The organism is Methylobacterium sp. Gmos3, from assembly GCF_056430985.1.
Genome location: NZ_JBWJYL010000007.1, coordinates 329431 through 381672, shown reverse-complemented (window position 1 = coordinate 381672; position 52242 = coordinate 329431). Strand labels below are relative to the sequence as shown.

The window sequence follows — 52242 nt, the reverse complement described above, 5'->3', positions numbered from 1 at the left end:
GCCTTGGCCGGGCCCTTCTCGTCCACGCCCGCGATGAGGGCGCCGCGCGCGCCGCCCTTGAGGCCGAGCGCCTCGGCGGTGGCGTCGTCCACGTTCTGGATGCGCACGCCGAGCCAGCCGCGACGGACCTCGCCGTACTCGCGCAGCTGGTCGATCACCTGCTTGCCGGTGTTCGACGGCACGGCGAAGCCGATGCCCACCGAGCCGCCGGTCGGCGACAGGATCGCCGTGTTGATGCCGATGACCTCGCCGTCCATGTTGAACAGCGGGCCGCCGGAATTGCCCTTGTTGATGGCCGCGTCGGTCTGGATGTAATTGTCGTAGGGGCCGGACTCGATGTTGCGGCCCCGGGCCGAGACGATGCCGGCCGAAACCGAGCCGCCGAGGCCGAACGGGTTGCCGATGGCGATCACCCAATCGCCCGGACGCATCTTGTCGGAATCACCGAACGGCACCGCCTTGAGCGGGTGGTCGGCGGCGGGCTTCACCCGCAGCACGGCGAGGTCGACCTTAGAATCCTTGCCGATGATCTCCGCCTTCAGCTTCGTGCCGTCGTGCAGGATCACCTGGATGTCGTTGGCGTCGCCGATGACGTGGTTGTTCGTCACCACGATGCCCGAGGCGTCGATGATAAAGCCGGAGCCGAGCGAGTTCGACTTGCGCGCCCGCGGCGCCTCGTCGTTGCCGCCGCCGCCACGGCCGCCGCGCTTGTTGAAGAACTCCTCGAACAGGTCCTCGAACGGGGTGCCCGGCGGAAGCTGCGGCATGGTGCGGCTGGAGCGCGCCTCGACGGTGGTCGAGGCCGAGATGTTCACCACCGCGTCGGTGACCTGCTCGGAGAGGTCGGCGAGGGAGGCCGGCCCCTTGGCGAAGGCCGGCGCCGGCAGGGTCGCGCCCAGCACGGTGACGCCCAGCATGATCGCCGTCGCGACGGGGCGCAGGCGGGTGAACGGCCCCGGACGGGATGCCTCGACGGGGTTCATGGCGGACCTCTTCAGCAAAGCGTTTCCCTCAGGCGCCGGCCGCTCGATGGCGGCCGGCGAGTCGTCACGGGTCATGCCCGTGCAAAGATGGCTCCCGCAAAGGTAGCCCCCGAATGCGGGGCGTCCAGCACGGGGGTCAGCGCGCCGCGCCCGCCGTCGAGCCGGTCGCGGCGGCCGGGTCCTGGCCGGGGCGCCCGTTCGCCGGCTGCGGCACGCCGTGGCCCTGCGGATCGCTGAAGTACCGGAAGAAGTCCGTGTTCGGGCTGATGACGAGGCGCGTGTCGGGGCCCTTCAGCCCGGTCTCGTAGGCCTGCATCGAGCGGTAGAACGCGAAGAAGTCCGGGTCCTTGGCGAAGGCGTCGGCGAGGATGCGGTTCTTGTCGGCGTCGCCCTGGCCGCGCAGCTGCTCGGACTTCTGCGTCGCTTCGGCGAGGATCACCGTCACCTCGCGATCGGCCTTGGCGCGAATGGTCGCCGCCGCCTGCTCGCCGTTGGCGCGGATGTCCGCCGCCTCGCGCTCGCGCTCGGTCTTCATCCGCCGGTAGACGGCGGCCGAGTTCTGCGCGGGAAGATCGACGCGGGTCATGCGCAGGTCGACGATCTCGATGCCCAGTGCCCTGGCCTGCCGGTTCACATCTTCCTGGATGTTGTGCATCAGCTGGCCGCGCTCGTTCTTGACGATGGCGTCGCGGGTCGACCGGGCGAGCACGCTGCGCAGGCTCGAATTCGTGAAGCTCTGCAGGCGCTGGTTGGCGATCCCGACATTGCCCACCGACTGGTAGAAGCGCAGCGGATCGAGGATCCGGTAGCGGGCGAAGGCATCGACCTCGAGGTTCTGACGGTCGGCGGTGAGGATCGTCTGGACCGGCAGGTCGAGATCGAGCACGCGCTTGTCGAAGGTGACGACCGTCTCCGCGAACGGAACCTTGAAGTAGAGGCCCGGCTTGTCCTCGCCGGTGGCGTTGAGGACGGCGCGGACGCGGCCGAATTGCAGGACGAGCGCCTGCTGCATCTGGCCGACGACGAACACCGACGCGTAGAGGCCGATGGCCACAATCGCCGCGACGACGATGAGGCCGGTACGGAGTGCCTGGTTCATCGGGCGGCTCCCGTCTGGGCCGGGCCACGGGCGCCGAACTCGGAGAGGGGCAGCACGGGCAGCACACCCGCCGCCGTCGCGGAGCCGGGCGATCCGTTCTGATCGATGATCACCTTGTTCACGGAGCCCAGAACCTTCTCCATCGTCTCCAGGAAGATCCGCTCGCGGCTGATCGCCGGAGCGAGCTTGTAGGAGGCGTAGACCTCGTTGAAGCGCGCCGCCTGTCCGGTGGCGTCGGCGGTGGCCTTCGTCTTGTAGGCCTCGGAGGCCTGGACGATCTGCGAGGCCTTGCCTCGGGCCTGCGGTACCTCACGGCTCGCGTAGGTCTTCGCCTCGTTCTGGGCGGTATCCGCGTCCTGCTGCGCGGCGTTCACGTCCACGAAGGCGGGGCGCACCTCCGGCGGCGGGTTCACCGAGACGAGCTGCACCACCTCGATGCGCACACCCGCGCCGTATTCGTCCAGCGCCTTCTGGACCATTTCCTTCACCTCCTGGGCGATGCTCGCCTGCTCGTTGGTGAGGATCGCCTGGATGTTCCGGCGGCCGATCACCTCGCGCATGGCGCTCTCGGCGATGGCCTTGATGGTGCCTTCGGGGTTCTGGATGTTGAACACGAAGTCCGAGGCCTTCAGCGGGTTCACCCGCCACTGCACCTCGAAGTCCAGATCGACGATGTTCTCGTCGCCGGTGAGCATCAGGCTCTCGTCGGGCACATCGCGGTTGCGCGTCTGGCCCGGCCCGGTGCGGTAGCCGACCTGAATGGAATTCACCTGCCCGACATTCGGCTTCACGACGCCGCCGATCGGATAGGGGAAGTTGTAGCGAAGGCCCTCGGCCGTCGAGCCGACATAGCGGCCGAAGATGGTCTCGATGCCGACCTGATACGGCTCGACCTTGTAGAAGCCGGTGGCGAGCCACACGGCCACGGCCAGCGCGCCGATCACCAGCGCGCCGCGACCGCCCCCGAAGCCGGAGCCGCTGCCCGAAGGGCCGCCCGGTCCGCCGCCGCCGGGGATGATCCGCCGCAGGCGATCCTGGCCGCGCCTCAGCAAGTCCTCGAGGTTCGGAGGCGTGTTGCCACCGCCGCCGCCCCCACCCCAGGGTCCACCGCCGTTGCCGTTGGGGCGCCCCCATGGGCCGCCGCCACCGCCATTCTGATTGCTCCAAGGCATCCTGGCCGTCGTCTCCTGACCTGCCGCACCCGCCGCGCCCCCATCGAGGCATCGAGTTCGGGGCGCCCCCTGCCAACGGTCGCACCCGCCGGGTCAATCCCGAGTGCCGCCCCATCGCTGGGGACCCGCACCGCGGACATCCGCAGATGCGAAGGCGATGGCAGACCCCCCGTGGCACCTGCGGGTCCGCCCCCCTCGCTGTCAAGGCTGGCAGGTGGGCACGCGGAGCGCCGAGCGCAACCGCGACGGGCCGCCTCAGCGCAAACGCTGCAAGTCGACGAATGCGTAAGGATAATCGTCTCTGGGACCGGCCGGGTGCGACTCCCGGAACACCTCGCGATAGGCGGAGCGGTCGAAATCCGGGAAACGCACGTCGCCCTCGGGCTCGGCCTCGACCTCCGTCAGGTGGATGGTTTCCGCGTGCGGCAGGGAGAGTGCGTAGATCTCCGCGCCGCCCACCACCATCAGTTGCTCGCCCGCGGCCGCGACGGCGCTGTCCCAATCGTGCACCGTCTCCGCGCCCTCGACCCGGAAGCCGGGATCGCGGGTGAGCACCAGCGTCCGCCGGCCGGGCAAGGGCCGCCCGATGGACTCCCATGTGCGCCGGCCCATCAGCAGCGTCGTGCCCATGGTCAGCGCCTTGAAGCGCTTGAGATCGCTCGACAGGTGCCACGCGAGGCCGTTGTCGCGCCCGATCACGCCGTTGCGGGCGACGGCGACGACGAGGGCGATGGTCGGCACGGCCATGGTCAGACCGCGACCGGCGCGGCAATCGCTGGGTGCGGCGCGTAGCCCTCCACCGCGATGTCCTCGAAGCGGAAGGCGAAGAGATCGCGCACGGCCGGGTTCAGGCGCAGCTGCGGCAGGGGCCGGGGCTCGCGCTGCAACAGGGTCCGGGTCTGGTCGAGGTGGTTCCGGTAGAGATGCACGTCACCGAAGCTGTGCACGAAGTCGCCGGGGGCCAGCCCCGAGACCTGCGCGACCATATGAGTCAGCAGGGCGTAGCTCGCGATGTTGAAGGGCACGCCGAGGAAGGCATCGGCCGAGCGCTGATAGAGCTGGCACGACAGCCGCCCCTCGGCCACGTAGAACTGGAACAGGCAGTGGCAGGGCGCCAGCGCCATCCGGTCGAGATCGGCCGGGTTCCAGGCCGAGACCACGAGGCGGCGGGAATCCGGATTGCGGGCGATCTCGTCCAGGACCCAACGGATCTGATCGACGCTGCCGCCATCGGGCTTCGCCCAGGAGCGCCATTGCCGGCCATAGACCGGGCCGAGATCGCCCTGCTCGTCGGCCCATTCGTCCCAGATCGTCACGCCGTTCTCACGCAGGTAGGCGACGTTGGTGTCGCCCGCGAGGAACCACAGCAATTCGTGGACGATGGACTTCAGATGCAGCCGCTTCGTCGTGACGAGAGGGAAGCCCTGGCTGAGGTCGAAGCGCATCTGGTGCCCGAAGACCGAGAGGGTCCCGGTGCCGGTGCGGTCCTCCTTGGCCGTGCCCTCGTCGAGGATCCGTCGGAGTAGGCTGTGATACGCGTCCATGGGCACTCCTGCCCGCGAACGATGGCGGCAGGCTCGTTAATCGTCCGGAGAGGAGCCGTTTTCGGCTCCGTGCCGATCCGGCACGCTTAAGGAGATTCGTCCGTCCGAGTCCAGCGACGAGCGACGCACGACGCTCGTTCTCCCGCACCGTCTTTGCGAGCGCAGCGAAGCAATCCAGGGTAGCGCCACGTCCTGAGATGATCCGCCGCCCTGGATTGCTTCGCTGCGCTAGCAATGACGACGGAGGCCTGTCCCCAGGGTCAGTGGGGCCAGAGCAGGTACACGACCAGGGCGAGGTTCGACCATCCGTGCAGGGCGATGCCGGGCCAGAGCCGGCCGGTGCGCCAGCGCATGAACCCCAGGGCAAAGGCCAGTGGCAGCAGCGAGATCGGCCGGGCGAAACCGAACGACGAGACATGCGCCAGCGCGAAGGCCAGCGCCGTCGCCGTCACCGCCCAGACCGGCCCGAGAGCGCGGTTGACGATGTGATACATCTCGCCGCGCACCAGCAATTCCTCGGCCAGCGGCGCGAGGATGGTGAGGTAGGCGAGCCACGCCACCACCGCCGTCCGGTCCATGAAGGGCGAAAGGCGCAGGCCGCGCCCGAACCCGCCGCCCATCAATTCGGCCGTGCCCGTCACCCAGGCGATGTGCAGCACCGGCCAGAACAGCAGGATGCTGAGCAGGACCACGGGCCGCAAGCCGTTCGGCTTTTCCCGGTCGAGGGCGAGGCGGCGGCGCCAGAAGCGGCGGTCGCGCCACCACGCCCAGCCGATGACCATCGAGGCGAGGAGCACCTGCCGCAGCACGTCGACGGCGAAGGCCCGGTGAGCGAGTTGCACCACCCCGACGAAGGGCCGCCGGGAGAGCGGCAGGAACGGGTCGATCCCGTACCAGACATCGAATCCCACCCGCACGATGCCGAGGGCGGCGAGGCTCGCGGCGCCGAGGCAGACGATGCCGAAGGCGGCCATCCGGCCGAGGGCGAGGAGGGTCGAACCCAGCCCGCGCGAGGCCGTCCGATCGCGCGACTGCGCGTCGGCGGCCACACTCACCGGATCCCCCATCGCTTCCGGCACGGTTGCGGCGTGATCGGGCTTCAAAACCGGGCCGATCCCCTCTATATTCGTTTTGCCGGTCGCAAGGCCGGCTATGGCGATAAACGTTCTTCGAAATAAACCTATCGGACCCGGGGGCGGTACCCGGCGCCTCCACCCAAGCCCAGGACCGATGGCCGCAAGGCCGCGGGACCACCCACTGGGCTTCGGCGGGGGCGAAATAGGATCGACGAGGGCGTAAAGGTTGAGCTTTCGCTCGGCATGGTTCCGCCGTTATCGGGCCTTTGCAATAGTTGCCAACGACAACTTTGCTCCGGTGGCGGTGGCCGCGTAAGCGGTCCTCAATACCGATCTGAAGTCCTAGCGGGTAGCACCGCATAGGCGGGGTTCGGAGGCACCTGGCAACAGAAGCCTCCACTTCAGAATTCCACGGCTCCGGCACCGGGCCGAGGCGGCGGACGGGTCGGGCAAAGCGAACGCAGAATGGCAGACGACCTGATTCGCTACGACCTGCTGGTTCAGGACGCCCTGCGCGGCGTCGTCCGCAAGGTGCTCTCGGATGCGGCCCAGAACGGCCTGATGGGCGAGCACCACTTCTACGTCTCGTTCCGCACCGAGGCGCCGGGCGTGCGCATCTCCCAGGCCCTGCGCGACAAGTACCCGCAGGACATGACGATCGTCCTGCAGCACCAGTTCTGGGACCTGAACGTCACCGAGCACGCCTTCGAGGTCGGGCTGTCCTTCTCCGGCGTGCCGGAGCGGCTGCTCGTGCCGTTCGATGCGCTCTCCGGCTTCTTCGACCCGTCCGTGCAGTTCGGCCTCAAGTTCGATCTCGGCGAGGCGGGCAACGACATGCCGGTCGAGGGCGAGGCGCCGGTCGCCAAGAACGGTCCGCGCGGCGCGGCCTCCGAGCCGGGCGAGGTGAAGCCCAAGACCGGCACCGGCCTCGCGACCATCGGCGCCTCGGGCATCCCGACCGTTCTTCCGGCCCCGGCGGCCCAGGGCGGCAAGGGCGACGAGAAGGCGCCCCGCCCCGCCGCCAAGAAGGACGGCGAAGAAGGCACCGCCGAGGTCGTCAGCCTGGACGCGTTCCGCAAGAAGAGCTGACGGCTGCCGTCACTTGCGTGCGTCGGCCACGCAATGACGACGCGTCCTATCCCCTCACCGTCGCATCCATGCGCAACCCGTGCTCCGGCCGGAGCGTGACCCTGTGCAGGGGCATGACCGGCGGGTGATCCGACGGCAGGCGGAAGCGGACGACGCGCAGGACATGGGCGAGGAGGATCGTCGCCTCCTGCACCGAGAAGCTCTGGCCGATGCACACCCGCGGACCCGCCCCGAACGGCAGGTAGGTGAAACGCGCGATCCGGTCACGGTTTTCCGGCAGGAATCGCTCCGGCATGAAGGCGTCCGGCTCGTCCCAGAGAAGGTGGTGGCGATGCAGCACCCACGGGGCGATCAGCACCAGCGAGCCCTTGGGCACCTTAATCCGACCGAAGCGGTCCGGCTCGATGGCCTGACGGCTGAGGAAGGGCACCGGCGGGAACAGGCGCATCCCCTCCTCCACGATGGCGCGGATGAAGGGCAGCGCGTCGAGCGCGAAATCCCCCTCTCCGGCCGCGTCGATCTCGGCCTCGACACGCTCCTGCGCCGCCTCGTCCTGCGACAGGCAGTAGAGCGCCCAGGTCAGCGCGTTGGCCGTGGTCTCGTGGCCGGCGGCGATGAAGGTGACGATGTTCGCCCGCACGGCGAGGTCCGAAAGGCCGTTGCCGGTTTCAGGATCCTGCGCGGCGAGGAGCAGGGTCAGAAGATCCTGCGGCGCTTCAGCGGTCTCCATCAGCCTGCGACGCCGCGTGATGAGTTCGTCGACGACCTCCGCGAAGTATCGCCCGGCGGGGCGCGCCCGCAGCCGACCGATGCGCGGGATGAAGTCCGGCATGCCGAACACGTCGAGGGGGTCGATGGGTCCGACCGCTTCGAGAAAGCGGGTGATCGCACGGCCCAGGGCGTCCGGGTCACCGGGCAGCCCTTGCGTGAAGATCGTCCGTTCCAGCACATCGAGGGTGGCGCGGGTCATCTCCAGGGCGACGTCGACGCGCATCCCGTCGCGGCGGCGCAGGCGCTTGGCGATGCGGGCACCGGCCGCGTTCATCGCCGCCTCGAAGCTCCGCACGGTGCGCGCGGAGAAGATCGGCGCGAGGGTCCGCCGCTGAAGCCGCCACTCGTCGCCCTCGGCGCTGAGGAGCCCGTTGCCGAGCCCCGGCGCGAGCACGCGGCGCTGGAGGTCGTCCTTGCGGTAGGATTCGGCGTTGTCGATCAGCACCTGCCGGATCAGCGACGGCTCGCTCACCACGGTGATGCGCCCCATGACGCCCTCGGCCGCCACCACGGGCAGGCGGAAATGCGCATCCGCCCAGGTGGTGATCGGGTTGCGCCGGGCGGCCTTCAGGAAGTCGAGCAGGCCGAGCGGCTGCGTCAGCGGCGGCGGGACCGGCGGGCGAAAGCGAGTCGCGGCGGCGTGTCCCTGGACGGGATCGGTCAGGTCGGTGGGCAGGCTCGTCGCTCCCGGGCTCGTGGTGGCCTTCGCCGCCCCACCGTTTACGGTGGACAGAGCGGCATGGATGTCGGGCGGCCCCGACCTTGCGGCATCGCGCTCAGCCCCCGCCTCCGTTAAGTAGGCACCGCACTGCACCAGACGTAGAGGCCACGATGTCGCCCACCGAAACCGCGACCCGCACCGAATCCGATACCTTCGGCCCGATCGAGGTTCCGGCCCATCGCTACTGGGGTGCGCAGACGCAGCGCTCGATCCAGAACTTCAAGATCGGCACCGAGCACATGCCCGCGCCGCTGGTCCACGCGCTTGGTCTCGTGAAACAGGCCGCCGCCCTGGTGAACAAGGATCTCGGCGTCCTCGAGCCGCAGCTCGCCGACGCCATCGCCGCCGCCGCCGCGACCGTCGTGGCGGGCGAGTACGACGACGAGTTCCCCCTGGTGGTCTGGCAGACCGGCTCGGGCACGCAATCGAACATGAACGCCAACGAGGTGATCGCGAGCCTCGCCAACGAGGCGCTCGGTGGCCAGCGCGGCGGCAAGAGCCCGATCCACCCCAACGACCATTGCAACCGGGGCCAGTCCTCCAACGACACCTTCCCCACCGCGATGCACATCGCCGTGGCGCGGGAGATCGAGGGCCGGCTGATGCCCGCCCTCACGCATCTGCATTCGGCGCTCGATGCCAAGGCGAAGGCCTTCGAGAGCATCGTGAAGATCGGCCGCACCCACCTGCAGGACGCGACCCCGGTCTCGCTGGGCCAGGAATTCTCCGGCTACGCTACCCAGGTGGCGCTCGGCGGCGCCCGCGTCGCCGCGACCCTGCCGGGCGTGCTCGCCCTCGCCCAGGGCGGCACGGCGGTGGGCACGGGCCTGAACGCCCATCCCGAATTCGCTGACCGCTTCGCGGCGAAGGTCGCGGAATTGACCGGCCTGCCCTTCACCTCGGCGCAGAACAAGTTCGAGGCGCTGGCGACGCACGATGCCCTGGTCTTCACGCAGGGTGCGCTCTCGGCGCTCGCCGCCGGCCTGTTCAAGATCGCGCAGGACATCCGCCTGCTCGGCTCCGGCCCGCGCTCGGGCCTCGGCGAACTCTCCCTGCCGGAGAACGAGCCGGGCTCCTCGATCATGCCGGGCAAGGTGAACCCGACCCAGTGCGAGGCGCTGACGATGGTCTGCGCGCAGGTGATCGGCAACGCCACCACGGTGAGCTTCGCCGGCTCGCAGGGCAACTTCGAGCTCAACGTGTTCAAGCCGGTGATCGCCAACGCCGTGCTGCAATCGGTGCGTCTGCTGGCGGACGCGGCGGTGAGCTTCACCGACAATTGCGTCGTCGGCATCAAGGCCAACGAGGACAAGATCGCCGATCTGATGAGCCGTTCGCTCATGCTGGTCACGGCGCTGGCGCCCTCGATCGGCTACGACAAGGCCGCGACCATCGCCAAGACCGCGCACAAGAACGGCACGACCCTCAAGGAAGAGGCTCTGCGCCTCGGCTACGTGACCGAGGAAGAGTTCGAGCGCGTCGTGCGGCCGGAGACCATGCTGGCGCCCAGCGCCGAGTAAGACCGCGACGGGCCGGCGCGCTTCTTGCGCCGGCCCGGGCGATGCGCAGTGACACGGAGGGGTCGCGGGATGGGTGAGGTCATCAACCTTCGTCAGGTCCGCAAGGCCCGCGCCCGCGCCGAGGCCGACGCGCAAGCGGAAACGAACCGCATCGCCTTCGGCACCCCGAAGAAGACGAAGACCCTTCAGCAGAAGCGCAAGGCGCTGGACGAAACCCGCCACGAGGGCCACCGCCTGGAAGGCCTGGAGGACGAGGCCAAGGACTAGGCCGCCCCCTTGAGCCGTATCGTCAAACGGTCGGTGATGATCGCCGGCCACCGCACCAGCGTGTCCCTCGAAGATCCGTTTTGGCAGGCGCTGACCACCCTCGCCACCGACGAGGGGCGGTCCGTCCAGGCGCTGATCGGCGCCATCGACGGCGAACGCGGGGAGCAGAACCTCTCCTCCGCGATCCGGGTCCATGTTCTCGAAGCCGCGCGGAAGGGCCTGCTCCGCATATCGTGATGCGCCGTACACCGCGACGGCCACGCTCAGTGGTAGTTTATGACACTCGTGTGACTTAAGCTGCGCGGTTTCGACGCATCCTTACGCGAGACTTAAATGGCCAACCGCGAACCGCTTCTGTCCCCCGTCCCGATCACCGAACTGCGCCCGACACAGATGACGGTCGGCTTGAGGGAAGTCGCCGAGAAGCGGCGGCGCTGGCAGGAATACGATGCGGAGAAGAAGCGGGCCTTCCTCGGCGCGCACATGATCCCGACGCTGCTCGGGCCGAAGAAGCGGCACTACGTCATCGATCATCACCACCTGTCGCGCGCCCTGCACGAGGAAGGGGTGGAGCAAGTGCTGGTGACTGTCGTCGCCGACCTGCATCACCTCAGCAAGGATGCATTCTGGACGGTCTGCGATCACAAATCGTGGTCGCATCCCTACGACGCCGATGGTGTCCGGCAGCAATTCAAGGACATCCCGAAATCCATCTCGGACTTGAAGGACGATCCCTTCCGCAGCCTCGCGGGAGAATTGCGCCGGGCCGGTGGCTTCGCCAAGGACACGACGCCGTTCAGCGAGTTCCTGTGGGCGGATTTCCTGCGCCGGAACATCAAGGGCAAGCAGGTCGAGGACGACTTCTCGGCCGCGCTGGAGAAGGCGTTGTCCCTGGCGAAGTCGGCCGATGCCGGCTACCTGCCCGGCTGGTGCGGCCCCTCGAAGGGTTGAGCGGACACGGCGAGACAGGCGGCTGGGGGTTCCCGGCCGCCTCCCCGTCATCGCGAGATCAGCGAGGCAATCCAGACGGCACCGCCCGGCTCGGTTGAGCCGCGCCCGGGATTGCTTCGCCTCACCAAGACGGTACGGGTGTCGGGGTCCGCCCGAAAATCGCCGCGCTGACCCGCGACGCTGCAGCCTTTGCCGCTCCCGGACCGACGCCCCGCATGACGCTTCCGCGCCTAGCCTGCCTCTCGACCCTCGCCGCCCTGGCCGTGACCGGCGCGGCGTATGCCCAGGACAGGGGGAGCGTGAACCCGAAGCCCCTGCCGCCGCTCGCCAATCCCGACGACCCCTCGACGCCGGCCAAGGCCCTGTTCGGCCGCGTCACCCGCCCGAGCTCGGGGGCGCCGCACATCTACGGCTTCTACGCCAAGGGCTGCTTCTCCGGCGGTGAGGCGCTGGCTCTCGACGGGCCGCACTGGCAGGTGATGCGCCCCTCCCGCAACCGGATGTACGGGCTGCCGGTGATGGTCGATTTCCTCGAGCGGCTGTCCGAGAAGGCGACGCGGGTCGGCTGGCCCGGCCTCCTCGTCGGCGACATGGCGCAGCCGCGCGGCGGGCCGATGATCACCGGCCACGCCTCGCACCAGATCGGCATCGACGCCGACGTGTGGCTGACGCCGATGCCCGACCATCGCATGAGCCGCGCCGAGCGCGAGGAGACCTCCGCCACGGACATGGTGCGCAGCGACCGCCTCGACATCGACCCGGATGTCTGGACGCCGAACCACCTGCAACTGATCAAGCTCACCGCCGAGCAGCCGGAGGTGGAGCGCATCTTCGTCAACGCGGCGATCAAGAAGGCCCTGTGCCGGGAATCCGGCGGCGGGCGCTGGCTGTCGAAGGTGCGCCCGATGTACGGGCACAATTACCACTACCATATCCGCCTGAGCTGCCCGGCGGGCCAGGGCGATTGCCAATCGCAGGACCCGCCGCCCTCCGGCGACGGCTGCGACGACCTCGGCTACTGGTTCTCCGACGCTGTGCTCCACCCGAAGCCGCCGAAGGTGAAGCCGAAGCCCAAGCCGCCGATGACCATGGCGGCCCTCCCCGCCGCTTGCCGCGCGGTGCTGAAGGCGCCGTGACGACCGAGGGGCGATTGTCCCACTCTCTGCCTCATCCTAAGGTGCGGCGAAGCCGCCTCGAAGGATCGCTCCAGGGAGCGTAGAGCCATCTGGAGCCCTCCTTCGCGGCCCGCTGGCGCGGGCACCTCAGGATGAGGTGGGGGGTTCGGACGAAGGTTGTGAGCGGACTTCAGCCCGGCATCGCCTCGCGCGGGATGATCGCGCCGGGATGGGTGATGACCACGGCGGCGAGCCGGTGCCCGGCGAGCGCCGCGGCGGCCGGGGCCTCGCCGCGCAGGCGGGCCGCGAGATAGCCGGCCGCGAAGCTGTCCCCGGCAGCGGTGGTGTCCATGGGCGAAACCTTCTCCGGCACCGGCACCGCTTCGGCGGGGCCATCGCCGCGCACGAGGCACCCGGGCTCGGCGAGCTTCACCACCGCCTCTGCGACGCCGGCTTCGTCGAGCCAGGCCAGCACCGCATCGGGTGAGCCGTCCCCCGCGAGCGCGGCCCAATCCTCGCAGCCGGCGAGCACCACATCGCTCACGCCGGCCATGCGGTCGTAGGCCTCCCGCGCCTCGGCGAGATCGGGCCAGCCGCGCGGCCGGAAATTCGTGTCGAAGGCGATCGCGGCGCCGGCCGCGCGGGCTCGGTCCAGGGCGTCGAACAGCGCCTCCCGCGCCGGCCCGGCGAAGAGCGACAGGCTGATCCCTGAGAGGTAGACGAGCCCCGCCCCCGCGAGGGCCGCATCGGTCGCCGCGCGATGGGGCGGGTCGAACAGCCGGCGCACGGGCGCCGCGTCACGCCAGTAGAGGAACCGCCGCTCGCCGGACGGGTCGGTCTCGATGACGTAGAGGCCCGGCAGGCACCCGGGAATCCGGCGGACATGGCCGGTGCCGATGCCCTCGTCGTCCCAGGTGCGCAGCATCCCGTCGCTGAAATCGTCGTCGCCGAGGGCGGTGACGTAATCGACCGCAGCTCCCAACCGGGCGAGGTACAGGGCCGTGTTGAGCGTGTCGCCGCCGAACCCGCGCGAGAGAAGCCCGTCGGGCCGCGTGCGCAGTTCGAGCATGCATTCGCCGAGACAGGCGATGCGGCGTCCGGTCAGGTCGACGGGCATGGTCGGGCTTCCTGTTCGCGTCCCATCGCCACGGGACCGGCTTGGAACGTGAGCGATCCGGGTCCCGTTGGCGGGGTAACCGGTGCAAGGCGCACGGAAAAGGACCTCCCATGACCGATCCGCTCCACAAGTATCCCCGTCCGCCCTTCGAGGGCCAGCCGCAGAGCTTCCCCGGCAAGACCGGCAAGATGAGCCCCGAGCCGGACCACGGCGAGGAGAGCTACAAGGGCTCGGGCAAGCTCACGGGCAAGGCCGCGCTGATCACCGGCGGCGATTCCGGCATCGGCCGGGCGGTGGCCATCGCCTATGCCCGCGAGGGCGCGGACGTGGCGATCTCCTACCTCCCCGAGGAACAGAAGGATGCCGAGGCGGTCGGCCAGTGGATCGAGAAGACGGGCCGCAGGGCGCTGCTCCTGCCGGGCGACCTGAAGCAGGCGGGCTACGCCAGGGAGATCGTGTCGAAGACCGCCGAGGCGTTCGGTGGGCTCGACATCGTCGTGAACAACGGCGCCTTCCAGCAGCCGGGCAAAAGCCTGGAAGAGATCGAGGACCACATCTTCGAGGACCACTTCAGGACCAACGTGTTCGGCTCGTTCTACGTCACCAAGGCGGCGCTCGCGCATCTGAAGCCCGGTGCCTCGGTGATCTTCACCTCGTCGGTGAATTCGAAGCACCCGATGCCGACGCTCATGGCCTACAGCGCCACCAAGGGCGCCCTGAGCAACATGGTGCTCAGCCTGTCGCAGCTTCTTGCGGAGAAGGGCATCCGCGTGAACGGCGTGCTGCCAGGCCCGATCTGGACGCCGTTCATCCCGAGCGGGATGAGCGAGGACGCGGTGAAGACCTTCGGCAGCCAGGTGCCCTTCGGCCGCCCCGGCCAGCCCGCCGAACTCGCCTCGGCCTACGTGATGCTCGCCTCCGAGGAGAGCAGCTACACCTCCGGCGCCCTGATCACGGTAGCCGGCGCGATGCCGGTCTTCTAGGCGCTGCTTACTGCCTGACCACCTCCAGGCCGCGCGTCGTGTCGCGCGCGGCCTGGAGATGCAGATAGGACGGATCGAACTTCGCGAGCCGGCGCAGCCCCTCGGGATCGAGCAGGGTCAGGCGGCGGCTCTTCAGGCTGAGCAGCCGGGCCGCGCGCAGGTCCTGCAGCGTCCGGTTGATGTGGACCGTGGTCTGGCCCAGAGCGTCCGCGAGGTCGGGCTGGGTGAGCGGCATCGGGCAGCTCGTCCCGTCCGCGAGCCCCACGGCAGCGAGCCGCGCGTGCAATTCGCAGAACAGATGGGCGAGGCGCTCCACGCCCGAGCGGCGCCCGAGGCTCACCGTCCATTCCCGCTGAATCGCGGTGGCGGCCAGGGCTTCGCGGTGGAAGGCGAGGCCGAGGGCAGGATTGCGGTTCGTGAGGTCGACCATGGCCGGGCCGGGGATGCGGGCGATGGCCACCTGGGTGAGCGCTCCGATGGCGTGATCGCGCCGATCGAGCAGGAAGATGTGCGGATCGCAGCAATCCCCCGGAAGAAGGATCGAAATGATCTGGCGGCGGCCATCCTCGAACTGCCTGTAACGGCAGGCCCACCCGCTCAGCACGACGTTGACGGCGCGCGGATCCTCTCCCTCCTCCACAATATCGACCCGGGGCTCGATCATCCTCGGCGGCTCTACGACCTCCGCAAGCATGTCCCTGTCGGTGGTCGTCAAGGGAACGAAGTTTTTTAGCTTTCGCGACAGGGGGGTATCCATCAGGGCCGCGGACTTGTTGAAGATGCGATGTCTCGCCTAGCCGTGAGCCAAGCAGCGACCACCACACAGGTTATGATTGGTGATTCGTCCCGCCGGTTGTGTCCGATTTTGCTTGGGGCATGACAGGTTGAAACCCGGACCATCGCACGACATGGCTTGCGCGGAACCGCTTGGCTTCCTCCTTGCGGGACGGCGCTCCGATCCCGCATAGACGGATCGAAGCGAGAGGTCCGTCCGATGCAGATCGCCACGCCCTATCTGATGTTCCTGGGCGACGTGCCCGATGCGCTGGCGGCGAAGACCGCCTACGGCATCAAGGATTGGCGGCCGGAATGGTGCATCGGCCAGATGCGCCTGCCGGGCTGCAAGGCCGATCTCGGCATCCCCGACCTCACCCTGCCGGAAGCCCTCGCCAAGGGATGCCGCACCCTGGTGGTCGGCGTGGCGAACGCGGGCGGCGTCCTGCCGGATCATTGGGTGAAGGAGATCGTCGCCGCCGTCGAGGCCGGGTTCGATGTGGCGAGCGGCCTGCACGTGCGCCTCGGTGCCGTGCCCGCCATCGCCGACGCCGCCGCGCGGAGGGGCAGCCGCCTCCACGACGTGCGCCACAGCAGCGAGACCTTCCCCACCGGCAAGGGAACGCGCCGCACGGGCCGCCGCCTGCTGACCGTGGGGACCGACTGCTCGGTGGGCAAGAAGTACACGACGCTGGCCCTGGAGAAGGGCATGCGCGCCCGCGGGCTCGACGCGGATTTCCGCGCCACCGGCCAGACCGGCGTATTCATCTCCGGCAAGGGTGTCGCCATCGACGCGGTGGTGGCCGATTTCATCTCCGGCGCCGTCGAGACGATCTCGCCCGAGGCCGCGCCGAACCATTGGGACCTCATCGAGGGCCAGGGATCGCTCTACCACCCGTCCTTCGCGGGGGTGAGCCTCGGGCTGCTGCACGGCGCGCAGCCCGATGCCTTCGTGGTCTGCCACGAGCCGACCCGGACCACGATGCGCGGGGTCGCCCACAAGCTCCCCACGATCCAACAGGTCATCGACCTCACGGTGCAGCTCGGCAGCCTGACGAATTCCGGCATCCGCCCCGTGGGCATCGCCGTGAACACGCAGGCGCTCGACGAGGACGCGGCCCGCGCGCTCCTCGATGCGCTCGCCGCCGAGCACGGCCTGCCGGCCACCGACCCGGTGCGGTTCGGCGTCGACGCTTTGGTCGACAGGATCGTCGCCGACTTCCCGGAGGCCTGACCATGGCGCGCCGCCTCAGCCTGTCGGTCGAGCGTTTCCCCATCGCGGGGGCTTTCACCATCTCGCGCGGCAGCCGCACCGAGATCGCCGTCGTGGTGGCGCGGATCGAGGACGGCGCCCATGCCGGCCACGGCGAGTGCGTGCCCTATCCGCGCTACGGCGAGAGCGTCGAGAGCGTATCGGCCCTCATCGAGGCTCAGCGAGACGCCCTGGCCGGGGGCATCGACCGCGAGGCCTTGAGCCGGTCGATGCCGGCGGGTGCGGCGCGCAACGCCCTCGACTGCGCCCTCCTCGACCTGGAGTCCAAGCAATCCGGCCGCCGCGCCTGGGAGATCCTGGGCCTCCCCGCTCCCGTGCCGGCCGTCACCGCCTACACGCTGAGCCTCGGCACGCCGGAGAGCATGGGCGAGGCGGCGCGGAAGGCGGCCGCGCGCCCGCTTCTCAAGGTGAAGCTCGGCGGCGACGGCGACCCGGAGCGGATCGCCGCCGTCCGGGCCGGCGCGCCGGATGCGCGCCTGATCGTGGATGCGAACGAGGCATGGCGACCGTCGAACCTCGAGGCTAACCTCGCGGCCTGCCTTGCGGCGGGTGTCGCGCTGATCGAGCAGCCGCTGCCGGCGGGCGAGGACGACCTGCTCGCCGAGATCCCCCATCCCGTGCCGGTCTGCGCCGACGAGAGCCTGCACGACCGCGCGGGGCTCGATGCCCTGGCCGGGCGCTACGATGCGATCAACATCAAGCTCGACAAGACCGGCGGGTTGACCGAGGCGGCGATGCTCGCGGCCGAGGCGCGGGCGCGGGGGCTGACCGTGATGGTCGGCTGCATGCTCGGCACCTCGCTCGGCATGGCCCCGGCCACGCTGCTGACGGGAGGCGCCGCCTTCATCGACCTCGACGGCCCGCTTCTGCTGGCGCGGGACCGGACGCCGCCGCTCCGCTACGAGGGCAGCACCATCTTTCCGCCCGAGCCGAGTTTGTGGGGGTAGTCGCGGCTCGCCGGGTCGTGAGCTTGGCCGTCTGTCGCGATCGGTCCGGCGGCTGTATCATGCCGGCATGACCGGATCGGCCGCCCTTCGCCCGCTCGTCGCCTGCCTCGCCCTGCTCTGCGGCGCGGGGCCTGCGGCGGCGCAGTTCGTGCCCTTCTCGGCGGGCTTCGGCCCCCTGCCCTCCTTCGCGTGGCCGGGACCGGAGAGCGACCGGCCGAGCCGGTGGGAGGGTTCCTACGCGCGGCTCTCCACCGGGTTCGAAGCCGTCTCCTCGAAGCGATACGGCGGCTATTCCGGCCCGACCCTCGGCTTCGAGGGCGGCCGGTTCTGGCAGGAGGGGCGCTTCGTCTACGGCATCTCCGGCGGCGTCGATGCCCTGATGCCGTCCGGGGGCTCGCTGAACCCCGGGTTCGGCCGGCTCGCCTATTCCCGCGATTTCGCGGGCGCCGTCCACGCGCAGGTCGGGACGCTGCTGACGCCGAACGTGCTCCTCTACGGCAAGGTCGGCGGCTTCGCGGTCCACGAGACCCTGCGCGCCGGGCCGACCCCGTTCTCGCCGCCCTTCACCCGCGACGACGTCGCCGTCCTGCCAGATGCCCGGGTCGGGCTGGAGTGGGCCGTGACCGACCGCCTCTCCGTCGCGGTGGAGGCCGGCGCCGTCGGCAACCGCCTGCGCTGAGGCTCACTCCTCGGCGATGTCGAGGAAGTGCCGGCCCGCGCGGTCATCGATCTCGATGATCCACAGGTCGGAATCGAAGCGGATCTCCCGCGTGAGACGCTCCTCCACATCGAGGGGCATCGCACCCGTGAGCACGGGGGTGAAGCGCCGCTCGCCCAGATCCTCTGCCTCGGCCATCAGCGCCTGGGGTGCCGGGCCGTAGAGATCGGCGGTGCCGTCGAGGCGGTCGACCTTCACGAAGATCGCGCCTGCTTCCGCCGCGCCGCGACGCCGGAGGACGGCGGGAATGGCGAGGTCGTTGAGCCGGCGCAGATGCGCGGAGACCCAGAAATCGGAACGCAGGCGGGGCATGGGCGCGAGCCTACCCCTTCGCCGCCCCGGCTTCGAGGGCCTTCAGCGTGCGCCCGGTCGCCTCGCCCGTTACCGGCAGCTTGCGGTCGCGCTCGAACTTCTCGATGGCCGCCTTGGTGGCGGGACCCATGGCGCCATCGGCCTTGATCGGCCCGTATCCGAGTTTCGACAGCGCGCGCTGCGCCCGCGTCACGGCGGCGTCCTGAGCGGGCGCCTCGGCCTTCACGGCGGCGGGCTTCACGCGCGGATTGACCGAGGCGGTCGTGTCCTCGGCCCGGATCAGGTCGCCGATGGAATCCCCGGCAGGCTTCGCCGTCTCCTTGGGCACCTCCCTGGCCGCCTCCCGCACGACCGGCGCGGGGGCCGGCGCGGGCGCCTTCTCGGCGACCTTGGCGGCGACCTTGGCGGGCACCTGCGGCAGGATCGGCGCCGGATGGCGGGTTTTCTGGGCGTCGAGGGCGTTGACGCAGATGAAGCCGGCGGCACCGATGGCGATCACCGCGCCGAAGACCGTTCCCGGCCGCTCGCGGCAATGGACCTTGCCCTCGGCGAGGCCGTGGCGAAGCAGCTGGGCCGCGACGCCCTTCCAGCCGCCCGTCCGGGCCGGCGGCATCGGTCTCCGAGCGGCCCGCGCCGGGCGCCGCTGGCGCCCCTCGCTCGCGACGGTGATCTCGCGATAGCCAGCCATCGAATCTCCTTCCAGGCTCTCCTCAGCCGGCCCGCCGGAACGGAACCGATGCGGTCAGATCGGACGCCGCCACCGCGCCGGAAATCGGCTCGGGGTCGAACAGGCCGAGGGGAAGCCTCACAACCTTGGGCTTTGCCTGCGCCGCACCGCGGATGGCGGTGAAGATCGGCGCGGGGCCGCCCGGCGCATCTTGGTCGCAACCGGCATAAGGAAGTGTCACCGTCACGATGGTTCCGAGGCCCGGCGCGCTCTCGATGCGGATCGTGCCGCCGTGCAGGCCGACGAGACCCTGTACAACCGAGAGTCCGAGGCCCGTGCCCTCGTGGCTGCGCGCATAGCCGCTGGTGCCCGCCTGGAAGAACGGGGTGCCGAGGCGCGGCAGATCGTCGGCGGCGATGCCGACGCCGGTATCGGCAACGGTGATCTCGAGCCCGTCCACCGCCCGGTGCAGGCTGACCGCCACGGTGCCGCCCGCGCCCGTGTATTTCAGGGCGTTCGAGATGAGGTTGATGAGCACCTGACGGCAGGCGCGGGGATCGGCCACGATCTCCTGCGGACCGGTCGGGTTGGCGATGAGCTGGACCTCGCCCTCGCCGGCCTTGAGCTTCATCAGGTTGCAGCAGGACAGCACCAGTTCGGACGCGTCCATCATGTCCGGCTTGTAGTCGAAATTGCCGCTCTGGATCCGGCTCATGTCGAGCAGCGTGTTGACCACGTCGAGGAGGTGGCGGCCCGATTGCTGGATGACTCCGGCGTATTCCCGCGATTGATCCGGCCCGAGCTTGATGCCGCCGGCCCCGGACAGGACCTCGGAGAAGCCGATGATGGCGTTGAGCGGCGTGCGCAGCTCGTGGGTGACGTTCGCCAGGAAGCGACCCTTCACTGCGTCGGCGAGTTCGGCGGCCGTGCGCGCCGCCTCCAGTTCCTGGGCGTGGCGGTGATGCTCGGTCATGTCGCGGGTGACGGCGACGACCGTCATCTCGCCGGCGACGCCCGCATCGGCGATGCGGTGGGCGCGCATCTCGACATGGATCAGGTCGGCGCGGTCGGTGCGGCGGGCGGCCGGGTCGACATGGAGCCGCACGGCCAGCGTCGCCGGGCGGCCGGTGGCCGCGACGTCGCTCAGCGCACTGAGCAGGGCCGGACGGTCGGCGACATGGACGCGCTTCAGCAGGCCATGGCCGCGCAGGCTCGCCGCCTCGCTGCCGACAAGCTTGATCGCGGAGGCCGAGGCCTCGATCACCCGGCCGTTGCAATCGTGCCATGTGACCAGATCGTCGATGGCCGAGAGCAGCAGGCGGTCACGGGCTTCGTTGCTGCGTAGACGCTCGCGCCACGCGCCCTCGTTGCGCAGGTGCTCGAGGGCCTGGGCCGCGACATGGCCGAGGGCGGCCAGGGCGAAGACCGGAAGGGCGATGTTCACCGGGAGGGGGATCACCGGCTCCGAGCCGAGCCAGAGCGCACCGAGCAGCACGGCCCCGATGCCGAGGGCGGCGAGCACCGTCGCCGCCATGGTGGCGCGCCACGAACCCGAGACCAGGGCTTCCAGGGGAATGACCGCCAGCCACACGGCGGCGGGCGAGGCCGGGCCGCCGGTCATCATGGCGAGGCAGACGACGAGGCCGGTGAGCCCGGCCGATGAGACCGCGTGGGCGATCCAGAGCGAGCCGGTGCGCGAGAGAAGGACGGCGGCGAGGACCGGCAGGAGCAGGCTCGCGAAGGCCGCGGCCTCGATGGCGGAGGGGACACCCCGCCACAGCAGATAGGGCGGCAGCGCGGCCATGGTGACGAGACCGGTGGCGAGGCGGGAGACGAGGAACCGCTCGTGGCGGTGCCGCATGCCCGAATCCTCGCTCGCCGAGCGGTGAACGAGACCGGCGAGGCGCTCGTCGAACAGGCTGGTCAGGACTTTATGAATGGTCAAGACTCACACGCGCGGCGCCGAGGTGCTTGTCAGACACCCGAAACGCTTCCTGTTCGACTTCGAACGACACGAATAAGCTCTCAGACCGCCCTTAAACGAGTGTTGCGGGACTTCGACGACCGCTGGAGATGCTTTCCACGAAGTAACCGAGATCGATGGTGAATACGTTCACCATGCCGCGGAAATGGCGCGAACGGTTGACGCCCGCTTCACCGAACCCGGCCAATCGTGCGCGTCAGATTCACGAAGGGTCGCCCGATGCTGTTCGTCCTGCGCATCGTCCTGGTGGTCGGGGCGCTGTCCTATTTCGCGCTGCTGCGCGGTGGCGCCGACCCCGTCGAAGAGGCGCGCAAGCTCGCCCCCCTCCCCTCCGCGAAGGCAATCGCCCCGTCCGTCTCGGCCCTCGTGCCGGTCGAGACCCGCGAGCGCGTGGCTCGCGACGTCCTCGCCAAGGGCCTGATCGCCGAACTGAGCCGAAGGGCCGGCGCCGAGGAACCATCGGCCTCCCGCGATACGCTCAGCGAGGCCGATCGCAATCCCGCCTGGCGCGGCGTGGCGCGGCCTTGAGGCCGGGGGCTCGACGCGAAACCTAGCGGCTGCCGTCGAGCCGGTTTCGCACGGGCGGCGCCGTGCGCTGCGGGGCCGCGCGTTCCGCGCCGTGGCGGAAGGAGGCTTCCGGCCCGTGATAGGGCCTGTGAAGGTCCGGCGTCCGCTCGGCGACGGGCCTGTCGAGGAGGGCGGCCAGCAGGTCGCGGGCTGCGGCGCGGCTCATGGAGCGGAACACGGCCACCAGCGCCGAAACCCGCTGCGCCGAACGCGCGACGCCCTGGTTCAGGGTCAGGAAGACGTAGACCGCCTCGTCCTCGTGCAAGCCTGCCGCGCGCATGGCCAGCGTCAGGAGGTCGTATCGGGCATCGGGTTCGTCGGCTTCGGTCACGAAATCGCCCGGCAGGCCGAGGGATGCGGCGAGCGTTTCGACAAAGGCGGGCACGTCCCGGTCGGTAGAAAGGGCCGTGAGCGCCGCGCCGAGGCCGCGCGGCACCGGCGGACACGGCCGCAATCCAGCGGTTGCCTCGACGGCCCTGACGATGGCCTCACGCATGGCCGGATCGGCATGAAGGTAGAGGGGCGTCAGTTCGGCCGGCGCGAGTTCGGGCCGCTTCAGGATGATGCGGGCGAGATCCGCGGCGCGGCGTGCCCGGCCGACCAGCCGGCGCAGGGGCTCGCCGTCGAGCGTCACCCCCTGATTGAGCGCAAGGGCCAGATCGACTTCCGGTCGCCCATCGCAGGACAGATCCTCGACCGCCTCGCGCCGCAGGGTGGGCAGCGCGGCGAGACGGGCCGTCAGCATGGCCGCCAGCGGCGCCTCATCCCCCGTCTTGTCCGTCGTCCCCGTTCCCGCCGCCGGCACCGCGCCGTTGCCGCGCGCGGCCAGGGCCTCTAGGACGGAAGGTGGCGTCTCGGGATGATCGCGGAGCTTCTCCGCGACGATCCGAACGGTCTCCTGATCGACGGTGGGGATCAGTCCGCAGGCCAGGGACGCGAAAGTCTCGCGCATCGCCCGGTCCCGGCGAGGTGCGCGCAAGTAGAGGTCCGTCTGCACGCGCAGGATGACGGGCTTGAGATCGAGCTGTTCGATCCTCGACAGTTCGAGGAGCCCGGAAAGGTCCGGCAGCGCATCGGATGCAGGCATCAGGGACCGGTTTACGCACGAGTACCGTTAGCCGAACCTAAGGCAGCGGCGTGAATCGACCTTTAAGCTGTGCCCGAACCGACCTGCACCAGCGCGGGACCGCCTCACTCCTCCTGGCCGCCGCGCCGCAGCAGCGGCCGGACGAGGAAGCCCCCTTCCGGCAGGAAGCCGGTCGCGCCCGCGAACTCCGCGAGACCCGCCGCTCCGCGATCCGGCACCACGAGCAGCCGGTCGCAGCCCGCGAGACGGGCCGAGCGAGAGGCGGCCTTCACGAGCAGCCGCCCGATCCCACGTCGGCGGGACTCCGGCGCGACGGCGAGGGTGACGATGAGGCCGGCCGGACGGGCGGTGGCAAGGTCGTGCAGGATCTGCAGGGCGATGAGCCCGCTCGGCGGCCCCCATTCCACGGCGATCAGCGCGCTTCCGCCCGCCCTCGTCAGGGCTTCGATCTGGCTCGCGAGGGCGATGTGATCGGCGCTGCGACCGAGGTCCGCGAAGAGGGCGGCGAGGCCCGGCGCGTCGGCGGCGGAGGCGGCGCGGATCTCCAGCCCGTAACGTTGGCCCAATCCGATCTCCGGGACACGGGGCCGGATGTACCGGCCGTCACGGACAGATAGCGGCGCATCGGTCGCTCTTCCACGGGTGGCCGCCCGGTCCCATGTCTTGGCTCACATGTCTTCGACAAGAGAAACGAAGGAGCAGAGCATGAAGACGATGGGCATTCGCCTCGCGGCGCTGGTCGCCCTGCCGATGGCGGCGGGAAGCGTCATGGCCCAGCCCCTCCCGCCCGGCTTCGCCCCGCCGCCCCCGCCGGGCGGCTTCGCGATCATCAACCGCAACAACACGGGCGGCGACGTGAGCGTGACGATCCCTCGGGGCGCGACGGGCGCGGAGACCTACACCTCGAATTCGGCGGCGGGCGGCAATGCCGGACGGCCCGAGCTCGCCGTGCCGAACGGCAGCACCGGTGGCGGCGGCGGCGCCCGCTGATACACAAAAGGTGCCTGACCCCGAAGGGCCGGCACCTTGAGGAAGCGGCATGGTCCCGATGAGAACGGGGGCGCTGCGCCCCCATCTCGGAAGGTCTTCCCAGCGGGAAGACCGCGGCGACTAGGCCGGCTCCTTCGTCTTGCGGGCGCGGGGGGCGCGCTTCGGCTTCTCGGCCGGCTCCTCCTGCGCGGCAGGCTCCTCCTCGACCGCGGAGGCGGCCGACTTGCGGCGCTGCTGGCCGAGGCCCAGGCTGCGGGCGAGCTCGGACCGCTGGGCCGAATAGCTGGCGGCGGTGGAGGGATAGTCACGCGGCAAGCCATACCGCTCACGGTACTGCTCGATCGTCAGACCATTGCGTGAGAGGTGACGCTTCAGGGTCTTGTAGGGCTTGCCGTCAATGAACGAAATCAGCGCATCCGGCGTGATGGATTTGCGGATCTGTGCGGGTGTCGGCTTGTCGGCGACCTCCGGCGTGGCCGGCGCGGGCGAAGCAAGCTTGAGAAGCGCTTCATGCACGCCGGCCAGAAGCGCTGGCAGTTCCCCGACCGGGACTGAATTATTCGAGACATAGGCGGACACGATATCCGACGCTTGCTCGATCAAGCTCTCGTAGGGGACTGCTGCCGTATCGTCCATCTTTGATTCCCTCTCCTTGGGGCTTCAGCGACGGTTCTAACGTTTGCGTGCCAAAATCAAGAGACATGAGAACAGAATTTTCGTCAGTCCCATAGAAATCTGTCATGATTATTCGCAAAGGCTCCAGGCGCAGTCGTCCGAAACGGAACTTCCTGCTCGAAGCAACCTCTGACACGCTTCCGTTCGCCTTCGTGCCGGCTCTCCCTTTTCAGGGGCTTCGCGTGAGTAGTACCGACCTCGAGATTTATAGGTCTAAACTTGCCGTACCTGGTATGCCTGCACTGTGTAACCGTGGCATGCGTCAGGCTGCCGAGGCGCTACCGGGTCGCGGCGGAGAAGCCCAGCGATGAATGAGTGGGATCCCGACAGCATTTTCGGAGCACAGATTCCGTTCGTGCGGTTCTGTGGAATAGAAGCAATAGATGTCACGGAGGGCCGCACGAGACTCAGGCTTGTCATGCGCCCTGAGCATACCAACAATCTCGGCATCGCCCATGGAGGCATCCTCTGCACGCTGCTCGACGTCGCCCTGGGGACCGCCGCCCGGCTCGCCTCGGGCTGCCCGGTCGTGACCCTCGACATGCAGACCCGCTTTCTCAGCCCTGGCCGGGGCACGCTGGAAGCGATGGGCCGCGTCACGAAGGGCGGGCGCTCGATCCTGTTCTGCGAGGCCGAGATCCGGGACGCCGAGGGCGTCCCGGTGGCGAGCGCGACGGGGATCCTGAAGCCGGTGACGAGGAAGCCGGCCGGCTGAGGCTCAGGCCGGAACGCCGACGCCGATGGGGCAACTGACGCCCGTGCCGCCGAGGCCGCAATAGCCGCCGGGGTTCTTGGCCAGATATTGCTGATGATACTCCTCGGCGAAGTAGAACGTCTCGAGCGGTACGATCTCGGTCGTCACGTCGCCGAAACCCCGCTCGCGCAGGGCGCCGGCATAGGCCGCGCGCACGGCCTCGGCGGTGCCGGCCTGCTCCGGGCCGTTGGTGTAGATGCCGGAGCGGTACTGCGTGCCGACATCGTTGCCCTGGCGCATGCCCTGGGTCGGGTTGTGGCTCTCGAAGAAGATGCGCAGCAGCGCGTCGAGGGGCAGGACGGCTGGGTCGAAGGCGACCAGCACCACCTCGTTATGGCCGGTGCGGCCGGTGCACACTTCCTCGTAGGTCGGGTTCGGCGTGTAGCCGCCCGCATAGCCGACCGCCGTCACGAACACGCCCTCCGGCACCTGCCAGAAGCGCCGCTCCGCGCCCCAGAAACAGCCGAGACCGAGCACGATGGTCTCGGTGCCCGCGGGATAGGGGCCTTTCAGCGGATGGCCGTTCACGTAATGCCGCTCGGCGGTCGGGAGGGGCGTCGGACGCCCCGGCAGAGCTTCGGCCGCGTTCGGCATCTCAACCTTCTTGCGGAATAGGAACATCGCTCGCCCCCTCGAATTGATCGGACTGTCGTCAATATGGGGTGGCGCGTTCCGTCGCGAAAGCGAAGTCTCCTCTTCGCCGCAGCAGGAAAGCTCTCCCCAGGCACTAGACCATGGGTGCGTATTTCTGGTTGTACTCGTCCGTGGGGCGGCGCGGCGCCCGGTGAGGGGGTGGTACAGGTGGGATCGGACCAAGCCACCACCCGTCTCCTGGGCAGCCTCGAAGGCGAGGCGCAGCTCGGTGATCCCTTCGCGGCGGCGGTGCGGGCGACGCGGATGCCGATGATCGTCACCGACCCCCGCCAGTTCGATAACCCGATCGTGTTCGCCAACGACGCCTTCCTCAAGCTCACGGGCTACAGCCGGCTCGAGGTGACGGGGCGCAATTGCCGCTTCCTGCAGGGTCCCGATACCGACCCCGAGGCCATCGACCGGATCCGCAAGGCGATCCGCGAGGAAGTCGACATCAAGATCGACGTCCTGAACTACCGCAAGGACGGCTCGACCTTCCACAACGCCCTGTATGTCGGCCCCGTGCGCGACGAGAAGGGCAAGCTAGTCTACTTCTTCGCCTCTCAGCTCGACGTCTCGGAGCATCACCGGATGCAAGCGGAGATCGACGATCTGAAGGCGCGCCTCGCCGAGGCCGAGGCGCGGCTCGATCGCCGCTGAGGGACTGCCTCAGGGCCGTGTCAGGAAGCCGATCGGCTCACGGCCGGGCTGACCCAGCCACAGCAGGACCGCGCCGAGGACGAGCCCGACCAGGGAGGCCGGCGCCAGGGTGAGCGGCAGGCCGAGCACGTGCCACAGCCAGGGCGCCGCGCCCTCCACCCCCGTCTGCAAGGCGCCCGCCTTGTCCTTGAACAGGGTGGTGATCACGTCCGACACGGAGGTGACGCGCAGACCGTTATTCGCGATGGAGCGGGCGCCGTCATAGACGAGGGCGACGAAGCCGCCGGCCATGAACACGAGTCCGAGCAGGCGGGCGAGGAAACGGAGCATCACCGGGTCATCGAACCGCGCCGGGGCGGCGCGGCATTCCGCCTACGGTCTGCGGCGGGCGGGTGCAAGCGGTTGCCTGCCGCCGGGCCCCGTGCCACAGCCCCGCTTCGGAGGACGACCCTCCGGTGAACGCCAGAGAGCGCGCATGGCAACGACGGCACCCGCCCTCGTGATCTTCGATTGCGATGGCGTGCTCGTGGACAGCGAGCCCCTGAGCCTCGCCTGCCTCACCGCCGGCCTCAACCGCATCGGCGTGCCGATCGACCTCGACACGGTGCGCAGCCGCTTCGCGGGCACGTCCATGGTCTCGATCATGGGCCATATCGAGCGCGATTACGGTATCCCCGCCCCGGACGGGTTCGTGGACGACGTGAAGGCCGAGACGCTCGCCACCTTCGACCGCGAGTTGAAGGCGATGCGCGGCGTCGCGGAGGCGATCCGGGGGATCGGCCTGCCGATCTGCGTCGCGTCGAGCAGCGATCCCGTGCGGCTGCGCCACTCCCTGACTCTCACAGGCCTGCTGCCGCTCTTCTCCGGCAACGTCTTCTCCTCGGCGCAGGTGGCGCGCGGAAAGCCATTCCCGGACCTGTTCCTGTTCGCCGCCGACCGGATGGGCGCCCCTCCGGCCACCTGTCTCGTCATCGAGGACAGCGTGCCGGGGGTGACGGCGGCCGTGGCGGCGGGGATGCGGGTCGTCGGCTTCACCGGCGGCGGGCATTGGGGCCACGATCCGGAAGGTATCGATCTGTTGCGCGCCGGCGCTGGTTCGATTTTCTCTGATTATTCGAATTTGTCTAAAGTCATTTCACGTTGAAGTTACATTCCCACGTTGTGTAGCTACGCAACGAAACTAGACTGTCACAATTCCACTCGCCTTGGCCGCAAAAACGGAAGACAATTCCGTTGACGTTCGGTGAACGTGGGATCATCATGACTGTGCCGACCTTGCAAAGGGCGGCCGCGGTGATTTGATAAGCGTCGCTTGCGCCGCGTCACCAAACGCTAAAGCACTGCGAGTGCTCGTTTGCGCCTCGCGGTCCTTCGGTCTGGAGGACAACGTGACTGACATGCTCGTCCCGCATCGGATCTCGAACCACCCTCAACCGCGCTGTCGACGCTAGCCGCCTCCGATCGTCTCGGAAGTCACCGGCCCGTCACCGCAATCAGGCACGGCTTTTGCGCCGGCCGCAGGGAGTCGCTCGTCCGATGCCCATATCCCTCTCGTTCGTCACGCCCGTGAATCACACAGACACGCCCCTCCCCTCCGGCGAACCGCCGCCCCTGCCCTTCACGACGGAGCCTGCTCTCGCGCGGGTGATCGAAGTGGGTGAGGTCGCGGCCGGGATCGCCGTGCCGGAGGATCGCGGCGTGCGGTTCTTCTCCGCCTCTCGGGATTTCGACGGCCTCGACGGCATGTTGTTCCGCAGCCCGGAGCAGGCGGCCCGCGCCGTCCGCGATCTGGCTCGCCCCGGCGCGCGCAAGGCTCCGCGCCCCGTCGCCGTGTGAGTTGCAACCGGCCTTTCCAGCCGGTCTCTCAGGATGAGCGTGCGAAGCGCGCCCGTATCAACCGGGCTACTTCGCGCATTCCTCGCGGGCGCGCTTGATCGCGTCCGCGAAACCGGCCAGCTCGTATTCGTCGCTGGTCGGGTTGCCACGCATCGACGTGGTCTTGATCGTGAGCTTCGGCGCGCGACCGCTCATTTCCGTCACCACGCGCGTCTCGTCCGACGGGTTCTGCAACCACGCATTGCCCTCCTTCACGACGAGCCCATAGCGGGACGTGCCGAGATTGAGGGTCGGGTCGGTCGGAGCGGCCGGGGAGCCGGCCTTGATCTGCGCGGCGGCGGGCTTCGGGGGGAAGCCGAGCATCACCGCCACCTCGTTGGGGACGTTCTCGGCCTTGCGCACCGTGACGAACAGATAGGCGCTGTCGCGCTTCAGGGTCTTGGGCGAGCGGGTCTGCGGCTGGGCGATGGCGTAGCAGATGCGGCTGCGCGCCTCGCCGTTCACGAAGACGTTCCAATCCCCGAAGATCGCCACCGGCACCGCCTGCTGCATCCCCGGCGGGGTCACTTGGCTCTTTTCGGCCTTCCGGCTGCTTCGGCGAGAGGCATGGCGGGAGCGGCGACTCGGCGCCGCATCGGCCGCCGGGGCCTCGGCATCCTGCGCCACGGCCGATCCGACGCCGATCAGGCGGCTTGCCACCGAATCCGGTGGGGCGGCAAAGGCGAGGAGAGCGACGATGCCGACCGGAACCAGATGGGAGACGCGGACCATATTCATTCCCTGCGGGCGCAAGCCGGAGCGAGCTGTGCCGTTAGGGATCGATTAATGAACCCGCCTCGGGACAACAGCAAGGCAGCCGGCGACGAGCGCCGTGGACCGATCAGCCGTCGGACAGCTCAGACCGCGCGAATCTCGGCGGCGGCGATGGCCGGGACGACGAGAGCCGGCGACGGCTCCTCCGCCAGATCCGCCTGCACGGCCACCTCGACGGGAACCGTCACGGCCCCGGGGAGCGCCCGACGCTTCGGGGGATCGTTGTAGGGGGTGTTGTAGCCCTTCCGGACGGCGGCCCAATAGGTCTCGCGCGCCAGATCAGTGCCTACCAAGGCGGCGTCGATGACGGCGCTCGCATGAGCGGCGAGATCGGCAACCTCTTCGGGCGTCATCCAACTCTCGATCGACATGCTGTGCGGTCTCTCCGGTCGCGCGCTCAACCCCCATAACGCAACGCACCTAGCTAGACGGTGAACGCACCACCGCCTCGCCGGTTGCGCCGCATCATCTCAGCGTGAGGATTCGTCGAGACGGCCGAGCCAGGCCTGCGCCTGGGTGCGGACGTTGTCCGGTGCCGTGCCGCCGTAGCTGGTGCGGCTCGCCACCGAGTTCTCGACGCCGAGCACCGCGTAGATCGCCTCGGTGATCTTCGGCTCGGCTTCCTGCATCTCCGCGAGCGAGAGGTCTTCGAGACCCACGCCCTTCGCGGCGGCCGCACCGACGAGGCGCCCGGTGACGTGGTGCGCCTGCCGGAACGGCATGCCGAGTTCGCGCACGAGCCAGTCGGCGAGGTCGGTGGCGGTGCTGAAGCCGGCCCCTGCCGCCTTGGCGAGCACGTCCGCCGCCGGCTCGAGGTCCCGCACCATGCCGGTCATGGCCGCGAGGCAGAGCGAGAGGGCCTGGAGGGCATCGAACGTGCCTTCCTTGTCCTCCTGCATGTCCTTCGAATAGGCGAGCGGCAGGCCCTTCATCACGATGAGCAGGCCGGTGAGCGCGCCCACGATCCGCCCCGCCTTGGCGCGGACCAGTTCGGCCGCATCCGGGTTGCGCTTCTGCGGCATGATCGAGGAGCCGGTCGTGTAGCCGTCCGACAGCTTCACGAAACCGAACTGGGCCGAGGTCCACACCACCAGTTCCTCCGCGAAGCGCGACAGGTGGACGGCGCAGATCGAGGCGGCGGCGAGGGATTCCAGGGCGAAGTCGCGGTCGGCCACGGAATCGAGGGAATTGGCCGTCGGGCGGTCGAAGCCCAGGGCCGCCGCCGTGGCGTGCCGATCGATGGGGAACGAGGTGCCCGCCAGCGCCGCCGCCCCGAGGGGGCATTCGTTGAGCCGCGCCCGCGCGTCGCGGAAGCGGCCCCGGTCACGGGCCAGCATCTCGACATAGGCGAGGCAATGATGCCCGAACGTCACCGGCTGGGCGGATTGCAGGTGGGTGAAGCCCGGCATCACCGTGCCGGCATGGGCCAGCGCCTTCTCGGCCAGCGCCCGCTGCAGGTCGGCGGCCTGGGCGTCGAGGGAATCGAGGGTGTCGCGCACCCACAGCTTCATGTCGGTGGCGACCTGATCGTTGCGCGAGCGCGCCGTATGCAGGCGCCCTGCCCCCGGCCCGACGATCTCCGTCAGCCGGCTCTCGACCGACATGTGGATGTCCTCGAGCTCGCGCTTGAACACGAAGGTGCCAGCCTCGATCTCGTCGCGGACGGACTTGAGCCCGGCCTCGATCGCCGCCACATCCTCTGCGGGCAGGATCCCCGCCTTGCCCAGCATCGCGACATGCGCCAGCGAGCCGCGGATATCCTGGGGCGCCAAGCGCTTGTCGAACCCGATGGAGGCGTTGATCTCCTCCATGATCTCGGCGGGGCCGCTCGCGAAGCGCCCGCCCCACATCCGGTTGCTCATGTCGATCCTTCCGCGCCGCGCCAATTCCAAGAGGCAAGCCTGATGCCCGTCCGCAAAGGTCTCATCGCGGGCGGCGGCCTCGCAGCGCTCGGCCTTGCCGGCCTTGCCCTATACGGGAGCGGTCTCGTGGGCGGCAACGGGGGTCCGGCCTCCGGCCCCTGCGCCGCCGCCGCCCCTGCTCTCGTCCGGGTCGATGCCGCCGCGAAAGGCCAAGTCGCCGCGATGCAGGCCCCGAAGCAGGCGAAGCCCGCCCCCGACCTCACCTTCAAGGGGCCGGACGGGGCCGACACCAGCCTCGCCGCCATGAAGGGCCGGCTGCTGCTGGTGAACCTGTGGGCGACGTGGTGCGCCCCCTGCAAGGCGGAGATGCCGGCCCTGGACAGGCTCCAGGCGGAGATGGGGGGCAAGGACTTCGACGTGGTGGCGATCAACGTCGACACGCGCAACCTCGACAAGCCGCCGGAATGGCTGAAACAGGCGGGCATCACCCACCTGCCGTTCTACGCCGATCCCGGTGGTCGCGTCCTGCCCATCGTCCAGCGCCATGCGGATTCGGCGGGCCTGCCCACGACGCTGCTGGTCGACGGCGCCGGCTGCACCATCGGCGTGATGAAGGGCGGGGCCGAGTGGTCGAGCCCGGACGGCCTCGCCCTGATCCGCGCCGCGCTGGGCCGTTGATCGCAGGGGCGGCGCGGGCTACCCCGCAGGGATGCGGTTCTATCTCGGTCTCGCGACCACCTTCCACGATCCGGCCCTCGCCCTGGTGGGGCCGGACGGAACGTTGCTCTTCGCCGAGGCGACGGAGCGCTTCCTGCAATACAAGCGCGCGCCGAATTGCGAACCCGACGCTCCGGCGCGGATCGCGCCCCTGCTCCGCGAATTCGTCCCGCCGGGCTCGGAGATCGTCGTCGCCTCGACCTGGGGCGACCAGTTCAGCGGCTTCCTGAAGGGGCAGGCCCAGGCGGGCACCTTCGACCTGCCGACGCTCGCCGCGCATCCGGTCGATCTCAACGCGTCCTTCGTGCCGGAACAGGCCGAGCGGGTCTTCATCGCCGATCTGCACCTCGCGCAAGCGCGGGCGGGCCTCGGCACGCTCCTCGCCCTCACGCAGGACGTGCGGACCGGCGGCAGCCCGCCCCGCGCGCGCATCGTCGGGCAACGGCGCTATGCGCACCACCTCTGCCACGCCGCCTACGGATTGTGGGGAAGCCCCTTCGCGGAGGCCACGGCCCTCACCGTCGACGGCATGGGCGAGACCGGCGCCTCGGCGATCCACCGCCTGAGGGACGGCCGGATCGAGGAGGTGAAGCGCCATCGCGGACGCGGGTCGCTGGGCTTCCTCTACGGCCTCATCACCGATCTCGCCGGGTTCGATCAGGTGAAGGGCGAGGAGTGGAAGATCATGGGGCTTGCCCCCTATGGCCGCCCCGATCCCGACCTCGCCGCCATCCTCGCCCGCCTCTGCCGGGTGGAGGGCACGCGCCTGCGCTTCGCCAATGCGGACACGATCCGGGGCGTCGCCGCCGAACTCCTGGCCCGCCGCCCCGCCGATGCCATCGAGAACGGCTGGGCGGACCTCGCCCGCTGCGGGCAGGACCTGTTCGGCACCCTCATGGACGCCCTCGTCGCCGAGGCCCATGCCCTCGCCCCCTCCGAAAACCTCGTGATCGCGGGGGGCTGCGGGCTGAACTCCTCCTACAACGGCCGCGTGCTCGGCCGCTCGCCCTTCACCCGGCTGCACGTGCCCTCGGCCCCGGCGGATGACGGCAACGCGGTCGGCGCGGCGTGGCTCGCCTTCCAGGAGGACCATCCCGACTGGTCCGGCCCGCCGGAGGAAGCCCGGCCGCTGACGCCCTATCTCGGCGCGCGGGTCTCAACCGCGCCGATGGAACGCCTCGCCGAGCACGAGCCCCGCGCCCGCAAGCTCGGCCACGGCGCCGTGACCCGCGAGGCCGCGCGCATCCTGGCCGCGGGAGGCCTCGTCGGCTGGGTACAGGGGCAGGCCGAGTTCGGCCCCCGCTCCCTCGGCAACCGCTCGATTCTGGCCGATCCGCGCCCCGCCGGCGCCAAGGACGCCCTGAACGCCAAGGTGAAGTACCGCGAGGCCTTCCGCCCCTTCGCCCCGTCCATCCTGGCGGTCGCCGGACCGGACTGGTTCGAGGACTTCGCCGACAGCCCCTACATGGAGCGCACGCTGGTCTGGAAGGAGAGCGTGCGGGACAAGGTGCCCGCCGTCGTCCACGAGGACGGCACCGGGCGCCTTCAGACCGTCACGGCCAAGCGCAACCCGGCCTACGCCGCCCTCATCGAGGCGTTCCGCGAACTGACGGGCGTGCCGGTGCTGCTCAACACGAGCTTCAACGTGATGGGCAAGCCGATCCTCCACACGGCGGAGGACGCGATCCTCATGTTCTACACCACCGGCCTCGACGCCCTCGTGGTGGAGGATTGGATCGTCGTGAAGGACCCGACCATGATTCGCGGCACCTGACGCACCACGGCGTGCAGGCAGATTGCGTTCTCAATCCCAGATTGGAAACAGCCGTCCAGCCGACGAGAACGCCGCTCCCGCTCTTGCCGATTGAGAACAAAGAGAGTACAAAATCGCTCCGGCGGGCGCGTTGTGATCGGCGCCCATCCTCTCCATAAGGAGCGTCGCCAGATGGCCCAGCCCGCGCTGAAAGTGTTGGATATGCCCCCCGCAGACAAGGACAAGTCCAAGGCGATCGACGCCGCCCTGTCGCAGATCGAGCGGGCCTTCGGCAAAGGCTCGATCATGCGCCTCGGCAAGAACGACAAGGTGCAGGAAGTCGAGACGATTTCCACCGGGTCGCTGGGCCTCGACATCGCGCTGGGCGTCGGCGGCTTGCCGCGCGGTCGCGTGATCGAGGTGTACGGCCCGGAATCGTCGGGCAAGACCACGCTCGCCCTGCACACCATCGCCGAGGCCCAGAAGAAGGGCGGCGTCTGCGCCTTCGTGGATGCCGAGCACGCCCTCGATCCGGTCTACGCCCGCAAGCTCGGCGTGAACCTCGATGACCTGCTGATCTCCCAGCCCGACACGGGCGAGCAGGCCCTGGAGATCACCGACACGCTGGTGCGCTCCGGCGCCATCGACGTGCTGGTGGTCGACTCGGTGGCGGCGCTGACGCCCCGTGCCGAGATCGAGGGCGAGATGGGCGAGAGCCAGCCCGGCCTTCAGGCCCGCCTGATGAGCCAGGCCCTGCGCAAGCTGACCGGATCGATCTCCCGCTCGAACTGCATGGTCATCTTCATCAACCAGATCCGCATGAAGATCGGCGTGATGTACGGCTCGCCGGAGACCACGACGGGCGGCAACGCCCTGAAGTTCTACGCCTCCGTGCGCCTGGATATCCGCCGCATCTCGACGCTCAAGGAGCGCGACGAGGCCATCGGCAACCAGGTCCGCGTGAAGGTGGTGAAGAACAAGGTCGCTCCGCCGTTCAAGCAGGTCGAGTTCGACATCATGTTCGGCGAGGGCATCTCGAAGGTCGGCGAGCTGATCGATCTCGGCGTGAAGGCCGGCATCGTCGAGAAGTCGGGCGCGTGGTTCTCCCACGACAGCCAGCGTCTCGGCCAGGGCCGCGAGAACTCGAAGGGTTTCCTGCGGGACAACCCGGCGGTCGCCGCCAAGATCGAGGGCATGATCCGCCAGAACTCGGGCCTCGTCGCCGAGAAGATCCTCGAGAACGCCAAGCCGACCGAAGACGATCTCGACCCCGGCGAGGCGTAAGCCTCATCCCACCGGCCTCGGCAGAGCGGCCCCGGAGAAATCCGGGGCCGCTTTTGTTTCGGTTACCGACCCCGTCATTGCGAGCGTAGCGAAGCAATCCAGGGACGGGGGTGCGCTTCACAAGCGGGGCGCTTCTCTGGATTGCTTCGCTACGCTCGCAATGACGAAACGGACGAGGACGATACGAACGCAAAACGGCGAAGCGATCCCACGGGGGATCGCTTCGCCGTCAAGCTACGAGAAAGCGGCGTGGTCGAGCGGTGAGCCCGACCGCGCCTCAGGCGGCTTCGCCGGCCTCAGTCTGAGGAGCGGCTTCGCCCTCGACCAGCTTCCAGGTCTTGAGCTTCGAGAAGGGGCGGCACTCCTCGATGAACACCGTCTGCCCGACCTTGGCCGAATTGGCCTCGTCGTGCGCATGGTAGTTCTTCGAACGGCGGACGGTCTTCTTCATCACCGGGTGGGTGAAGCGGCGCTCCACCTTCACGACGATGGTCTTCTCGCCCTTGTCGCTGACGACAGTGCCCTGCAGGACGCGCTTCGGCATGGTTTTCTCCTCAGGCCTTGGCGGACGCGAGCGTCTGCTGACGCTGCAGCGTACGCACCCGGGCGATGTCCCGCCGCACCTCACGGATGCGGGAAACGTTCTCGAGCTGGCCGGTGGCACCCTGGAAGCGCAGGTTGAACTGCTCCTTCTTCAGGTTCAGCAACTCGTCGGCGAGCTGATCGGCGGAGAGCGCCTTCAGGTCGGCATGGCGTTGGATGGTCTTCACGAACGATCTCCTTAATCGGCGATGCGCGTGATGATGCGGGTCCGCACCGGCAGCTTCGCCGCGCCGAGGCGCAGGGCCTCGCGGGCGATGTCGGCGGTGACACCGTCGACCTCGAACATGATACGGCCGGGATGGATGCGCGCGGCCCAGAAGTCCGGCGCACCCTTACCCGAGCCCATGCGGACTTCGGTCGGCTTGGTCGAGACCGGGACGTCCGGGAACACCCGGATCCAGACACGGCCCTGACGCTTCATCTCACGCGTGATGGCGCGGCGGGCAGCTTCGATCTGGCGGGCGGTGACGCGCTCGGGCTCCATCGCCTTCAGGCCGAATTGCCCGAAGTTCAGGTCGAAGCCGCCCTTGGCCGCACCGTGGATGCGGCCCTTGAACTGCTTGCGGAACTTGGTCTTCTTGGGTTGCAGCATGGCTTACCTCACGCGTGCTCGCGCTCGCGACGCGGGCGGTCACGACCACCCTCACCGTCGCGCTCGCGGCGCCCGCCGGAGCGGCCGCCCTCTTCCTGGGCCTTCTTGTCCTGGGCCATCGGATCGTGCTCAAGGATCTCGCCCTTGAACACCCACACCTTGATACCGCAGGTGCCGTAGGTCGTGAACGCCGTGGCGGTCCCGTAATCCACGTCCGCACGCAGGGTGTGCAGCGGAACGCGGCCCTCGCGGTACCACTCCTGACGGGCGATCTCGGCGCCGCCGAGACGACCGGAGCAGTTGATCCGGATGCCTTCGGCGCCAAGACGCATCGCCGACTGCACGGCGCGCTTCATGGCGCGACGGAAGGCGACACGACGCTCGAGCTGCTGGGCGATCGAGTCGGCCACCAGGGTGGCGTCGATCTCGGGCTTGCGCACCTCGACGATGTTGATGGTCACGTCGGCCTTGGTCATGGTGCCGACGAGCTTGCGCAGCTTCTCGATGTCCGCGCCCTTCTTGCCGATCACCACGCCCGGACGACCCGAGTGGATGGTGACGCGGCACTTCCGGTGCGGACGCTCAATGACGATCTTGGAGACCGCCGCCTGCTTGAGCTGCTTCATGAGGGCGGCGCGGATCGCGACGTCCTCGTGCATGAGTTTCGCGTATTCGCCCTTGTTGGCGAACCAGCGGGAGTCCCAGGTCCGGTTGATGCCGAGCCGGAGACCGATCGGGTTGACTTTCTGACCCATCAGATCCTCCTCAGGCCGCTTCAGCCGCGCGCACTTCGCGAACCACGATGGTGAGGTTCGAAAAGGGCTTCAGGATGCGCGCGCCGCGGCCGCGGGCACGGGCGTGGAACCGCTTCAGGACCAACGCCTTGCCCACGAAGGCCTGGCTGACGACGAGATCGTCGACATCCAGATCGTGGTTGTTCTCGGCGTTGGCGATCGCGCTTTCGAGGCACTTCTTCACATCGGTGGCGATGCGCTTGCGGGAGAACTGGAGATCGGCGAGCGCCGTCTCCACCTTCTTCCCACGGATGAGCTGCGCCACGAGATTCAGCTTCTGCGGGGACACGCGCAGCATGCGCGCAACCGCCTTGGCTTCGTTCTCGGGGAGCGCGCGGGGGGTAGCCTGCTTGCCCATATCAGCGCCTCTTCGCCTTCTTGTCGGCCGCGTGGCCGGGGAAGGTGCGGGTCGGCGAGAACTCGCCAAACTTGTGGCCGACCATTTCCTCGGTGACGTAGACCGGAATGTGCTTCTGGCCGTTGTGAACGCCGAACGTGAGCCCGACGAACTGCGGCAGGATCGTGGAGCGGCGGCTCCAGATCTTGATGACCTCGGAGCGCGAGGAACCCCGCGCCGCCTCGGCCTTCTTGAAGAGGTAGCCGTCGACGAACGGCCCCTTCCAGAGAGAGCGTGCCATGGTGGTTACTTCTTGCGGTTATGACGGCTGGACAGGATGAAGACGTCGGTCCGCTTGTTGGACCGGGTCTTCTTGCCCTTGGTGGGCACACCCCACGGCGTGACCGGGTTACGGCCGCCGGAGGTGCGGCCTTCGCCGCCGCCATGCGGGTGGTCGACCGGGTTCATCGCCACGCCGCGGTTGTGCGGGCGCTTGCCGAGCCAGCGGTTCCGCCCGGCCTTGCCGAGCGAGATGTTCATGTGGTCCGGGTTCGACACCGCACCGACGCTCGCGAAGCACTGTCCATGCACGAGACGCTGCTCGCCCGAGTTCAGGCGAACGGTCACGTAGCCCTGGTCGCGGCCCACGATCTGAGCGTAGTTGCCGGCGGAGCGGGCAATCGCGCCGCCCTTGCCGATCTTCAGCTCGACGTTGTGGACGATCGTGCCGACCGGCATGGAGCCGATCGGGCCGGCATTACCCGGCTTGATGTCCACGTTCTCGCCGGCCACCACCTTGTCGCCGGCGGCGAGCCGCTGCGGAGCCAGGATGTAGCTCTGCTTGCCGTCAGGGTAGTTGATCAGCGCGATGAACGCGGTGCGGTTCGGATCGTACTCGATCCGCTCCACGGTCGCGGTCACGTTGAGCTGGTCACGACGCTTGAAATCGACGTTGCGCAGCGAACGCTTGTGCCCACCACCGCGGAAACGCACGGTGATGCGGCCGAGATTGTTGCGGCCGCCCGAGGAGCTCTTGCCCTCGGTCAGCGCCTTCACCGGCTTGCCCTTGTAAAGCTCACGGCGGTCAACGAGCACGAGCTGACGCAGGCTCGGCGTGACCGGTTTGAATGTCTTCAAAGCCATCGGCTCGTCCTCGATCCTGCCTCAGAGCCCGGTGGTGACGTCGATCGTGTGGCCTTCGGCCAGGGTCACGATCGCTTTCTTCACATCCGAGCGCTGGCCGCGAAGCCCGCGGAAAACCTTCTTCTTGCCCTTGGTGATGAGCGTGTTGACGCCCGTCACCTTGACGTCGAACAGCTTCTCGACCGCTTCCTTGATCTGCGGCTTGGTGGCCTTCGGGGCGACCCGGAAGACAACCTTGTTCTGTTCGGTGAGATTCGTCGCCTTCTCGGTGATGACCGGGGAGACGATGATGTCGTAGTGGCGCGGATCGGCACTCATTTGAAACGCTCCTCCAGCGCGTCGACCGCCGCCTTCGTGAGCACGAGCTTCTCGCGGCGCAGGATGTCGTAGACGTTGATGCCCTGAACGGGCAGCACGTCGATCTGCGGAATGGCGCGAGCCGCCCGGCCGAAGTTCACGTCGACCTCGGCACCGCCGATGATCAGGGCGTTCGACAGACCCATCTTGCCGAAGGTCTCGATGAGGCCCTTCGTCTTGTGGTTGTCGATCGTGATGTCGTCGACGACGATCAGGGTTTCGGCCTTCGCCTTGGCGGACAGGGCGTGACGCAGCGCCAGCGCACGGACCTTCTTGGGAAGGTCATGGCTGTGGTCGCGCACGACCGGACCGAAGGCACGGCCACCGCCGCGGAACTGCGGCGCGGACGCCGCGCCGTGGCGGGCGTTACCGGTGCCCTTCTGCTTGTAGAGCTTCTTGCGGGTCCGGTTCACGTCCGAGCGGTTCTGCACGGCGTGAGTGCCGGCGCGACGCTTGGCGAGCTGCCAGCGGACCATGCGCTGAAGCAGGTCGGCACGCGGCTCCAGGCCGAAGATCTCTTCGTTCAGCTCGACCGAACCGGCACCGGCTCCGTCGAGGGTGGTGACATCGAGCTTCATCACGCGGTCTCCTCAGCCGCAGGGGCTTCGGTGGCCGGGGCGGAGGAACCGTTCTCACGGAACTTGCCCGGCAGCGGAACGTCGGCGGGGAGCTTGCGCTTCACCGCATCGCGGATCTGGATCCAGCCGCCAGCAACGCCCGGCACCGCGCCCTCGACGAGGATCAGGCCCCGCTCGGGATCGGTGCGCACGACGCGCAGGTTCTGGGTCGTGACCCGCTCGACGCCGAGATGGCCCGGCATCTTCTTGTTCTTGAAGGTCTTGCCCGGATCCTGACGGCCACCGGTCGAACCGATCGAACGGTGCGACACGGACACGCCGTGAGTGGCACGCAGACCGCCGAAGTTCCAGCGCTTCATACCACCGGCGAAGCCCTTACCCGTGGTCGTGCCCGTCACGTCGACGAACTGGCCCGGGATGAAGTGATCGGCGGTGATCTCGGCGCCGACCGGGATCAGCGCGTCCTCGGACACACGGAACTCGGCGAGCTTCTTCTTCGGCTCCACCTTGGCGACCGCGAAGCGGCCACGCTCGGCGGCGGAGACGTTCTTGACCTTGGCCTTGCCGACACCGACCTGCAGCGCGACGTAGCCGTTCTTCTCGATCGTGCGGTGGGCAACCACCTGACACTGATCGACCTTGAGCACCGTGACCGGCACATGCTCCCCCGCGTCCGTAAAGACGCGGGTCATGCCGACCTTCTGTGCAATGACCCCTGAGCGCATAGGTATCTCCCCCGCGCGGTGAAACGGTAAGCTCTAACCCTCAAAGGGTCAGAGCTTGATCTCCACGTCGACGCCGGCAGCGAGGTCGAGCTTCATCAGCGCGTCCACGGTCTGGGGAGTCGGATCGACGATATCGAGGACACGCTTGTGCGTGCGCATCTCGAACTGCTCGCGCGACTTCTTGTCGATGTGCGGCGAGCGGTTGACGGTAAAGCGAGCGATGTGCGTCGGCAGCGGGATCGGGCCCCGGATCTGCGCGCCCGTCCGCTTCGCCGTCGAGACGATCTCGCGGGTCGAGGCATCGAGGATGCGGTGATCGAACGCCTTAAGGCGAATGCGAATATTTTGACCGTTCATGACCTTTGGGCCTTGAGAGGGAGGACGGGGAGGCGGATCCCCGCCCCTCCCTTCAGGTTCTGTTGCGACCGGATCAGTCGTTGATGGCGGCGACGACGCCGGCGCCGACGGTGCGGCCGCCCTCGCGGATGGCGAAGCGCAGCTTCTCTTCCATGGCCACCGGCACGATCAGCACCACGTCCATGGTCACGTTGTCGCCCGGCATCACCATCTCGGTGCCCTCGGGCAGCGTGCACACGCCGGTCACGTCCGTCGTGCGGAAGTAGAACTGCGGACGGTAGTTCGTGAAGAACGGCGTGTGGCGGCCGCCCTCCTCCTTCGTCAGGATGTACGCCTCGGCCTTGAACTTCGAGTGCGGCTTCACCGAACCCGGCTTGCACACCACCTGGCCGCGCTCCACGTCCTCGCGCTTCGTGCCGCGCAGCAGAACGCCCACGTTGTCGCCCGCCTGGCCCTGGTCGAGCAGCTTGCGGAACATCTCGACGCCGGTCACCGTCGTCTTCGTCGTCGGGCGGATGCCCACGATCTCGACTTCCTCACCGACCTTCACGATCCCGCGCTCGACGCGGCCCGTCACCACCGTGCCGCGACCCGAGATCGAGAACACGTCCTCGATCGGCATCAGGAACGGCAGGTCGATCGGGCGCTCCGGCTGCGGGATGTACTCGTCCACCGACTGCATCAGCTTCAGCACGGCGTCGTGGCCGATCGCCTTGTCGCCGTTGTCCAGCGCCACCTTGGCCGAGCCCTTGGTGATCGGGATGTCGTCGCCGGGGAAGTCGTACTTCGACAGAAGCTCGCGCACCTCCATCTCGACGAGCTCGAGGAGCTCCTCGTCGTCCACGAGGTCGACCTTGTTCAGGAACACCACCAGCGCCGGCACGCCGACCTGACGGGCCAGCAGGATGTGCTCGCGGGTCTGCGGCATCGGGCCGTCGGCCGCCGACACCACCAGGATCGCGCCGTCCATCTGCGCCGCGCCCGTGATCATGTTCTTCACGTAGTCGGCGTGGCCGGGGCAGTCGACGTGCGCGTAGTGGCGGTTCGTCGTCTCGTACTCCACGTGCGCGGTCGAGATCGTGATCCCGCGCGCCTTCTCCTCGGGAGCCTTGTCGATCTGGTCGTAGGCCGTGAACGTCGCGCCGCCCGTCTCGGCCAGCACCTTCGTGATCGCCGCCGTCAGCGACGTCTTGCCGTGATCCACGTGCCCGATCGTGCCGATGTTGCAATGCGGCTTGGTGCGGGAGAACTTTTCCTTGCCCATAAGAGCCTCCTAATACGAATTGCGGTTGGACGAAGAGATGGAGCTTACGCGTACTTGGCGATGACCTTGTCGGCTTCGCCGCGCGGCACCTCTTCGTAGTGATCGAACTGCATCGTGAAGTTGGCGCGTCCCTGCGAGAAGGAGCGCAGCTGATTCACGTAGCCGAACATGTTGGCCAGCGGCACCATCGCGTTGATGACGTTGGCGTTGCCGCGCATGTCCTGGCCCTGGATCTGGCCACGGCGGGAGTTGAGGTCGCCGATGACCGAGCCGGTGTACTCCTCGGGAGACACCACCTCGACCTTCATGACCGGCTCCAGCAACACCGAGCCGCCCTTCTGGAGGGCTTCACGGAGCGCCGCGCGGGACGCGATCTCGAAGGCCAGGGCCGACGAGTCGACGTCGTGGTAGGCGCCGTCGACCAGCTCCACCTTGATGTCGACCACCGGGAAGCCGGCGAGGATACCGGCGGTCAGGACCGAGTTGAGGCCCTTTTCGACGCCGGGGATGTACTCCTTCGGCACCGCGCCGCCGACGATCTTCGACTCGAAGGCGAAGCCGGCACCCGGCTCGTTCGGCTCGACCACGAACTTCACCCGGGCGAACTGACCGGTACCACCGGTCTGCTTCTTGTGGGTGTAGTCGATCTCGGTCCGACGGGTCAGCTTCTCGCGGTACGCCACTTGCGGCTGGCCGATATTCGCGTCGACCTTGTAGGTGCGGCGCAGGATGTCGACCTTGATGTCCAGGTGGAGCTCGCCCATCCCCTTGAGGATGGTCTGGCCCGATTCCTGGTCCGTCGAGACGCGGAAGGACGGGTCCTCGGCGGCGAGCTTCGAGAGCGCGATGCCGAGCTTTTCCTGGTCCGCCTTGGACTTCGGCTCGACGGCGATCTCGATCACCGGCTCGGGGAATTCCATCTTCTCGAGGATGACGGCCTTCTGCGGGTCGCAGAGGGTGTCGCCCGTGCGGGTGTCCTTGAGGCCGGCCAGGGCGACGATGTCGCCGGCGAAGGCCTCCTTGACGTCCTCACGGTTGTTGGCGTGCATCAGGAGCATGCGGCCGACGCGCTCCTTCTTGTCGCGCGTCGAGTTGATGACGTTGGCGCCCGACTCGACCTTGCCCGAATACACGCGGCAGAAGGTGATCGTGCCGACGTGGGGATCGTCCATGATCTTGAACGCGAGCATGGCGAAGGGATCCGAGTCGGTCGGGTGGCGGACCACCTCTTCCTCGGTCTTGAAGTCGATGCCCTTGATCTCGCCGCGATCCGCCGGGGACGGCAGGTAATCGACGACGGCGTCGAGGAGCGGCTGCACGCCCTTGTTCTTGAAGGCCGAGCCGCAGAGCACGGGATGGAACGCGCGGCGCTGCACGGCCGTGCGGACGAGCTTGCGAAGACCCTCCTCGCTCGGCTCCTGGCCGTCGAGGTAGGCCATCATGGCCTCGTCATCCATCTCCACGCAGGCTTCGACCAGCTTGGCGCGGTACTCGACAGCCTGATCCTGCAGGTCGGCCGGGATCTCTTCCTCGGTGTAGTTGGCGCCGAGCGCCTCGCCCGACCACACGACGGCCTTCATCTTGATCAGGTCGATCACACCCTTGAAGGTGCTCTCGGCGCCGATCGGCAGCTGCAGGCACACCGGCTTGCCGGCGACGCGGTCGATGATGTCGGCCACGCACTTGAAGAAGTCGGCGCCGATCTTGTCCATCTTGTTGACGAACACGACGCGCGGCACGTCGTACTTGTCGGCCTGACGCCACACGGTCTCGGTCTGCGGCTCGACGCCCTGGTTGCCGTCGAGCACACACACCGCGCCGTCGAGCACGCGAAGGGAACGCTCGACTTCGATGGTGAAGTCGACGTGGCCGGGCGTGTCGATGATGTTCAGGCGCTTCTCGCGCCAGAAGCACGTCGTCGCGGCGGACGTGATCGTGATGCCGCGCTCCTGCTCCTGTTCCATCCAGTCCATCGTGGCGGCGCCCTCATGGACCTCGCCGATCTTATGGGACTTTCCGGTGTAGTAGAGGATCCGCTCCGTGGTCGTGGTCTTGCCGGCATCAATGTGGGCCATGATGCCGAAGTTGCGGTAGTCCTCGATCGCGTGCGTGCGGGGCATCGGACTGCTCCTGAGAGACGGGTGGGCCGCTTACCAGCGGTAGTGCGAGAAGGCGCGGTTGGCTTCCGCCATCCGGTGCGTGTCTTCCCGCTTCTTGACGGCGTTGCCGCGATTGTTCGCGGCGTCGAGCAGCTCGGCCGACAGGCGCTCAACCATCGTGCGGTCGTTGCGCGAGCGGGCGGCCTGGATCAGCCAGCGGATCGCCAGGGCCTGGCGGCGCTCGGTGCGCACCTCGACGGGGACCTGGTAGGTCGCGCCGCCGACGCGGCGGGAGCGGACCTCGATCATCGGGGCGACGTTGTCGAGCGCGGCGCGGAACACCTCGATCGGGTTGGCGCGGGCACGGTTCTCGACGATGTCGAAGGCGCCGTAGACGATCCGCTCGGCGGTCGACTTCTTACCTTCGTACATGATCGAGTTCATGAACTTCGTCAGCACCACGTCCCCGTACTTCGGGTCCGGGATGATCTCGCGCTTCTCGGCTGAGTGACGACGGGACATTGGCTAAACTTCCAATGAGTAGAACTTAAGCACCTGACGCAGGCCACCTTGAGCGTAAGCCGGTGGCATCCTTGTCAGGCAGTGGAAAAGCTGACTGCGTGCCGAAGAAATTACTTCGGACGCTTTGCACCGTACTTCGAACGGCGCTGCTTGCGGTTCTTCACGCCCTGCGTATCGAGCACGCCGCGAAGGATATGGTAGCGCACGCCCGGAAGATCCTTCACGCGGCCGCCGCGGATCATCACCACGGAGTGCTCCTGAAGGTTGTGCCCCTCACCCGGGATATAACCGATCACCTCGAAGCCGTTCGTCAGGCGCACCTTGGCGACCTTACGCAGAGCCGAGTTCGGCTTCTTAGGCGTCGTGGTATAGACGCGGGTGCACACGCCACGCTTCTGCGGGCAAGCGTCCAGAGCAGGAACCTTGTTACGGCTCCGCTGGATCTTCCGCGGCTGGGCGATCAGCTGATTGATCGTCGGCATCCTGTGCCCTCTTCCTCGGTCCCTTCCGAACTGCAACTGCAGTCCGCAAAACGAATATGCGCCGGAAGGGCTAGTCAAAGCCCCTCGGCGCGGTGTGGGCAGAGGATCGCGCCTCGGGAGACGCGTTCGTACCTACGGATCTGACTTAAGCGTCAGGCGATTTGAGCCTTCAGGTCGCGTCGGGGGCGAGGACGGCGGTTCGGGCTAACCCGCAGGCCGTCGGCAGCCGAGGGCCGACCGAAGTGGGGCGCTTCTAGACGCATCACCCGCCCCGGTCAATGCACCGTCGCGGGAAAATTGCACCCCCGAGAGCCATTAAAGAAGAGTGACCGCCCTGAGGAGGGCGCGACCCGTGCCGGATCGGGGCAGTCGCGGCCAAACACGGTCCACGGGAGGTTAATCCGATTCGTCGAATTGTCCGCATCGACGGTGCTCCCGAGTCGAGGGCACCCAGTGGCGTTCGAGGATAGTCGCGTATGGGTTGCGTCGCAGCGAGCAACGTCGTCCCCTTCCGCCGGGTCTCCGCTCCCCCGCCGATGGGCGAGCGCGAGGCCGGACTCCGCCGCAGAGGCGAGCAGCGGGTGCTGATGGAGACGGTCTATGCCCTCGGCTCCATGGTGCTCGGCGCCGACGACCGGGAGACCAAGCTGACCGCCTCTAGGCTCCAGGTCTACGGCTTCGTGACCATCGAGGAGCTGGGCGAGGACGGCCGCGGCCGCCGGCTGCGCCCGTCCGAGGCGATTCGTGCCCGCACCGACCGCCCCTGGCGCCTCTCGAAGCCGGCCATGGCCGCCGTCACGATCCCGAATCTCGACGGGTTCCTGTTCGAAGCCGAGCCCGTCAATCAGCCGGCCTGATTCGACGCAACGTCCCAACCCGAACTCTGAGACGGCGCCGGCTCCCGCGAGTCGGCGCCGTTTCCATTCGGGCCGAGACGGACTGGCCTGATTTTGCCCGTCCTGCGGTTGCGTTTCCCGTTCCGCCGATGTATGGCCCCGACCTTCGCGACATTTTGGATGGGCCTCGCGCCCGTTCCACCGCGGTGACCGCGCCGGCGTCCCTGATGCCGATAGCGCGGTCGTTCACATGAGCCGGGGACCACAGATCCCCATCAGGCGTCGTCCGCCGGGCAATACCGCCCGCGTGCGGAAACCCGCCTGAGAGAAGGAGTCACGCACGTGATCCAGATGCAAACGAATCTGGACGTCGCCGACAACTCTGGTGCACGCCGTGTGATGTGCATCAAGGTTCTCGGCGGGTCGAAGCGCAAGTATGCCGGCGTCGGCGACGTGATCGTCGTGTCGGTCAAGGAGGCGATCCCGCGGGGTCGTGTGAAGAAGGGCGACGTCATGAAGGCGGTGGTCGTGCGCACCGCCAAGGACGTGAAGCGCGCCGACGGCTCGGTGATCCGGTTCGACAAGAACGCGGCCGTCCTGATCAACAATCAGAAGGAGCCGATCGGCACCCGCATCTTCGGACCGGTGCCGCGCGAGCTGCGCGCCCGCAACCACATGAAGATCATCTCGCTCGCCCCGGAGGTGCTGTGATGGCTGCCAAGATCCGCAAGGGCGACAAGGTCGTCGTGCTGACCGGCCGTGACGCCGGCCGCTCGGGCGAAGTGATCCAGGTGCTGCCGAAGGAAGGCCGCGCGTTCGTGCGCGGCGTGAACCTCGTCAAGAAGCACCAGAAGCAGACCCAGAACCAGGAAGGCGGGATCATCTCCAAGGAGGCCGCCATCCAACTCTCGAACATCGCGGTCGCGGATGCCAACGGCAAGCCGACCCGCGTGGGTTTCCGCATCCTCGAAGACGGGCGCAAGGTCCGGTTCGCCAAGAGCACGGGGGATCAGATCGATGGCTGAGGCCGACAAGAACGCGTACGTCCCCCGTCTGCGCAAGCACTACGACGAGGTGGTTCGCCAGAAGCTGATCGAAGAGTTCGGCTACAAGAACCCCATGCAGGTGCCGCAGATCGAGAAGATCGTCATCAACATGGGCGTCGGCGAGTCCACCGCGGACTCGAAGAAGGCCTCGGTGGCGGCGGGCGACCTCGCCCTCATCGCCGGCCAGAAGCCGGTCATCACCCGGGCCCGCAAGGCCATCGCGACCTTCAAGGTCCGCGAGGGGATGCCGATCGGCTGCAAGGTGACGTTGCGCAAGCAGCGCATGTACGAATTCATGGACCGTCTGATCACGATCGCGCTCCCGCGCGTGCGTGACTTCCGCGGCCTAAACCCGCGCTCGTTCGACGGTCGCGGCAACTACGCCCTGGGTCTCAAGGAGCACCTCGTGTTCCCGGAGATCTCCTACGACAAGGCGGAGCAGATGTGGGGCATGGACATCGTCGTGGCGACCTCCGCCCAGACCGATGCCGAGGCCAAGGCACTGCTCGCGGCCTTTCAATTCCCGTTCCGGCAGTGACGTCCCCGGACGTCAGACGCGGACACTGGAGATAGACAGATGTCGAAGAAAAGCTCAGTCGAGAAGAACAACCATCGCAAGGATCTCGTGAAGCGCTTCGCTGCCAAGCGGAAGGCGCTGCTCGATATCGCGAACAACGAGTCGATCGAGATGCAGGAGCGCTTCGAGGCGCGCTTGAAGCTCGCCGAACTGCCGCGCAACTCGTCGGCCACCCGCATCCGCAACCGCTGCGAGATCACGGGCCGTCCGCGGGCCTACTACCGCAAGATGGGCATCTCGCGCGTCGCGCTGCGGGAGCTCGGCAACCGGGGTCTCATCCCCGGCCTCGTCAAGTCGAGCTGGTAAGGAGGTCCCCACATGGTCAACGATCCCGTGGGTGACATGCTCACCCGTATCCGCAACGGCCAGCTGCGCCGTCGCAACGTCGTCCAGACGCCCGGCTCGAAGCTCCGCGCAAGCGTGCTCAACGTGCTGAAGCGCGAGGGCTACATCCGCGACTTCGCGCAGACCGAGCTGGGCAACGGTCGCACCGAGTTCGCCATCGAGCTCAAGTACTACGACGGCAAGCCCGTGATCCGTGAGATCCAGCGCGTGTCGAAGCCGGGCCGCCGGGTTTACTCGTCGGTCGGCGAGCTGCCGCGCGTGGCCGACGGCCTCGGCGTCACCATCGTCTCCACCCCGCAGGGCGTCATGGCCGACCACGAGGCGCGCGAGCGCAACGTCGGCGGTGAAGTGCTCTGCACCGTGTTCTGATCGGGACGGAGGAGGACATCCCATGTCTCGCGTAGGCAAGAAGCCGGTTCCTGTTCCGGCTGGCGTTACCGCCACCGTCACGGGCCAGACCGTGAAGATGAAGGGCTCGAAGGGCGAACTTCAGTTCGTCGTTCCGTCCCTCGTGAACGTCGCCATGAAGGACGGCGCGATCGAGGTCGAGCCCGTCAACCAGTCGAAGCCCGCCCGGTCCCTCTGGGGCACGTCGCGGGCCCAGATCGCCAACATCGCCACCGGCGTGTCGAACGGCTTCTCCAAGAAGCTTGAGATCACCGGCGTCGGTTACCGTGCCGCCATGGCCGGCAAGGCGCTCAAGCTGTCGCTCGGCTACAGCCACGACATCGAGTACGCCGTGCCGGAGGGCATCACCATCGCCACCCCGAAGCCGACCGAGATCACCATCACCGGCATCGACCGGCAGAAGGTGGGCCAGGTCGCCGCCGAGATCCGCGACTATCGCGGCCCCGAGCCCTACAAGGGCAAGGGCGTTCGGTACGAGGGTGAGTTCATCTTCCGCAAGGAAGGCAAGAAGAAGTAAAGGAGGGCGAAGATGTCTCGTAAGCTCGAAGCCCTCGATCGGCGCAAGGCGCGCGTTCGTCGGGCGATCAAGGCGGCTGCCAACGGCCGTCCGCGTCTCTCGGTGTTTCGTTCGTCGAAGCAGATCTATGCGCAGGTCATCGACGACGTGAAGGGCCACACGCTGGCCGCCGCGTCCACCATCGACAAGTCGCTCAAGGGCGATCTGAAGACCGGTGCCGACGTTGCCGCCGCGACCGCCGTGGGCAAGCTCCTCGCGGAGCGCGCCAAGGCCGCCGGGGTCACCAAGGTGATCTTCGACCGGTCCGGCTACATCTACCACGGCCGTGTGAAGGCCGTGGCCGAAGCCGCCCGCGAGGGTGGCCTGGAATTCTGAGTGAAACTGTCCCTCCCCCGTTCGGGGAGGGACTATCGAGCGAGCGGGCCTCAGGGCTCGCGCCAGTGAGATAGGCAGAGATTATGGCACGTGAACGTGAAGGCGGGGGCCGCGGCCGCCGCGACGACCGCGAGGAGCACGACAGCGAGTTCGTGGACAAGCTCGTCCACATCAACCGCGTCGCGAAGGTTGTGAAGGGTGGCCGTCGCTTCGGCTTCGCCGCCTTGGTCGTGGTCGGCGACCAGAAGGGCCGCGTCGGCTTCGGCCACGGCAAGGCCCGCGAGGTGCCGGAGGCCATCCGGAAGGCGACCGAGGCCGCCAAGCGCGGGCTCATCCGCGTGTCGCTCCGCGAGGGCCGCACCCTGCACCACGACGTCAACGGACGTCACGGCGCCGGCAAGGTGATCCTCCGCGCGGCCCCGCAGGGTACCGGCATCATCGCCGGCGGCCCGATGCGCGCCGTGTTCGAGACGCTCGGCATGCAGGACGTCGTGGCCAAGAGCCTCGGTTCCTCGAACCCCTACAACCTCGTTCGCGCCACCTTCGAGGCGCTGAAGAACGAGGACAGCCCGCGCGCCGTGGCGGCTCGCCGGGGCCTCAAGGTGTCCGCGCTTCAGTCGCGCCGCCGCGATGCCGATCCGGCCGATACGTCCGAAGCTGCGGTCGCGTAAGGGAGGATGGCATGGCTGACAACACCAAGACCGTCCGCATCGAGCAGATCGGCTCGCCGATCCGCCGCGAGGCCAGCCAGCGCGCGACGCTGATCGGCCTCAAGCTGAACAAGCTCCACCGGGTCGCCGAGCTTGAGGACACGCCGGCGGTACGCGGCATGATCCGCAAGGTGAATCACCTTGTGCGCGTCCTCGAGGCCTGAGGAGGCGACCGATGAAGCTTAACCAGATCAGCGACAATCCCGGCGCCACCAAGGACCGGATGCGTGTCGGCCGGGGCATCGGCTCCGGCAAGGGCAAGACCGCCGGACGCGGCGTGAAGGGTCAGAAGGCCCGGACCGGCGTGGCCATCAAGGGCTTCGAGGGTGGCCAGATGCCGCTCCACCGTCGCCTTCCGAAGCGCGGCTTCAACAACATCCACGCGGCTGACCTGAACGAGGTGAACCTCGGCCGGATCCAGGCCGCGGTGGATACGGGGCAGCTCGAGGCCGGCGCGACCATCACGGTCGAGACCCTCGTCGCCGCCGGCATCCTCGCCCGTCCCCGCGACGGCGTGAAGCTGCTGGGTGTCGGCGAGCTGACCTCGAAGCTCAGCTTCGAAGTCACCCGCGCCTCCAAGTCGGCCATCGAGGCCGTCGAGAAGGCCGGCGGCTCGGTCAGCGTGGTCTACGCCTCCGGCGTCTCGACCCGCGGCAAGGCCGAGGCCGAGGCGACCGCCTGAGGCAGACGGCGGCCGCGCGACACATTGCGCGGCACGTCCCCGGCCTTTAAGTCGGTGACCATCGAGCGGCGGCCCCACGCGACCTCGCGCGGGCCGCCGCTTTTTTCGTTTCATCCGGGCACTCGCCCGGCGACACGCGTAGGACGCGACGCTATGGCCTCAGCCGCCGAGCAGCTTGCCGCCAATCTCAACTTCGGCGCCATCGCCAAGGCCGATGAGCTGAAGAAGCGCATCTGGTTCACGATCGGCGCGCTGATGGTGTTCCGGCTCGGCACCTACGTGCCGATTCCCGGCATCGATCCGGAGCAGTTTGCGCGGAACTTCCAGCAGCAATCGGGCGGCGTGCTCGGCCTGTTCAACATGTTCTCCGGCGGTGCCGTCGAGCGCATGGCGATCTTCGCGCTCAACATCATGCCGTACATCTCGGCCTCGATCATCGTGCAGCTCCTCACCTCGGTCATCCCGAGCCTGGAAGCGCTGAAGAAGGAGGGCGAGTCCGGCCGCAAGGTCATCAACCAGTACACCCGCTACCTGACGGTGGTGCTGGCCCTGGTTCAGTCCTGGGGCATCGCGGTGGGCCTACAGAGCTCCTCGGCGGCGATCGATCCGGGACCGTTCTTCCTCGCCTCGACGGTCATCACCCTGACCGGCGGCACGCTGTTCCTGATGTGGCTCGGCGAGCAGATCACCTCGCGCGGCATCGGCAACGGCTCGTCGCTGATCATCTTCTCGGGCATCGTCGCGCACCTTCCGGTGACGATCATCGGCGCCCTGGAGCTCGGCCGCACCGGCGCCCTCTCGCCCGCCATCATCCTCGGGGTGGCCGTGGCCGCCGTCGCCCTTGTCTACTTCATCGTGTTCATGGAGCGCGCCCAGCGCCGCATCCTGATCAACTACCCGAAGCGCCAGGTCGGCAACCGCATGTACGAGGGCCAGACCTCGTTCCTGCCGCTGAAGCTCAACACGTCGGGTGTCATCCCGCCGATCTTCGCCTCCTCGCTGCTGCTGCTGCCGGCCACCGCCGCCAGCTTCTCGGCGAACAACGGCAGCGGCTGGCTCGGCGCGGTCACGGCCTATCTCGGCCACGGAACGCCGCTGTTCATGGCCCTCTACGCGGCCCTCATCATCTTCTTCACGTTCTTCTACACGGCCGTCGTCTTCAACCCGCAGGAGACCGCCGACAACCTGAAGAAGCATGGCGGCTTCATCCCCGGCATCCGGCCCGGCGAGCGCACGGCGGCCTTCCTCGACAAGGTGCTGACCCGCATCACGGTGATCGGCGCCCTGTACCTGACCCTCGTGTGCCTCGCCCCGGAGATCCTGTCCTCCTACGCCTCGGCGAGCCTGGGCTTCGGCGGCACCTCCCTGCTGATCCTCGTGACGGTGACGATGGACACCGTGGCGCAGATCCACGGGCACCTGATGGCGCACCAGTACGAGGGCCTCGTGAAGCGCGCGAAGCTCCGGGGCGCCTCGGCCGGCCAGCGCCGCCGCTGATCGGGCAACAGAAGCCGGAAAATGAGCGAAGTCCGCCCAAAGGCGGGCTATCGCCGTCCGCGCGAGGCGTTAGAAAAAGACCTGAGGGGGCGATGCCCGGGATGGCGTCGTCGAATGAATCCGGAGCCCGGGAAAGCGGGCCCTAAGAGGACAACGCCATGCGCATCATTCTGCTCGGACCGCCCGGCGCGGGGAAGGGCACGCAATCCGAGCGGATCGTGAAGAAGTACGGCATCCCGCAGCTCTCGACCGGAGACATGCTCCGCGCCGCCGTGGCCGCCGGGACGCCCGTGGGGCTGAAGGCCAAGGCCGTGATGGAATCGGGCGGGCTCGTCTCGGACGAGATCGTGGTCGGCATCGTCGCCGACCGGATCGAACAGGCCGACGCCAAGCCGGGCTTCATCCTCGACGGCTTCCCCCGGACGGTCGCCCAGGCCGAGGCGCTTGGGAAGATGCTCGCCGGCAAGGGCCTGGAACTCTCGTCCGTCATCGAACTGAAGGTCGATGAGGATGCCCTGGTCGGCCGCATCGCCAACCGCGCCGCCGAGGCTGCCGCCCGCGGCGAGGCCGTGCGCAAGGACGACACGCCGGAAGTGTTCAAGCAGCGCCTGGAAGCCTACCGGGCCCAGACGGCGCCGCTCTCGGCCTATTACGACAAGCTCGGCATGCTGAAGACCGTCGA

General features: G+C 68.3%; 67 protein-coding genes and 1 other RNA gene (2 of these 68 cut by a window edge). 33 read left to right on the top strand and 35 right to left on the bottom strand.

The features are described from left to right. The 6 genes from ACS5Q7_RS17170 to ACS5Q7_RS17145 all read right to left on the bottom strand — a co-directional run. On the bottom strand, positions 1–983 hold the 5' portion of the coding sequence (locus ACS5Q7_RS17170; protein ID WP_478340487.1) for a DegQ family serine endoprotease. Its footprint begins 526 nt before the window's first position; the window shows 983 of its 1509 coding nt (coding positions 1–983); it begins with the start codon at positions 981–983; its stop codon lies beyond the left edge, outside the window. Positions 984–1119: 136 nt separating this feature from the next. After that, positions 1120–2082, bottom strand: coding sequence for a protease modulator HflC (gene hflC, locus ACS5Q7_RS17165; protein ID WP_478340486.1), 963 nt, complete (start codon positions 2080–2082; stop codon positions 1120–1122). After that, the gene (gene hflK / locus ACS5Q7_RS17160; protein ID WP_478340485.1) at positions 2079–3254 is read right to left on the bottom strand and encodes an FtsH protease activity modulator HflK; all 1176 of its coding nucleotides are present in this window, start codon (positions 3252–3254) and stop codon (positions 2079–2081) included. The genes hflC and hflK overlap by 4 nt, the downstream gene beginning before the upstream one ends. A 255-nt stretch (positions 3255–3509) precedes the next feature. After that, positions 3510–4001: a dihydrofolate reductase gene (locus ACS5Q7_RS17155; protein WP_478340484.1), complete on the bottom strand. Its 492-nt coding sequence runs from the start codon at positions 3999–4001 to the stop codon at positions 3510–3512. 2 nt (positions 4002–4003) lie between these two features. Then, positions 4004–4798, bottom strand: coding sequence for a thymidylate synthase (locus tag ACS5Q7_RS17150; protein WP_478340483.1), 795 nt, complete (start codon positions 4796–4798; stop codon positions 4004–4006). 260 nt (positions 4799–5058) lie between these two features. Beyond that, a complete protein-coding gene (locus ACS5Q7_RS17145; RefSeq protein ID WP_478340482.1) occupies positions 5059–5853 on the bottom strand; it encodes a lysostaphin resistance A-like protein in 795 nt (264 codons plus the stop codon). Between the two features lie 39 nt (positions 5854–5892). Here ACS5Q7_RS17145 and ssrA point away from each other — a divergent pair. Both ssrA and ACS5Q7_RS17135 read left to right on the top strand, forming a co-directional pair. Further along, positions 5893–6275, top strand: a transfer-messenger RNA (tmRNA) gene (ssrA, locus tag ACS5Q7_RS17140). 64 nt (positions 6276–6339) lie between these two features. Beyond that, positions 6340–6963 carry an SspB family protein gene (locus ACS5Q7_RS17135; protein ID WP_478340481.1) on the top strand — a complete coding sequence of 208 codons (624 nt, stop codon included), beginning with the start codon at positions 6340–6342 and terminating at the stop codon, positions 6961–6963. A gap of 46 nt (positions 6964–7009) precedes the next feature. Here the strand turns inward: ACS5Q7_RS17135 and ACS5Q7_RS17130 are convergent, their stop codons facing one another. After that, on the bottom strand, positions 7010–8398 hold the full coding sequence (locus ACS5Q7_RS17130) for a cytochrome P450 (RefSeq protein ID WP_478340499.1): 1389 nt from the start codon (positions 8396–8398) through the stop codon (positions 7010–7012). Positions 8399–8565: 167 nt separating this feature from the next. Between ACS5Q7_RS17130 and fumC the strand changes: the two genes are divergently transcribed. The 5 genes from fumC to mepA all read left to right on the top strand — a co-directional run bounded on the left by fumC (position 8566) and on the right by mepA (position 12329). Beyond that, positions 8566–9975, top strand: coding sequence for a class II fumarate hydratase (fumC, locus tag ACS5Q7_RS17125; protein ID WP_478340480.1), 1410 nt, complete (start codon positions 8566–8568; stop codon positions 9973–9975). Positions 9976–10044: 69 nt separating this feature from the next. After that, positions 10045–10242, top strand: coding sequence for a DUF4169 family protein (locus ACS5Q7_RS17120; protein ID WP_478340479.1), 198 nt, complete (start codon positions 10045–10047; stop codon positions 10240–10242). A 9-nt stretch (positions 10243–10251) separates the two neighbouring features. Continuing rightward, a complete protein-coding gene (locus tag ACS5Q7_RS17115) occupies positions 10252–10479 on the top strand; it encodes a ribbon-helix-helix domain-containing protein (protein WP_478340478.1) in 228 nt (75 codons plus the stop codon). 96 nt (positions 10480–10575) lie between these two features. Continuing rightward, on the top strand, positions 10576–11193 hold the full coding sequence (locus ACS5Q7_RS17110) for a ParB-like protein (RefSeq protein ID WP_478340477.1): 618 nt from the start codon (positions 10576–10578) through the stop codon (positions 11191–11193). Positions 11194–11408: 215 nt separating this feature from the next. Then, on the top strand, positions 11409–12329 hold the full coding sequence (mepA, locus tag ACS5Q7_RS17105) for a penicillin-insensitive murein endopeptidase (RefSeq protein WP_478340476.1): 921 nt from the start codon (positions 11409–11411) through the stop codon (positions 12327–12329). Between the two features lie 169 nt (positions 12330–12498). On the opposite strand, the gene ACS5Q7_RS17100 is transcribed toward mepA, so the two are convergent. Beyond that, positions 12499–13425 (bottom strand): sugar kinase, encoded by a 927-nt coding sequence (locus tag ACS5Q7_RS17100; RefSeq protein WP_478340475.1) that lies wholly within the window; start codon positions 13423–13425, stop codon positions 12499–12501. Between the two features lie 110 nt (positions 13426–13535). Between ACS5Q7_RS17100 and ACS5Q7_RS17095 the strand changes: the two genes are divergently transcribed. Next, the gene (locus ACS5Q7_RS17095) at positions 13536–14408 is read left to right on the top strand and encodes an SDR family oxidoreductase (RefSeq protein ID WP_478340474.1); all 873 of its coding nucleotides are present in this window, start codon (positions 13536–13538) and stop codon (positions 14406–14408) included. A 7-nt stretch (positions 14409–14415) separates the two neighbouring features. Here ACS5Q7_RS17095 and ACS5Q7_RS17090 read toward each other — a convergent pair whose 3' ends face one another. Further along, positions 14416–15165 (bottom strand): Crp/Fnr family transcriptional regulator, encoded by a 750-nt coding sequence (locus tag ACS5Q7_RS17090; RefSeq protein WP_478340473.1) that lies wholly within the window; start codon positions 15163–15165, stop codon positions 14416–14418. A gap of 237 nt (positions 15166–15402) precedes the next feature. Here ACS5Q7_RS17090 and dgcN point away from each other — a divergent pair, with 237 nt between their 5' ends. From dgcN to ACS5Q7_RS17075, 3 genes are all read left to right on the top strand, one after another. Next, complete coding sequence (dgcN, locus tag ACS5Q7_RS17085; protein WP_478340472.1) at positions 15403–16416, top strand: N-acetyltransferase DgcN; 1014 nt, start codon at positions 15403–15405, stop codon at positions 16414–16416. A 2-nt stretch (positions 16417–16418) separates the two neighbouring features. Beyond that, positions 16419–17402: an N-acetyl-D-Glu racemase DgcA gene (gene dgcA, locus ACS5Q7_RS17080; RefSeq protein ID WP_478340471.1), complete on the top strand. Its 984-nt coding sequence runs from the start codon at positions 16419–16421 to the stop codon at positions 17400–17402. A 67-nt stretch (positions 17403–17469) separates the two neighbouring features. Continuing rightward, the gene (locus ACS5Q7_RS17075; RefSeq protein ID WP_478340470.1) at positions 17470–18081 is read left to right on the top strand and encodes a hypothetical protein; all 612 of its coding nucleotides are present in this window, start codon (positions 17470–17472) and stop codon (positions 18079–18081) included. 3 nt (positions 18082–18084) lie between these two features. Here ACS5Q7_RS17075 and ACS5Q7_RS17070 read toward each other — a convergent pair whose 3' ends face one another. The 3 genes from ACS5Q7_RS17070 to ACS5Q7_RS17060 are packed head-to-tail and all read right to left on the bottom strand — an operon-like array spanning position 18085 to position 21044. Continuing rightward, complete coding sequence (locus ACS5Q7_RS17070) at positions 18085–18432, bottom strand: DUF1491 family protein (protein ID WP_478340469.1); 348 nt, start codon at positions 18430–18432, stop codon at positions 18085–18087. A 10-nt stretch (positions 18433–18442) separates the two neighbouring features. Next, the gene (locus ACS5Q7_RS17065; protein WP_478340468.1) at positions 18443–19120 is read right to left on the bottom strand and encodes a peptidoglycan-binding domain-containing protein; all 678 of its coding nucleotides are present in this window, start codon (positions 19118–19120) and stop codon (positions 18443–18445) included. A 22-nt stretch (positions 19121–19142) separates the two neighbouring features. Further along, the gene (locus tag ACS5Q7_RS17060; RefSeq protein ID WP_478340467.1) at positions 19143–21044 is read right to left on the bottom strand and encodes a PAS domain-containing sensor histidine kinase; all 1902 of its coding nucleotides are present in this window, start codon (positions 21042–21044) and stop codon (positions 19143–19145) included. A 228-nt stretch (positions 21045–21272) separates the two neighbouring features. Between ACS5Q7_RS17060 and ACS5Q7_RS17055 the strand changes: the two genes are divergently transcribed. Then, the gene (locus ACS5Q7_RS17055; protein WP_478340466.1) at positions 21273–21611 is read left to right on the top strand and encodes a hypothetical protein; all 339 of its coding nucleotides are present in this window, start codon (positions 21273–21275) and stop codon (positions 21609–21611) included. Between the two features lie 22 nt (positions 21612–21633). Here the strand turns inward: ACS5Q7_RS17055 and ACS5Q7_RS17050 are convergent, their stop codons facing one another. Together ACS5Q7_RS17050 and ACS5Q7_RS17045 are read right to left on the bottom strand one after the other, a co-directional pair. Further along, positions 21634–22737, bottom strand: a complete 1104-nt coding sequence (locus ACS5Q7_RS17050) for a hypothetical protein (protein ID WP_478340465.1) — start codon at positions 22735–22737, stop codon at positions 21634–21636. Positions 22738–22841: 104 nt separating this feature from the next. Beyond that, positions 22842–23303: a GNAT family N-acetyltransferase gene (locus ACS5Q7_RS17045; RefSeq protein WP_478340464.1), complete on the bottom strand. Its 462-nt coding sequence runs from the start codon at positions 23301–23303 to the stop codon at positions 22842–22844. Between the two features lie 139 nt (positions 23304–23442). Here ACS5Q7_RS17045 and ACS5Q7_RS17040 point away from each other — a divergent pair, with 139 nt between their 5' ends. After that, positions 23443–23727, top strand: coding sequence for a hypothetical protein (locus tag ACS5Q7_RS17040; RefSeq protein WP_478340463.1), 285 nt, complete (start codon positions 23443–23445; stop codon positions 23725–23727). A 120-nt stretch (positions 23728–23847) separates the two neighbouring features. Here ACS5Q7_RS17040 and ACS5Q7_RS17035 read toward each other — a convergent pair whose 3' ends face one another. Continuing rightward, on the bottom strand, positions 23848–24363 hold the full coding sequence (locus ACS5Q7_RS17035; protein WP_478340462.1) for a Ros/MucR family transcriptional regulator: 516 nt from the start codon (positions 24361–24363) through the stop codon (positions 23848–23850). A gap of 346 nt (positions 24364–24709) precedes the next feature. Between ACS5Q7_RS17035 and ACS5Q7_RS17030 the strand changes: the two genes are divergently transcribed. Then, positions 24710–25117: a PaaI family thioesterase gene (locus ACS5Q7_RS17030; RefSeq protein WP_478340461.1), complete on the top strand. Its 408-nt coding sequence runs from the start codon at positions 24710–24712 to the stop codon at positions 25115–25117. A gap of 3 nt (positions 25118–25120) precedes the next feature. On the opposite strand, the gene msrA is transcribed toward ACS5Q7_RS17030, so the two are convergent. After that, on the bottom strand, positions 25121–25777 hold the full coding sequence (gene msrA / locus ACS5Q7_RS17025) for a peptide-methionine (S)-S-oxide reductase MsrA (protein WP_478340460.1): 657 nt from the start codon (positions 25775–25777) through the stop codon (positions 25121–25123). A gap of 180 nt (positions 25778–25957) precedes the next feature. Between msrA and ACS5Q7_RS17020 the strand changes: the two genes are divergently transcribed. Beyond that, the gene (locus ACS5Q7_RS17020; RefSeq protein WP_478340459.1) at positions 25958–26449 is read left to right on the top strand and encodes a PAS domain-containing protein; all 492 of its coding nucleotides are present in this window, start codon (positions 25958–25960) and stop codon (positions 26447–26449) included. A 9-nt stretch (positions 26450–26458) separates the two neighbouring features. Here ACS5Q7_RS17020 and ACS5Q7_RS17015 read toward each other — a convergent pair whose 3' ends face one another. Further along, the gene (locus ACS5Q7_RS17015) at positions 26459–26779 is read right to left on the bottom strand and encodes a PetM family of cytochrome b6f complex subunit 7 (RefSeq protein WP_478340458.1); all 321 of its coding nucleotides are present in this window, start codon (positions 26777–26779) and stop codon (positions 26459–26461) included. Positions 26780–26924: 145 nt separating this feature from the next. Between ACS5Q7_RS17015 and ACS5Q7_RS17010 the strand changes: the two genes are divergently transcribed. Continuing rightward, the gene (locus ACS5Q7_RS17010; protein WP_478340457.1) at positions 26925–27593 is read left to right on the top strand and encodes an HAD family hydrolase; all 669 of its coding nucleotides are present in this window, start codon (positions 26925–26927) and stop codon (positions 27591–27593) included. A gap of 392 nt (positions 27594–27985) precedes the next feature. Beyond that, entirely contained in the window at positions 27986–28285 is a 300-nt protein-coding gene (locus tag ACS5Q7_RS17005) for a hypothetical protein (protein WP_478340456.1), read from the top strand. A 66-nt stretch (positions 28286–28351) separates the two neighbouring features. Here the strand turns inward: ACS5Q7_RS17005 and ACS5Q7_RS17000 are convergent, their stop codons facing one another. From ACS5Q7_RS17000 to argH, 3 genes are all read right to left on the bottom strand, one after another. After that, complete coding sequence (locus ACS5Q7_RS17000; protein WP_478340455.1) at positions 28352–29056, bottom strand: invasion associated locus b family protein; 705 nt, start codon at positions 29054–29056, stop codon at positions 28352–28354. Between the two features lie 125 nt (positions 29057–29181). Continuing rightward, on the bottom strand, positions 29182–29469 hold the full coding sequence (locus ACS5Q7_RS16995; protein ID WP_478340454.1) for a hypothetical protein: 288 nt from the start codon (positions 29467–29469) through the stop codon (positions 29182–29184). Between the two features lie 99 nt (positions 29470–29568). Continuing rightward, positions 29569–30960: an argininosuccinate lyase gene (gene argH / locus ACS5Q7_RS16990; RefSeq protein ID WP_478340453.1), complete on the bottom strand. Its 1392-nt coding sequence runs from the start codon at positions 30958–30960 to the stop codon at positions 29569–29571. Between the two features lie 42 nt (positions 30961–31002). Between argH and tlpA the strand changes: the two genes are divergently transcribed. From tlpA to recA, 3 genes are all read left to right on the top strand, one after another. Further along, positions 31003–31638, top strand: a complete 636-nt coding sequence (tlpA, locus tag ACS5Q7_RS16985; RefSeq protein WP_478340452.1) for a thiol:disulfide interchange protein TlpA — start codon at positions 31003–31005, stop codon at positions 31636–31638. Positions 31639–31669: 31 nt separating this feature from the next. Then, positions 31670–33451, top strand: coding sequence for a carbamoyltransferase family protein (locus ACS5Q7_RS16980; RefSeq protein ID WP_478340451.1), 1782 nt, complete (start codon positions 31670–31672; stop codon positions 33449–33451). Between the two features lie 201 nt (positions 33452–33652). Continuing rightward, on the top strand, positions 33653–34714 hold the full coding sequence (gene recA, locus ACS5Q7_RS16975; RefSeq protein ID WP_478340498.1) for a recombinase RecA: 1062 nt from the start codon (positions 33653–33655) through the stop codon (positions 34712–34714). Between the two features lie 277 nt (positions 34715–34991). On the opposite strand, the gene rpsQ is transcribed toward recA, so the two are convergent. The 15 genes from rpsQ to rpsL form a co-directional block, all read right to left on the bottom strand. Next, positions 34992–35258: a 30S ribosomal protein S17 gene (gene rpsQ / locus ACS5Q7_RS16970; RefSeq protein ID WP_478340450.1), complete on the bottom strand. Its 267-nt coding sequence runs from the start codon at positions 35256–35258 to the stop codon at positions 34992–34994. A 10-nt stretch (positions 35259–35268) separates the two neighbouring features. Beyond that, entirely contained in the window at positions 35269–35484 is a 216-nt protein-coding gene (gene rpmC, locus ACS5Q7_RS16965; RefSeq protein WP_478340449.1) for a 50S ribosomal protein L29, read from the bottom strand. 11 nt (positions 35485–35495) lie between these two features. Next, positions 35496–35909, bottom strand: coding sequence for a 50S ribosomal protein L16 (gene rplP, locus ACS5Q7_RS16960; RefSeq protein WP_243954709.1), 414 nt, complete (start codon positions 35907–35909; stop codon positions 35496–35498). An 8-nt stretch (positions 35910–35917) separates the two neighbouring features. After that, entirely contained in the window at positions 35918–36664 is a 747-nt protein-coding gene (gene rpsC / locus ACS5Q7_RS16955; RefSeq protein ID WP_243954707.1) for a 30S ribosomal protein S3, read from the bottom strand. Positions 36665–36674: 10 nt separating this feature from the next. Continuing rightward, positions 36675–37061 carry a 50S ribosomal protein L22 gene (gene rplV, locus ACS5Q7_RS16950; RefSeq protein WP_238206638.1) on the bottom strand — a complete coding sequence of 129 codons (387 nt, stop codon included), beginning with the start codon at positions 37059–37061 and terminating at the stop codon, positions 36675–36677. A gap of 1 nt (position 37062) precedes the next feature. Further along, positions 37063–37341, bottom strand: a complete 279-nt coding sequence (gene rpsS, locus ACS5Q7_RS16945; RefSeq protein WP_012319190.1) for a 30S ribosomal protein S19 — start codon at positions 37339–37341, stop codon at positions 37063–37065. Between the two features lie 5 nt (positions 37342–37346). Beyond that, positions 37347–38183, bottom strand: a complete 837-nt coding sequence (gene rplB, locus ACS5Q7_RS16940; RefSeq protein ID WP_378966870.1) for a 50S ribosomal protein L2 — start codon at positions 38181–38183, stop codon at positions 37347–37349. 21 nt (positions 38184–38204) lie between these two features. Beyond that, positions 38205–38501, bottom strand: a complete 297-nt coding sequence (locus ACS5Q7_RS16935; protein WP_238206644.1) for a 50S ribosomal protein L23 — start codon at positions 38499–38501, stop codon at positions 38205–38207. Beyond that, positions 38498–39118, bottom strand: a complete 621-nt coding sequence (gene rplD / locus ACS5Q7_RS16930) for a 50S ribosomal protein L4 (RefSeq protein WP_478340448.1) — start codon at positions 39116–39118, stop codon at positions 38498–38500. The genes ACS5Q7_RS16935 and rplD overlap by 4 nt, the downstream gene beginning before the upstream one ends. After that, positions 39118–39843, bottom strand: coding sequence for a 50S ribosomal protein L3 (gene rplC / locus ACS5Q7_RS16925; RefSeq protein WP_478340447.1), 726 nt, complete (start codon positions 39841–39843; stop codon positions 39118–39120). The genes rplD and rplC overlap by 1 nt, the downstream gene beginning before the upstream one ends. Positions 39844–39891: 48 nt before the next feature. After that, positions 39892–40200: a 30S ribosomal protein S10 gene (rpsJ, locus tag ACS5Q7_RS16920; protein ID WP_238206654.1), complete on the bottom strand. Its 309-nt coding sequence runs from the start codon at positions 40198–40200 to the stop codon at positions 39892–39894. A gap of 73 nt (positions 40201–40273) precedes the next feature. Continuing rightward, positions 40274–41464 (bottom strand): elongation factor Tu, encoded by a 1191-nt coding sequence (gene tuf, locus ACS5Q7_RS16915; RefSeq protein ID WP_478340381.1) that lies wholly within the window; start codon positions 41462–41464, stop codon positions 40274–40276. Positions 41465–41508: 44 nt separating this feature from the next. Beyond that, positions 41509–43584 carry an elongation factor G gene (gene fusA, locus ACS5Q7_RS16910; RefSeq protein ID WP_478340446.1) on the bottom strand — a complete coding sequence of 692 codons (2076 nt, stop codon included), beginning with the start codon at positions 43582–43584 and terminating at the stop codon, positions 41509–41511. Positions 43585–43614: 30 nt separating this feature from the next. Continuing rightward, complete coding sequence (gene rpsG / locus ACS5Q7_RS16905; RefSeq protein ID WP_012319183.1) at positions 43615–44085, bottom strand: 30S ribosomal protein S7; 471 nt, start codon at positions 44083–44085, stop codon at positions 43615–43617. A 110-nt stretch (positions 44086–44195) separates the two neighbouring features. Beyond that, entirely contained in the window at positions 44196–44567 is a 372-nt protein-coding gene (gene rpsL / locus ACS5Q7_RS16900) for a 30S ribosomal protein S12 (protein ID WP_007557568.1), read from the bottom strand. Between the two features lie 476 nt (positions 44568–45043). Between rpsL and ACS5Q7_RS16895 the strand changes: the two genes are divergently transcribed. The 13 genes from ACS5Q7_RS16895 to ACS5Q7_RS16835 all read left to right on the top strand — a co-directional run. Further along, positions 45044–45424 carry a hypothetical protein gene (locus ACS5Q7_RS16895; RefSeq protein WP_478340445.1) on the top strand — a complete coding sequence of 127 codons (381 nt, stop codon included), beginning with the start codon at positions 45044–45046 and terminating at the stop codon, positions 45422–45424. A 321-nt stretch (positions 45425–45745) separates the two neighbouring features. After that, positions 45746–46114 (top strand): 50S ribosomal protein L14, encoded by a 369-nt coding sequence (gene rplN, locus ACS5Q7_RS16890; RefSeq protein ID WP_010686182.1) that lies wholly within the window; start codon positions 45746–45748, stop codon positions 46112–46114. Further along, positions 46114–46428 carry a 50S ribosomal protein L24 gene (rplX, locus tag ACS5Q7_RS16885; protein ID WP_378966886.1) on the top strand — a complete coding sequence of 105 codons (315 nt, stop codon included), beginning with the start codon at positions 46114–46116 and terminating at the stop codon, positions 46426–46428. The genes rplN and rplX overlap by 1 nt, the downstream gene beginning before the upstream one ends. Then, positions 46421–46987: a 50S ribosomal protein L5 gene (rplE, locus tag ACS5Q7_RS16880; protein WP_243952433.1), complete on the top strand. Its 567-nt coding sequence runs from the start codon at positions 46421–46423 to the stop codon at positions 46985–46987. The genes rplX and rplE overlap by 8 nt, the downstream gene beginning before the upstream one ends. Before the next feature lie 39 nt (positions 46988–47026). Continuing rightward, positions 47027–47332 carry a 30S ribosomal protein S14 gene (gene rpsN, locus ACS5Q7_RS16875; protein WP_478340444.1) on the top strand — a complete coding sequence of 102 codons (306 nt, stop codon included), beginning with the start codon at positions 47027–47029 and terminating at the stop codon, positions 47330–47332. 12 nt (positions 47333–47344) lie between these two features. Continuing rightward, on the top strand, positions 47345–47740 hold the full coding sequence (gene rpsH, locus ACS5Q7_RS16870) for a 30S ribosomal protein S8 (protein WP_478340443.1): 396 nt from the start codon (positions 47345–47347) through the stop codon (positions 47738–47740). A 22-nt stretch (positions 47741–47762) separates the two neighbouring features. Next, positions 47763–48296, top strand: a complete 534-nt coding sequence (gene rplF, locus ACS5Q7_RS16865; RefSeq protein WP_478340442.1) for a 50S ribosomal protein L6 — start codon at positions 47763–47765, stop codon at positions 48294–48296. A gap of 12 nt (positions 48297–48308) precedes the next feature. Further along, complete coding sequence (rplR, locus tag ACS5Q7_RS16860; RefSeq protein WP_478340441.1) at positions 48309–48671, top strand: 50S ribosomal protein L18; 363 nt, start codon at positions 48309–48311, stop codon at positions 48669–48671. An 83-nt stretch (positions 48672–48754) separates the two neighbouring features. Beyond that, entirely contained in the window at positions 48755–49342 is a 588-nt protein-coding gene (gene rpsE / locus ACS5Q7_RS16855) for a 30S ribosomal protein S5 (protein ID WP_243952427.1), read from the top strand. Positions 49343–49353: 11 nt separating this feature from the next. Next, entirely contained in the window at positions 49354–49545 is a 192-nt protein-coding gene (gene rpmD / locus ACS5Q7_RS16850) for a 50S ribosomal protein L30 (RefSeq protein WP_243952426.1), read from the top strand. 11 nt (positions 49546–49556) lie between these two features. After that, positions 49557–50063, top strand: coding sequence for a 50S ribosomal protein L15 (gene rplO, locus ACS5Q7_RS16845; protein ID WP_378966903.1), 507 nt, complete (start codon positions 49557–49559; stop codon positions 50061–50063). Between the two features lie 153 nt (positions 50064–50216). Further along, a complete protein-coding gene (gene secY / locus ACS5Q7_RS16840; RefSeq protein WP_478340440.1) occupies positions 50217–51560 on the top strand; it encodes a preprotein translocase subunit SecY in 1344 nt (447 codons plus the stop codon). A 158-nt stretch (positions 51561–51718) separates the two neighbouring features. After that, positions 51719–52242, top strand: partial view of an adenylate kinase gene (locus ACS5Q7_RS16835; RefSeq protein ID WP_478340439.1) — the 5' portion only. It continues 79 nt past the right edge of the window; 524 of the gene's 603 nt are visible here — the first part of the coding sequence; its start codon is at positions 51719–51721; its stop codon lies beyond the right edge, outside the window.

Excerpts from the sequence above, each read along its gene's own strand:
- ACS5Q7_RS17030 (WP_478340461.1), top strand. The coding sequence starts at position 24,710 with ATGAATGAGTGGGATCCCGACAGCATTTTCGGAGCACAGATTCCGTTC.
- ACS5Q7_RS17075 (WP_478340470.1), top strand. The coding sequence starts at position 17,470 with ATGACCGGATCGGCCGCCCTTCGCCCGCTCGTCGCCTGCCTCGCCCTG.
- ACS5Q7_RS17110 (WP_478340477.1), top strand. The coding sequence starts at position 10,576 with ATGGCCAACCGCGAACCGCTTCTGTCCCCCGTCCCGATCACCGAACTG.
- dgcA (WP_478340471.1), top strand. The coding sequence starts at position 16,419 with ATGGCGCGCCGCCTCAGCCTGTCGGTCGAGCGTTTCCCCATCGCGGGG.
- secY (WP_478340440.1), top strand. The coding sequence starts at position 50,217 with ATGGCCTCAGCCGCCGAGCAGCTTGCCGCCAATCTCAACTTCGGCGCC.
- rplO (WP_378966903.1), top strand. The coding sequence starts at position 49,557 with ATGAAGCTTAACCAGATCAGCGACAATCCCGGCGCCACCAAGGACCGG.
- rplX (WP_378966886.1), top strand. The coding sequence starts at position 46,114 with ATGGCTGCCAAGATCCGCAAGGGCGACAAGGTCGTCGTGCTGACCGGC.
- tuf (WP_478340381.1), bottom strand. The coding sequence starts at position 41,464 with ATGGGCAAGGAAAAGTTCTCCCGCACCAAGCCGCATTGCAACATCGGC.
- ACS5Q7_RS17120 (WP_478340479.1), top strand. The coding sequence starts at position 10,045 with ATGGGTGAGGTCATCAACCTTCGTCAGGTCCGCAAGGCCCGCGCCCGC.
- rpsC (WP_243954707.1), bottom strand. The coding sequence starts at position 36,664 with ATGGGTCAGAAAGTCAACCCGATCGGTCTCCGGCTCGGCATCAACCGG.
- rpsS (WP_012319190.1), bottom strand. The coding sequence starts at position 37,341 with ATGGCACGCTCTCTCTGGAAGGGGCCGTTCGTCGACGGCTACCTCTTC.
- ACS5Q7_RS17090 (WP_478340473.1), bottom strand. The coding sequence starts at position 15,165 with ATGGATACCCCCCTGTCGCGAAAGCTAAAAAACTTCGTTCCCTTGACG.
- rpsN (WP_478340444.1), top strand. The coding sequence starts at position 47,027 with ATGTCGAAGAAAAGCTCAGTCGAGAAGAACAACCATCGCAAGGATCTC.
- ACS5Q7_RS17070 (WP_478340469.1), bottom strand. The coding sequence starts at position 18,432 with ATGCCCCGCCTGCGTTCCGATTTCTGGGTCTCCGCGCATCTGCGCCGG.
- fumC (WP_478340480.1), top strand. The coding sequence starts at position 8,566 with ATGTCGCCCACCGAAACCGCGACCCGCACCGAATCCGATACCTTCGGC.
- ACS5Q7_RS17100 (WP_478340475.1), bottom strand. The coding sequence starts at position 13,425 with ATGCCCGTCGACCTGACCGGACGCCGCATCGCCTGTCTCGGCGAATGC.
- tlpA (WP_478340452.1), top strand. The coding sequence starts at position 31,003 with ATGCCCGTCCGCAAAGGTCTCATCGCGGGCGGCGGCCTCGCAGCGCTC.
- mepA (WP_478340476.1), top strand. The coding sequence starts at position 11,409 with ATGACGCTTCCGCGCCTAGCCTGCCTCTCGACCCTCGCCGCCCTGGCC.
- ACS5Q7_RS17015 (WP_478340458.1), bottom strand. The coding sequence starts at position 26,779 with ATGCTCCGTTTCCTCGCCCGCCTGCTCGGACTCGTGTTCATGGCCGGC.
- msrA (WP_478340460.1), bottom strand. The coding sequence starts at position 25,777 with ATGTTCCTATTCCGCAAGAAGGTTGAGATGCCGAACGCGGCCGAAGCT.
- rplB (WP_378966870.1), bottom strand. The coding sequence starts at position 38,183 with ATGGCTTTGAAGACATTCAAACCGGTCACGCCGAGCCTGCGTCAGCTC.
- rplF (WP_478340442.1), top strand. The coding sequence starts at position 47,763 with ATGTCTCGCGTAGGCAAGAAGCCGGTTCCTGTTCCGGCTGGCGTTACC.
- ACS5Q7_RS17010 (WP_478340457.1), top strand. The coding sequence starts at position 26,925 with ATGGCAACGACGGCACCCGCCCTCGTGATCTTCGATTGCGATGGCGTG.
- ACS5Q7_RS17150 (WP_478340483.1), bottom strand. The coding sequence starts at position 4,798 with ATGGACGCGTATCACAGCCTACTCCGACGGATCCTCGACGAGGGCACG.
- ACS5Q7_RS17040 (WP_478340463.1), top strand. The coding sequence starts at position 23,443 with ATGAAGACGATGGGCATTCGCCTCGCGGCGCTGGTCGCCCTGCCGATG.
- rpsL (WP_007557568.1), bottom strand. The coding sequence starts at position 44,567 with ATGCCGACGATCAATCAGCTGATCGCCCAGCCGCGGAAGATCCAGCGG.
- ACS5Q7_RS17000 (WP_478340455.1), bottom strand. The coding sequence starts at position 29,056 with ATGGTCCGCGTCTCCCATCTGGTTCCGGTCGGCATCGTCGCTCTCCTC.
- ACS5Q7_RS17035 (WP_478340462.1), bottom strand. The coding sequence starts at position 24,363 with ATGGACGATACGGCAGCAGTCCCCTACGAGAGCTTGATCGAGCAAGCG.
- ACS5Q7_RS16980 (WP_478340451.1), top strand. The coding sequence starts at position 31,670 with ATGCGGTTCTATCTCGGTCTCGCGACCACCTTCCACGATCCGGCCCTC.
- ACS5Q7_RS17135 (WP_478340481.1), top strand. The coding sequence starts at position 6,340 with ATGGCAGACGACCTGATTCGCTACGACCTGCTGGTTCAGGACGCCCTG.
- rplC (WP_478340447.1), bottom strand. The coding sequence starts at position 39,843 with ATGCGCTCAGGGGTCATTGCACAGAAGGTCGGCATGACCCGCGTCTTT.
- rpsH (WP_478340443.1), top strand. The coding sequence starts at position 47,345 with ATGGTCAACGATCCCGTGGGTGACATGCTCACCCGTATCCGCAACGGC.
- dgcN (WP_478340472.1), top strand. The coding sequence starts at position 15,403 with ATGCAGATCGCCACGCCCTATCTGATGTTCCTGGGCGACGTGCCCGAT.
- rpsG (WP_012319183.1), bottom strand. The coding sequence starts at position 44,085 with ATGTCCCGTCGTCACTCAGCCGAGAAGCGCGAGATCATCCCGGACCCG.
- rplP (WP_243954709.1), bottom strand. The coding sequence starts at position 35,909 with ATGCTGCAACCCAAGAAGACCAAGTTCCGCAAGCAGTTCAAGGGCCGC.
- rplE (WP_243952433.1), top strand. The coding sequence starts at position 46,421 with ATGGCTGAGGCCGACAAGAACGCGTACGTCCCCCGTCTGCGCAAGCAC.
- ACS5Q7_RS16995 (WP_478340454.1), bottom strand. The coding sequence starts at position 29,469 with ATGTCGATCGAGAGTTGGATGACGCCCGAAGAGGTTGCCGATCTCGCC.
- rpsQ (WP_478340450.1), bottom strand. The coding sequence starts at position 35,258 with ATGCCGAAGCGCGTCCTGCAGGGCACTGTCGTCAGCGACAAGGGCGAG.
- ACS5Q7_RS17050 (WP_478340465.1), bottom strand. The coding sequence starts at position 22,737 with ATGCCTGCATCCGATGCGCTGCCGGACCTTTCCGGGCTCCTCGAACTG.
- rplV (WP_238206638.1), bottom strand. The coding sequence starts at position 37,061 with ATGGGCAAGCAGGCTACCCCCCGCGCGCTCCCCGAGAACGAAGCCAAG.
- rpmD (WP_243952426.1), top strand. The coding sequence starts at position 49,354 with ATGGCTGACAACACCAAGACCGTCCGCATCGAGCAGATCGGCTCGCCG.
- recA (WP_478340498.1), top strand. The coding sequence starts at position 33,653 with ATGCCCCCCGCAGACAAGGACAAGTCCAAGGCGATCGACGCCGCCCTG.
- rplD (WP_478340448.1), bottom strand. The coding sequence starts at position 39,118 with ATGAAGCTCGATGTCACCACCCTCGACGGAGCCGGTGCCGGTTCGGTC.
- hflC (WP_478340486.1), bottom strand. The coding sequence starts at position 2,082 with ATGAACCAGGCACTCCGTACCGGCCTCATCGTCGTCGCGGCGATTGTG.
- rpsJ (WP_238206654.1), bottom strand. The coding sequence starts at position 40,200 with ATGAACGGTCAAAATATTCGCATTCGCCTTAAGGCGTTCGATCACCGC.
- ACS5Q7_RS16895 (WP_478340445.1), top strand. The coding sequence starts at position 45,044 with ATGGGTTGCGTCGCAGCGAGCAACGTCGTCCCCTTCCGCCGGGTCTCC.
- argH (WP_478340453.1), bottom strand. The coding sequence starts at position 30,960 with ATGAGCAACCGGATGTGGGGCGGGCGCTTCGCGAGCGGCCCCGCCGAG.
- fusA (WP_478340446.1), bottom strand. The coding sequence starts at position 43,584 with ATGCCCCGCACGCACGCGATCGAGGACTACCGCAACTTCGGCATCATG.
- hflK (WP_478340485.1), bottom strand. The coding sequence starts at position 3,254 with ATGCCTTGGAGCAATCAGAATGGCGGTGGCGGCGGCCCATGGGGGCGC.
- ACS5Q7_RS17155 (WP_478340484.1), bottom strand. The coding sequence starts at position 4,001 with ATGGCCGTGCCGACCATCGCCCTCGTCGTCGCCGTCGCCCGCAACGGC.
- ACS5Q7_RS16935 (WP_238206644.1), bottom strand. The coding sequence starts at position 38,501 with ATGAGTGCCGATCCGCGCCACTACGACATCATCGTCTCCCCGGTCATC.
- rplR (WP_478340441.1), top strand. The coding sequence starts at position 48,309 with ATGTCTCGTAAGCTCGAAGCCCTCGATCGGCGCAAGGCGCGCGTTCGT.
- rpsE (WP_243952427.1), top strand. The coding sequence starts at position 48,755 with ATGGCACGTGAACGTGAAGGCGGGGGCCGCGGCCGCCGCGACGACCGC.
- ACS5Q7_RS17005 (WP_478340456.1), top strand. The coding sequence starts at position 27,986 with ATGCCCATATCCCTCTCGTTCGTCACGCCCGTGAATCACACAGACACG.
- ACS5Q7_RS17065 (WP_478340468.1), bottom strand. The coding sequence starts at position 19,120 with ATGGCTGGCTATCGCGAGATCACCGTCGCGAGCGAGGGGCGCCAGCGG.
- ACS5Q7_RS17095 (WP_478340474.1), top strand. The coding sequence starts at position 13,536 with ATGACCGATCCGCTCCACAAGTATCCCCGTCCGCCCTTCGAGGGCCAG.